General features: G+C 48.8%; 48 protein-coding genes (1 of these 48 running past the window's edge). 27 read left to right on the top strand and 21 right to left on the bottom strand.

Annotation, left to right across the window (positions count from 1 at the left end; all coding sequences use genetic code 11):
* The 9 genes from CLV60_RS31355 to tilS form a co-directional block, all read right to left on the bottom strand.
* Nucleotides 1-410 carry the 5' end (the start) of a ferritin-like domain-containing protein gene (locus CLV60_RS31355; protein WP_106599353.1) on the bottom strand. Its footprint begins 817 nt before the window's first position, so the window shows 410 of its 1,227 coding nt (coding positions 1-410); it begins with the start codon at nt 408-410; its stop codon lies beyond the left edge, outside the window.
* Nucleotides 400-2,304 (bottom strand): GMC family oxidoreductase, encoded by a 1,905-nt coding sequence (locus CLV60_RS31350; RefSeq protein WP_106599352.1) that lies wholly within the window; start codon nt 2,302-2,304, stop codon nt 400-402. Before CLV60_RS31350 ends, CLV60_RS31355 begins: the two co-directional genes overlap by 11 nt.
* Nucleotides 2,305-2,328: 24 nt before the next feature.
* The gene (locus CLV60_RS31345) at nt 2,329-2,745 is read right to left on the bottom strand and encodes a hypothetical protein (protein ID WP_106599351.1); all 417 of its coding nucleotides are present in this window, start codon (nt 2,743-2,745) and stop codon (nt 2,329-2,331) included.
* Between the two features lie 43 nt (nt 2,746-2,788).
* Nucleotides 2,789-3,031: a hypothetical protein gene (locus CLV60_RS31340; RefSeq protein ID WP_106599350.1), complete on the bottom strand. Its 243-nt coding sequence runs from the start codon at nt 3,029-3,031 to the stop codon at nt 2,789-2,791.
* Nucleotides 3,032-3,087: 56 nt separating this feature from the next.
* Complete coding sequence (locus CLV60_RS31335) at nt 3,088-3,975, bottom strand: chymotrypsin family serine protease (RefSeq protein ID WP_106599349.1); 888 nt, start codon at nt 3,973-3,975, stop codon at nt 3,088-3,090.
* Nucleotides 3,976-4,334: 359 nt separating this feature from the next.
* A complete protein-coding gene (locus CLV60_RS31330; protein WP_106599348.1) occupies nt 4,335-7,088 on the bottom strand; it encodes a phospholipase D-like domain-containing protein in 2,754 nt (917 codons plus the stop codon).
* Between the two features lie 344 nt (nt 7,089-7,432).
* A complete protein-coding gene (locus tag CLV60_RS31325) occupies nt 7,433-11,683 on the bottom strand; it encodes a T9SS type A sorting domain-containing protein (RefSeq protein ID WP_106599347.1) in 4,251 nt (1,416 codons plus the stop codon).
* Between the two features lie 22 nt (nt 11,684-11,705).
* Complete coding sequence (locus CLV60_RS31320) at nt 11,706-16,010, bottom strand: T9SS type A sorting domain-containing protein (RefSeq protein WP_106599346.1); 4,305 nt, start codon at nt 16,008-16,010, stop codon at nt 11,706-11,708.
* A gap of 273 nt (nt 16,011-16,283) precedes the next feature.
* The gene (gene tilS, locus CLV60_RS31315; protein ID WP_106599345.1) at nt 16,284-17,615 is read right to left on the bottom strand and encodes a tRNA lysidine(34) synthetase TilS; all 1,332 of its coding nucleotides are present in this window, start codon (nt 17,613-17,615) and stop codon (nt 16,284-16,286) included.
* A gap of 112 nt (nt 17,616-17,727) precedes the next feature.
* Here tilS and CLV60_RS31310 point away from each other — a divergent pair, with 112 nt between their 5' ends.
* The 11 genes from CLV60_RS31310 (at nt 17,728) to CLV60_RS31260 (ending at nt 27,318) form a co-directional block, all read left to right on the top strand.
* Entirely contained in the window at nt 17,728-19,338 is a 1,611-nt protein-coding gene (locus CLV60_RS31310; RefSeq protein ID WP_106599379.1) for an OstA-like protein, read from the top strand.
* A 202-nt stretch (nt 19,339-19,540) separates the two neighbouring features.
* Nucleotides 19,541-20,131, top strand: coding sequence for a T9SS type A sorting domain-containing protein (locus tag CLV60_RS31305; RefSeq protein WP_229211218.1), 591 nt, complete (start codon nt 19,541-19,543; stop codon nt 20,129-20,131).
* Between the two features lie 76 nt (nt 20,132-20,207).
* Nucleotides 20,208-21,131, top strand: a complete 924-nt coding sequence (locus tag CLV60_RS31300) for an outer membrane protein assembly factor BamD (protein ID WP_106599343.1) — start codon at nt 20,208-20,210, stop codon at nt 21,129-21,131.
* 47 nt (nt 21,132-21,178) lie between these two features.
* Nucleotides 21,179-21,490 carry a DNA-directed RNA polymerase subunit omega gene (locus CLV60_RS31295; RefSeq protein WP_015814652.1) on the top strand — a complete coding sequence of 104 codons (312 nt, stop codon included), beginning with the start codon at nt 21,179-21,181 and terminating at the stop codon, nt 21,488-21,490.
* An 85-nt stretch (nt 21,491-21,575) separates the two neighbouring features.
* On the top strand, nt 21,576-22,784 hold the full coding sequence (gene coaBC / locus CLV60_RS31290; RefSeq protein ID WP_106599342.1) for a bifunctional phosphopantothenoylcysteine decarboxylase/phosphopantothenate--cysteine ligase CoaBC: 1,209 nt from the start codon (nt 21,576-21,578) through the stop codon (nt 22,782-22,784).
* Nucleotides 22,769-23,695: a type IX secretion system protein PorD gene (porD, locus tag CLV60_RS31285; RefSeq protein ID WP_106599341.1), complete on the top strand. Its 927-nt coding sequence runs from the start codon at nt 22,769-22,771 to the stop codon at nt 23,693-23,695. Before coaBC ends, porD begins: the two co-directional genes overlap by 16 nt.
* A gap of 10 nt (nt 23,696-23,705) precedes the next feature.
* Nucleotides 23,706-23,960 carry a hypothetical protein gene (locus CLV60_RS31280; protein ID WP_106599340.1) on the top strand — a complete coding sequence of 85 codons (255 nt, stop codon included), beginning with the start codon at nt 23,706-23,708 and terminating at the stop codon, nt 23,958-23,960.
* Nucleotides 23,961-24,090: 130 nt separating this feature from the next.
* Nucleotides 24,091-25,746, top strand: a complete 1,656-nt coding sequence (gene recN, locus CLV60_RS31275; RefSeq protein ID WP_106599339.1) for a DNA repair protein RecN — start codon at nt 24,091-24,093, stop codon at nt 25,744-25,746.
* 30 nt (nt 25,747-25,776) lie between these two features.
* Nucleotides 25,777-26,214, top strand: a complete 438-nt coding sequence (locus tag CLV60_RS31270; protein ID WP_106599338.1) for a viral A-type inclusion protein — start codon at nt 25,777-25,779, stop codon at nt 26,212-26,214.
* Between the two features lie 7 nt (nt 26,215-26,221).
* Entirely contained in the window at nt 26,222-26,884 is a 663-nt protein-coding gene (locus CLV60_RS31265) for an SCO family protein (protein ID WP_106599337.1), read from the top strand.
* Nucleotides 26,881-27,318, top strand: coding sequence for a c-type cytochrome (locus CLV60_RS31260; protein ID WP_229211217.1), 438 nt, complete (start codon nt 26,881-26,883; stop codon nt 27,316-27,318). Before CLV60_RS31265 ends, CLV60_RS31260 begins: the two co-directional genes overlap by 4 nt.
* On the opposite strand, the gene lptC is transcribed toward CLV60_RS31260, so the two are convergent.
* Genes lptC through CLV60_RS31245 form a run of 3 tightly spaced genes read right to left on the bottom strand, consistent with a single transcriptional unit; the run spans nt 27,315 to nt 29,897 of the window.
* The gene (lptC, locus tag CLV60_RS31255; protein ID WP_229211216.1) at nt 27,315-27,890 is read right to left on the bottom strand and encodes an LPS export ABC transporter periplasmic protein LptC; all 576 of its coding nucleotides are present in this window, start codon (nt 27,888-27,890) and stop codon (nt 27,315-27,317) included. The two genes, CLV60_RS31260 and lptC, sit on opposite strands and share 4 nt — an antisense overlap.
* 11 nt (nt 27,891-27,901) lie before the next feature.
* Nucleotides 27,902-29,191, bottom strand: a complete 1,290-nt coding sequence (bamG, locus tag CLV60_RS31250; protein ID WP_510185979.1) for a BamG family beta-barrel-assembly machinery protein — start codon at nt 29,189-29,191, stop codon at nt 27,902-27,904.
* Nucleotides 29,175-29,897, bottom strand: coding sequence for a type III pantothenate kinase (locus tag CLV60_RS31245; protein WP_106599336.1), 723 nt, complete (start codon nt 29,895-29,897; stop codon nt 29,175-29,177). The genes bamG and CLV60_RS31245 overlap by 17 nt, the downstream gene beginning before the upstream one ends.
* 495 nt (nt 29,898-30,392) lie before the next feature.
* Between CLV60_RS31245 and rho the strand changes: the two genes are divergently transcribed.
* The 3 genes from rho to CLV60_RS31230 all read left to right on the top strand — a co-directional run bounded on the left by rho (nt 30,393) and on the right by CLV60_RS31230 (nt 33,181).
* Nucleotides 30,393-32,195 (top strand): transcription termination factor Rho, encoded by a 1,803-nt coding sequence (rho, locus tag CLV60_RS31240; RefSeq protein WP_106599335.1) that lies wholly within the window; start codon nt 30,393-30,395, stop codon nt 32,193-32,195.
* A gap of 117 nt (nt 32,196-32,312) precedes the next feature.
* Complete coding sequence (locus CLV60_RS31235) at nt 32,313-32,666, top strand: hypothetical protein (protein WP_106599334.1); 354 nt, start codon at nt 32,313-32,315, stop codon at nt 32,664-32,666.
* A complete protein-coding gene (locus CLV60_RS31230; protein WP_106599333.1) occupies nt 32,663-33,181 on the top strand; it encodes a helix-hairpin-helix domain-containing protein in 519 nt (172 codons plus the stop codon). Before CLV60_RS31235 ends, CLV60_RS31230 begins: the two co-directional genes overlap by 4 nt.
* A 52-nt stretch (nt 33,182-33,233) precedes the next feature.
* Here the strand turns inward: CLV60_RS31230 and htpG are convergent, their stop codons facing one another.
* The gene (gene htpG, locus CLV60_RS31225; RefSeq protein WP_106599332.1) at nt 33,234-35,063 is read right to left on the bottom strand and encodes a molecular chaperone HtpG; all 1,830 of its coding nucleotides are present in this window, start codon (nt 35,061-35,063) and stop codon (nt 33,234-33,236) included.
* A 241-nt stretch (nt 35,064-35,304) separates the two neighbouring features.
* On the opposite strand from htpG, the gene CLV60_RS31220 reads away from it, so the two are divergent.
* A complete protein-coding gene (locus CLV60_RS31220; RefSeq protein WP_106599331.1) occupies nt 35,305-35,856 on the top strand; it encodes a hypothetical protein in 552 nt (183 codons plus the stop codon).
* A gap of 68 nt (nt 35,857-35,924) precedes the next feature.
* On the opposite strand, the gene CLV60_RS31215 is transcribed toward CLV60_RS31220, so the two are convergent.
* Nucleotides 35,925-36,626: an MCP four helix bundle domain-containing protein gene (locus tag CLV60_RS31215; protein WP_106599330.1), complete on the bottom strand. Its 702-nt coding sequence runs from the start codon at nt 36,624-36,626 to the stop codon at nt 35,925-35,927.
* Nucleotides 36,627-36,789: 163 nt separating this feature from the next.
* On the bottom strand, nt 36,790-39,279 hold the full coding sequence (locus CLV60_RS31210) for a TonB-dependent receptor (RefSeq protein ID WP_106599329.1): 2,490 nt from the start codon (nt 39,277-39,279) through the stop codon (nt 36,790-36,792).
* Nucleotides 39,280-39,662: 383 nt separating this feature from the next.
* Here CLV60_RS31210 and CLV60_RS31205 point away from each other — a divergent pair, with 383 nt between their 5' ends.
* Nucleotides 39,663-40,340, top strand: coding sequence for a DUF6962 family protein (locus tag CLV60_RS31205; RefSeq protein WP_229211214.1), 678 nt, complete (start codon nt 39,663-39,665; stop codon nt 40,338-40,340).
* 110 nt (nt 40,341-40,450) lie between these two features.
* On the opposite strand, the gene CLV60_RS31200 is transcribed toward CLV60_RS31205, so the two are convergent.
* Nucleotides 40,451-41,086 carry a peroxiredoxin gene (locus tag CLV60_RS31200; protein ID WP_106599327.1) on the bottom strand — a complete coding sequence of 212 codons (636 nt, stop codon included), beginning with the start codon at nt 41,084-41,086 and terminating at the stop codon, nt 40,451-40,453.
* Between the two features lie 224 nt (nt 41,087-41,310).
* Between CLV60_RS31200 and CLV60_RS31195 the strand changes: the two genes are divergently transcribed.
* The 9 genes from CLV60_RS31195 to CLV60_RS31155 all read left to right on the top strand — a co-directional run bounded on the left by CLV60_RS31195 (nt 41,311) and on the right by CLV60_RS31155 (nt 49,959).
* Nucleotides 41,311-42,972: a putative inorganic carbon transporter subunit DabA gene (locus tag CLV60_RS31195; protein ID WP_106599326.1), complete on the top strand. Its 1,662-nt coding sequence runs from the start codon at nt 41,311-41,313 to the stop codon at nt 42,970-42,972.
* Nucleotides 42,973-43,023: 51 nt separating this feature from the next.
* On the top strand, nt 43,024-43,953 hold the full coding sequence (locus tag CLV60_RS31190; RefSeq protein ID WP_106599325.1) for a proton-conducting transporter transmembrane domain-containing protein: 930 nt from the start codon (nt 43,024-43,026) through the stop codon (nt 43,951-43,953).
* 179 nt (nt 43,954-44,132) lie between these two features.
* A complete protein-coding gene (locus tag CLV60_RS31185) occupies nt 44,133-45,311 on the top strand; it encodes a cysteine desulfurase family protein (RefSeq protein ID WP_106599324.1) in 1,179 nt (392 codons plus the stop codon).
* Entirely contained in the window at nt 45,277-46,473 is a 1,197-nt protein-coding gene (locus CLV60_RS31180) for an XdhC family protein (protein ID WP_106599323.1), read from the top strand. Before CLV60_RS31185 ends, CLV60_RS31180 begins: the two co-directional genes overlap by 35 nt.
* 6 nt (nt 46,474-46,479) lie before the next feature.
* Nucleotides 46,480-47,079 (top strand): nucleotidyltransferase family protein, encoded by a 600-nt coding sequence (locus CLV60_RS31175; RefSeq protein WP_106599322.1) that lies wholly within the window; start codon nt 46,480-46,482, stop codon nt 47,077-47,079.
* 118 nt (nt 47,080-47,197) lie between these two features.
* Nucleotides 47,198-48,034, top strand: coding sequence for an ABC transporter ATP-binding protein (locus tag CLV60_RS31170; protein ID WP_106599321.1), 837 nt, complete (start codon nt 47,198-47,200; stop codon nt 48,032-48,034).
* Nucleotides 48,035-48,054: 20 nt separating this feature from the next.
* The gene (locus CLV60_RS31165) at nt 48,055-48,867 is read left to right on the top strand and encodes a hypothetical protein (RefSeq protein WP_106599320.1); all 813 of its coding nucleotides are present in this window, start codon (nt 48,055-48,057) and stop codon (nt 48,865-48,867) included.
* Nucleotides 48,868-48,879: 12 nt separating this feature from the next.
* Entirely contained in the window at nt 48,880-49,260 is a 381-nt protein-coding gene (locus tag CLV60_RS31160) for a GntR family transcriptional regulator (RefSeq protein WP_106599319.1), read from the top strand.
* Between the two features lie 3 nt (nt 49,261-49,263).
* A complete protein-coding gene (locus CLV60_RS31155) occupies nt 49,264-49,959 on the top strand; it encodes a hypothetical protein (RefSeq protein WP_106599318.1) in 696 nt (231 codons plus the stop codon).
* Nucleotides 49,960-49,993: 34 nt separating this feature from the next.
* Here CLV60_RS31155 and CLV60_RS31150 read toward each other — a convergent pair whose 3' ends face one another.
* From CLV60_RS31150 to gnd, 5 genes are all read right to left on the bottom strand, one after another.
* Nucleotides 49,994-50,827, bottom strand: coding sequence for an SPFH domain-containing protein (locus CLV60_RS31150; RefSeq protein ID WP_106599317.1), 834 nt, complete (start codon nt 50,825-50,827; stop codon nt 49,994-49,996).
* Between the two features lie 6 nt (nt 50,828-50,833).
* Nucleotides 50,834-51,010, bottom strand: a complete 177-nt coding sequence (locus CLV60_RS34410) for a hypothetical protein (protein ID WP_170118916.1) — start codon at nt 51,008-51,010, stop codon at nt 50,834-50,836.
* 168 nt (nt 51,011-51,178) lie between these two features.
* The gene (gene pgl / locus CLV60_RS31145) at nt 51,179-51,898 is read right to left on the bottom strand and encodes a 6-phosphogluconolactonase (RefSeq protein ID WP_106599316.1); all 720 of its coding nucleotides are present in this window, start codon (nt 51,896-51,898) and stop codon (nt 51,179-51,181) included.
* Nucleotides 51,899-51,901: 3 nt separating this feature from the next.
* Entirely contained in the window at nt 51,902-53,407 is a 1,506-nt protein-coding gene (zwf, locus tag CLV60_RS31140; RefSeq protein ID WP_106599315.1) for a glucose-6-phosphate dehydrogenase, read from the bottom strand.
* Nucleotides 53,408-53,419: 12 nt separating this feature from the next.
* On the bottom strand, nt 53,420-54,832 hold the full coding sequence (gnd, locus tag CLV60_RS31135; protein ID WP_106599314.1) for an NADP-dependent phosphogluconate dehydrogenase: 1,413 nt from the start codon (nt 54,830-54,832) through the stop codon (nt 53,420-53,422).
* A 175-nt stretch (nt 54,833-55,007) separates the two neighbouring features.
* Here gnd and CLV60_RS31130 point away from each other — a divergent pair, with 175 nt between their 5' ends.
* A complete protein-coding gene (locus tag CLV60_RS31130; RefSeq protein WP_106599313.1) occupies nt 55,008-57,113 on the top strand; it encodes an alpha-galactosidase in 2,106 nt (701 codons plus the stop codon).
* Between the two features lie 65 nt (nt 57,114-57,178).
* A partial coding sequence (locus CLV60_RS31125) for a Crp/Fnr family transcriptional regulator (protein ID WP_146151629.1) occupies nt 57,179-57,671 on the top strand: 493 nt, incomplete at its 3' end.

Here is a 57,671-nt window from a genome sequence, read left to right as displayed (position 1 = left end):
TTTACATCAAATAGCTTCTGCCCAGGCTTGATTGTCTTCGGATCCGTAATGGCGTTCAGGATGTTCGATACAAGGATCATATGCAGCATTTCCTCTACCACCACGCTTCTGATCAGATTACCCGCCTGCCGGTTGCTTCCTTCCTTGATCGTATAAAGGCCGCACAGGTACGGCGGTATGGTCGAAAGTTCGAGCTGTAATGCAGTCAGAAGGCATTCTTTCAGATGGTCAAGATTTTTGACATAAGTCTCCACATCCGCCTGCGCCATTTCGGGTCGCGCGCGAACGCCTCTGAAATTCACCGGTTCGATGAGTTCAAAAGTCTCCTGTTCCGCCTCTTCGGTGCCAGGGAGCGGTCTAATTAGCTTTTGACGCTTGGGATTATTTTTTTGAAATACCTTATTTTCCATAATTCGGTGACTGTTCTAGTTGTTTCAGAATGGCCTCGGCGGCTTTAAAAGTGAGTGCGGACATGGTCAGTGTAGGATTCGAAGTACCCAGGGTCGGCATATTCCCGCACCCGACCAGGAAAAGGTTCTCATGGTCCCATGTGCGCATATCCGCATTTACGACCGAGTCATCAGGACTGAATCCCATTCGGTGCGTACCGACAATGTGACCCGCCCCGTCGAATCGATAACCCTTACCTTTATACGTTACATAATCCGGGTTGGAATTCGGGTCGTAGACAGTAAAATCCTGTACATCGCATTGGCTGAACAGCTGGTCGGAAACGATCTTGGATGCTTCAAATGCTTTCAGCATATATTCGGTGGCGTGGTAATGAATCACCGGGCGATAATTACCGATATGATCTTTATACTCCGGACTGATCGTAACCCTGTTTTCGGGATCGGGCGCTTGCTCGCACTCGAAATGCACGAGCAGCTGACGCGTTATGACGTCCTTCATCTTCTCACGGAGTTCTTTACCGAACATTCCGCCTCCCACCGCATTGACGACGTCCGAGCCGGGAGAGAACACTGGCCACGACCAACCCCAGTTGTCCAGGGGCGATATCCACGCTGCATGATCTTTCCGGAATTCACCGTCTCTGAAAGTCGGTATATTGGTGGTAGAACCCGGCCCACGATAGGGATAGATCGGCTCGTCGGTCAACCCCCAGGAAAGTACCGTCATATGGTCCATCAGGTTCCGGCCTACCTGGTCGCTGCGATTAGCCGCGCCTGATGCGAGCAGCAACTTGGCATTTTCGATGGCACTTGCAGCCATCACATAAATAGTACCCCTGGCTACGTGCGTTTCATATTCGAACGAATCGCCGTTTTTATAATGCTTATACTCAACACCACTGATCCAGTTTGATTTCTCGTTGATCAATAGTCTGGAAGCAACCGACTGCGTTTGGATGGTCAGATTCGACTTATCGGATTTCCTGAGGGTTTTCAGCGCATTGTATTTCGCTTGCACCGGGCAAATAGGGACACAGCTTGCATTACCTTCGCAACGCTGTCCGGTGTATGGGTCCCAATTGGATCCTACCGGCTCATAGCTCGCCAGTTCATCGGTTCTTGTAAACTCCAACTCCTTTTTACCTGGGTTCCACCTGACGCCTGTAATTTTGTACTCAGGGTTGGGGATAGAATTTCGGCCCTGTGGCGTGCTGATGCAATACAGCTCGTAAGACTTCTGATTCAGCTCCACCTTGCTCTTTTTAGCTATTTTTTTGGTCATTACGCTATCAAGGTAGCTGGTGGGTATCGCCTTCATCGGGTAGCTGTATCCTTCACGGAATATGCTTTTTTCCTCGATCGGATATTGCTGATCCTCCACCGACCCTGATACGCCTATCTCATTTTCTGCCATTTCGTAGTAGCGTCCCATATCCTCGTAGTCGATCGGCCAATCCACCCCTACTCCATATTTTGTCTTCATTTTAAAGTCATTCGGCAGCATTCGCAAGGTGGTTCCGAGCCAGTGCAACGTCGTGCCTCCCGGTGTCCGTGCGCAATCGCTGGCGAAAGGTATCGGGCCCATTTGGACAAGGTACCCCTTGGTAAGCGGCTGGCCTTTCTTCATCACTTCCAAGTCGAGCACGTCGATCGAAGGCGCATCCTTAATGTTGGGATAAGGAGAATTGGGGACTTTTGCTGGCGCATTGTAGAAGGTGTTGAGATAGCCTTCATAGGTTTTAAATGCTCCTTCCGCATCCATCGCAATTCCGGCTTGCAGACCGGCTTCGAGGATTAACACCTTTTTACCTGCATTAGTGAGTAATTTGGCTACAATTGACCCGGCAATGCCGGAGCCGACAATTACCACGTCGTAATCGTTATTTTCCATCCGTATAGAAGTTTACCGGTAAGTTTATCGCACTGAAATGGGAACATTGGCCCAGGAGCCGTAACCTGGTTGTTTGGCACCCGGCGGGTGGGTATAGCCGCTATCCCACATAAGCCCCTGTATGTAAGCCGCAGAGGACACGGGGTTATTATTCCAGTTACCGGTATACCAGAGGATGATGATGTTTCTGGCCAAACCACTGTAGGAGGAGTTGGGCATTAGCTGATTCGCAATCGCAGATTCGCGGGAATCTTCTTCTTCATAGAGGATTTGCTCTACGTTCAGGAAGAAATATTCAACATCATCTCCGTCAGAATTCGCCAGGACCGTATTGTAGTAGCTTTCGAGCATCCCTGTCGCCATAATCTCGGCCTCGCTGAATCCCGTGAGAAGCGCCGATATCTTATGAAAGAGTTGAGCATTGGTAAGCGCATTGATCATTGTGGTGGTGATTAATTGTACTACACTTATCGAGAGGGTGCTTTTATTCGGGTTTGAATTTTGTTGCTATTTTGACCTTTAATGGAACATCCAGTGTTTCTTCACCTTTTTGAACCGTGATGAATTTGGGAATACTGTCTGAAGGTTTTTCGACAAATGCGATCACGGCAAATGTCTTTTCTCCCTTATGTTTAATTTCATCCACGGCAATCGCATGCACACCAAGCCCTTGCAGCTCCTCAGAATGTTGCTCCCTGGCCAGATTAGCGTCTTTTTCACTGATCATCTCGATGCGTTCATTTTAATGTACGGATGTCTGATACTCCAGGCCGAACACACGTGTCATGCGCCTTGCTCGTGAGTGACAAGGGTAACTTTCAGATCCGATAACACCTGGTCAATCGGATTAAAAACACTACCGCCATCGGCACCTGCAAAATGCAGGCCCATAGCTTTGCCTGATTCCTTATCCAAAACAAGTGCGCCCGAATCCCCCGGCTTCGAGTATCGTGTGCAAAACACCTGATCTATAAATCCTACATCACCAACCCCTTCATAATCCAGAACGAACCGGAAATGAACGTCTTTCACCTCTCCCTCGGTCTTGCCGGTGGTGCGTCCCACTTTCACTAATTTCATTCCGCGTTCAGCCTTAATAATACCCTTGGGCAAACCTATTCCTTTGATCTGCGCCGTCACATCGGCAAGCCGATCTTTCGTGGGCTTTACAATGGCACAATCGGTTCGGTTCACAAAAGCACCGCCTGGGGTAAATTTCTTGAAGGCGTGCAGTTTGGCAATCAAATCTCCCGGATTTACGCCTCCATCGAGTACACCGGGATACACAATCACATCTCCTTTCTTTCCAAGCCCGCTGTTGGCCAGTACGTGACTATTGCTGAGCAAAAAATTGCTTTTACCGTCCGTCACCACTGCTCCGAACGTGCCAGCCGAAACGTCGACATGCCCGATACTATTTCCCGGCTGAATAACCTTTCTGTCCACATTAACTTCAGGGGTCAATTTCCCGATCACGACCACGTCCGTGAGCACTCCGTCATTTCTGGCCAATGCGCTGGGTATCATGGCCGGGATGGCCATATCCGCCCTCAACTCGGATAACGGAATTTTTTCCTGAACATAGAATGTCAATGCCAGCTCCCCCGTACCATGGTTATTCGAAATCTTCTCACTGATCCCCAGCGCTACGATATTATCGGACCTGGTCATCCCGCGAAGTGATTCCGTATGTCCCCTCGCCCTTACGCTCAATGACTCGACGCGCCCTCGCGGCGCTGTCGTAAGCAAGTCAAGTACACGTTTAATTTCCGATTCAGAGGCCATAGTTCAGGACTTTTATAGCTATTTAGGCAATTCCGGACACGGGTAAATCTCCACAGGATTTCTACGACTTAACTATCAATCTCGTAGAACTAGTTTGATTAGATTGGCGGCAAATTATATGAATATATCGATAAAAAATATCCGTTAACTAATTGCTCAAGCAAATAAACAAGAGCTGGCCGAAACCATTTTCAATATGCATTTAGCTCTATCAAAGCTATCATACTTCGTATCCCGGCTTCGATTCAACTCTCTCCAAGCATTTCAGCGATTGAAACCCTGCGAAATCCGGGAGGAGTTTCCTGACCCGGCTGGGCAACCATAATACCTGCAACTAGTTCGTCAGATTCCTGTGTGGCCAACACCTCCCAGTCAAAAAGGAAGATCTGCTCGAAGTATGCGGCAACCTGTGCATCGCGGACAATAAGGCTGGCATCCCGGTTGAAAAGGCTACCTTCATTCGTCAGGTTATGGCTACCGAGTAGTACCTCGGCCGAATCGACGATAATGCCTTTGGTATGACATCCTTTTTGTACCCGGATAAAGTCGGTATCAAAGCCGAAATCTTTCAACCTTTCCAGCAGCTTCTGTAATTTGGGTCCATTCGCCGCACCAAATTCCCGGCTATCCCGAAAAATAATTCTCACGTCGATACCCGACTGCTGCTTGGCCTTCAAGGCTGAAAAAAATTCTTCAAACTCAGCAACGTTCTCTTCAAGAAGGTTGAAAGACTGATTTTCCAGATAAATTTTTCGGGTAGCCTTTTGAATCATTGCCAATGCAAATGACATATACTGCCTCACTCCTCTTTCCGTACGATCCGGCGTGAGTAACGGCTGAATTTCAAGCACTTTATTGACGGTAAGCGGGTCGAAGTATTTAGCTCTGACCAATCGCTCTGCTTCCACCACAAAGGCTGCTTCCGGAACAAAAATATCAGGAAAAATTACCTCGACACCCTCGTCAATGGGAACCCGCCGGGCTTCATCGAAATCAAAATCTATGTAATTTTTGAAAATCACAGCTAATTCTGCGTTTTCGATAATAGCATGCCACTCCCGGTTGTGCTCCCGCAAGGCCCGCATCGAAGTCGAATTCTGCCGCGCCGGGCTGATATCATCCTGGTTTGATTTTTTCCAGTTTCCACTTGATAACCAGATCTCTTCGTCGTCTCTGGAAGCCACTTTTATGTGATAGGCCGAAGGAAACAACTTTCCACTACCGACCGACGCAAATACGTGCTCGAACTTTGCCCCGACGCGAGCTTTCATATCCTCCACGGCGGCCTTGGTTCCTGGCCGTTGCGTGACCATTTTCAGCGTTACTCCTTCTTTTCTTACGGCATTCGCCACTGCGTCGCTGATGTGCTCGGCTTCCCATTCATAGATGGTAGCCGTAAGCTTCCGCTCTACCCGGCTAAGAAATGCCTTTAAGTTCGGGAATCCGGAATCCGGACTAACGTGGAAAACTGCTTTCATCTTGTCCCTCACAACCGGCAGGGATAAATTTGCCGGCTCACGATAGAACCCGGCACGGGCACGTGCCTCCAGGGCAAAAATGTCAATTCCCAAATGCTCCAGTTGATCGGGCACCGATGCTGTGCGTACGTCGGTTCCGATTCCTAAAACCTGACTTGGAATCGCCTGTATACCCGACTCTCTCAACTTATTGTACGACTGTTTTTCCTTTACCTCGACCACTACCACTCTTTCATTGGTAATCCAACCTCTCTTAAACCGGTACCCCCGGCGAACCTCGATTATATTTGGATCATTGGCTGCCATTTGGCGCACGGTCGCCATTGCACTTTCAAAAATATTCTCCGCAGACATCGTTCCGTTGATAGCCTGCACGCTGGCGTCTATAACTGCCGGAGTGTTTACCTTCACGGTTATTTCAATAGGCACCTGAATTTGAAACGTATAACTTCCTGGTGTTGTGCTGGAAGGCAATGGTTGAGACGTTTGTGAGATGGCAGTCCCCGCCGCTGCCTTGCCCGGAAGCTCTCCTCTCTGCACCCGCCGCAAAAGATCGCTTACCTTCGGAGCCGGCACTGCAAAATTTGCCTCCATAAACAGGCCGGAGAAATGCAGCCCCACCGCTTCACCTGTCTTCAAATTGATCAGCGGCGACCCGGAATTTCCACCCAGAGTAGAACAATCGTGTTGAATTTCATCCAGTCCGGCACTAATAATCTGGCCGGGAGCAAGGCGCTTTTTATCATACACATCTCCAAAAAGTCGCCGGACCAGCGCCTGATCAGGCACCCGTGAATCCCTCGCCGGGTACCCGATCGTAGCAATGAATTCCACATCATTGAGGTGCTCGGCCAGCAAGATGGGCGAAGCCAGTGGAAGGTCTGTCAACTTCCTGGACACACGCATAAAAGCGACGTCCGATTCACCTGATGGTGCAATCCAAAGAATCGCGTCGACGGCGTACTCGAGCGCAGTCCGTCGCTGATCCTCCTCAAGAAAATCGATCTGCGATGCCATGGGCAGCCCGTTGACACCTGCTTTAAAAGTAAAACCCTGCCCGCTCTGCCTTCCGAATTCCTGAGCAACGTGCCGGTTGGTCACAATAATGTCTTTGGCTACTAGCCAACCTGTCCCTACCCAGCTGAAATCGGGATTATGACTTAGCTCAATGCGGCCGATCGCCGGGATAACCCTATCCAGTATACTTTGGGCTATTTGAATGCGATCCGCCCAGACCTGGCTTTCGGGACCAAGAAATTCGGTTGTTACCCTGTTGTCACGTATCACCATCACCGGTCTCGCAAACGGACGAACAATGGTTTCAGGAACCATCCCCTCAATACTGCCGTCTACGCTCCTTACTTCGGCCTCTGCCAACCCGCGAAAAGCAACCCGCGGTTGAATTCCTTCCCCCGTAGAAAGTGTCGGCAGCTTGCTATGCAATTCTAAAAAAAGCTCCGGATCTAGATTTTCAAACCTTTTGATGGAAGCCAGGATCTGCTCTGAGGAAAACTGTGCCATAATTTTCAGTGTGATAAGAAGCTTGCTGCATTGGACTCAGTTCGAACTAATGATGGTCCGATTAGTAACTCTCCAAGAATGTGGAACGAGCGTGCGCTGAAGATTACCGGAAGAAAATTATAAAAAAGCGAGATTATTTTGGCTTTTTCACTCCAATACTGATTTACCGGTTACATAAGGTAACCCGCTTCGTGCCATCGAATTACACCATCCGTACTTATTACAGTCCGGCGGTGCAAAGAATAGGATTTACCCGGTCTTTTATCCGAGCTACACTCACAACATAGAGGGTTTCTCACCACCGAAAAGCAGTGCGTGCAGACAAACCAAATCACGAAAAACTGTCACTCTTTAAGAACCCTGAAAAGCTGCATCTTGCCATTATGCTCCGCTTTGAACAAATAAATTCCGGCAGGATATGACTTCATATCGATCGCCTCCTCGTTGGCGGAACTGGTTTTGGCCCAAACCTTTGCCCCGCTCGCATTGTAGAGGGAAAGGCTTCTTTTTACGCCTGTTTTGAAACGGATAATCACTATCGCGGATGTGGGATTTGGCCCTACTGACATTTCACCCGCATTGATATCCGGATCTTCCGTACCCAGTATCACCTCTACCTTGACGATCGAAGGCTCGTTGAGCGTGCCCGCCCCGCACCCATTGCTTACCGATAGCAGTTTGAAATAGGCCGATGGCTCTTTGCTGGTGATGAGAATGGTGTCGGGGGAAACGTCGGCAAAGCGCGCGACGGAACCCACATCATTTCCGTACCGGTACTGCCACTGCCCGGTACCTTTCAGCAAAACGACTACTTTCGCCCGGCCCGTTTCATCCAGGATTGCATTGTCGGATGCGAAAGCGGCACTGGCTTTTTCACTTAACATCATCACCTGCTGGAAGTCGCTGGAAGCCGTGTTCGCATCGCTGGCGGTAATTCTTACGCGGTACCCTTCGCCCGGAGTAAGTCCTGCGGGAACGATTGCCTGTAAAGGGGTGGTCTTGCCTGACGCCGGCACTGATCCGACGAGCTTGCCCTGGGTATCACGAAATTGCACTGTAAACTGGTTACCCGCTGAAAACGTACCTGATTGAGAGAAATGCACGAGCAATGTATCCTTCTCGCAAAATGTGCGAAATTTGTTCAGGTTGGTGACCCTGATTTTTCGCTCGGAGGGTGCATTAACCACAACAGTAGCACTGCCCGAAGCCTTCACCGGACCACAACTTCCCGACGCGGATACAATGGTGTAAGTAGTAGTTTTGGCAGGAACAACGCGCACGTCATAGACAGACGACAAGCCGGGCATTAGGAAGTTTAATGTCACTCCGTCGGAAAAGGTCACATCTACGGTCTGGTTGCCGATCGTCTTAGGCCGTACCTGAATATACGCTGCTTCTCCCGGGTTAATCGTCGTATAGCCCATCAATTCAATGTCCGGAGCTCTGACGATCGAGATTTGCTGAGAAACAGAAATATCGGAACCGGTAATGTAACAGGTTATCGTGTAGCTGCCCGGAGCCAGACTTGTCGGAACAGGCAACGAAATAGTCCCCCTGGCCGACGTTGCGGAAAGCAGGTCAAATCGGGAACCATTTGCATTTGTGAGGAAGAATCCGATTTTCTCTCCTACTGGAATATCCCCGCCCACCTCGTACCTCACACCAAGTGTATTTCCTCCGCACACAGACGTGGCAGGAGCGAATGTCACGATTTTAGGCTTGATCTTCACGGGAACATTCCCCGACACCGATCCATAACCGCATTCGTTGCTCACCGATGTAAGTTTAAAAATTGTTGATTTTACGACTTCATACTGACGCCAGTACACTTCCTCAGTCTCCACAGTCTCGCTTCTTCCCTCTAAAAGAACCTTCCACGGACTCCCTCCGGTTAGCTGGTAATCGACAAACACCGATTCTCCAAATTCGATTTCGGCAGCAGTGCCCGGCGCCTGTTTTCTGTATGTAATCGTTGCGGTAGGTTTCTTTTTAACCTTAATTGTTTTCAATTGTGAAGAGGTACCTGCGTCGGAACTCACCCAAAGGTGGTAGACCCCTTCCATTGTATCCGGGATAATGTACTTCAAATCAGCCAGCGAAGTGCCGGAAGCGACAGTCTGAACACTGCCATCGTCCTTAACAAGACGCAGGCGGAAAGTAGTACCATTAGGCGCGGAGCCATTTCTGACCTGAAATGGTACAACTAGTTCCTCTCCGGTGCAAAACACCTGGTTGTCCGTGAAATAATCGATCGCCAAATCGTATGCCTTCCAATAGAAGTACATGGTCAGGTCGAAATTGGTATTGCCACAGGCATTCCCGACTGATTTGAGCGTGTAAGGAGTGACCTTTCCCCTCGTCATAGGGGGATAAAATGCCTCGTATTGCAGCTTTTCTTCGAAATGATAGTTTTTGACGCCGTCTGTCCACTCGGCAGTATAGGGAGAGCCTTCTTTGAGTTGGGTAGATACAGCGGGTATTTGGTCGACGTTGAATATTTCCGGTCTTTCCGGCGTCGAGCGGCTGAGCTCGTCCAGCGATTGCAGCTCCGGTTTTTTGTTCACAACCAGCCAGATATCCGAGCCGCCTTTTACCACCGGACTTGTTGACTCCACCCCAACCTGGGTGTAAGTATTGCTTTCCAACGCCAGCGCCGGCAACTTGTACTTGCCCGGCTTGCTTACTTTCAGCCAGCCGCCGTCCACGCCATCATATCTCTTTATCCTGAATTCATTACCAGAGTCAAATTTTCCAAGTGTTTCAAACCAAACCTCAACACTGTCGGTTTCGCAGTAATACCTTTTCGCGGGAGGGTGTACTATTATAACCGGCTGCTGGCCGGAATACGGCTGTACCGTAAAATTCATTTTAGCCAAATCGGAGGTTGCATAACAGGCGTTCTCGACCGATTTGGGGCCATAATTACCGGATGTCGGCACAAAAATACGATCCGATCTCTCGCCATACCTCCAATAACTTTTATACCCCGATTCGTCCGTCATCCCGAAAGGAGCGCCACCGTGCACCAGCAATTTGTACTCATAATACTTGGGATAAGGCAGTGTCCTGGGCTGGTAAGTTTCAAAGCTGATCCGCGGGATCCCCCGGATAGTAAGCCCGTTGCGGTATTCGGATGCGTACGAAGGATTGGTGGTTGTTACGCGAAAATCGGTAATGCTGAAATATCCCTCCGTTACCCACGACGCCGGCGAATGGGGAATGAAGAATTCGAGCGAGTCGTTAACCAGTTTAGCTTCAAACTTATATACGGTTTTCTTTGCGGTAATTCCTTCGAAAGTAAACTTCGTATTCGCATTGAGCGGCACGTTAGCTGCGAACGGAAGACGAACGGTTTGATTTTCACAAACCTCCCATTTCGGAAACGGATCGCCATTTATCACAATACCATCGGGTATGGTCATCACAATGTTCTGTTTCGGCAGATCCGTGGTTACGCCGCAAGCCGTTTTGAGGGATTTAATGGAAAAGGTTTCTGTTTTTAGCAGGTAAAGATTGATGTTGCGATTGTTATCAAGCTGGTAGGACCGCCCGTTGCTCAGCTCGATTACGTGCGGCGCTGGGCCCGATACATTGAACCACATCGTGATCTGTTGGCGCATGCGCGCGGTGCCGCTTTCGCTCTGAAAGCTTGCCGTCGGCTTTTCATGTACCTGGAAACTCTCCGAATACGGACTTACCATTTTGGGGCCATTGACTACGATCGCCGCTTTCAAATAGGATGAGTAGGTAAGAATGTTATCCGGGATTTTAGCAGTCAATATACCTTCACCTTTCCGCTGAGCAGGTATTTCAATAATGGTTTGAGGATTGTTTTCAATCAAAAGGCGTAGTTTGAATGTCGCCGACTCCGGAATGGTACCGCCTGCTACCGCGTATTTCAACTGGATTTCACTCCCCTCACAAAGTACGTCATTGGTGATTTTAGTCGGGATAATCGTCACCGGATTGATTTTGACGGAGATTTTGCCTGAGAATGGAACTGCTACTTCACAGCTGTTAACCGCTTTTACGATAAAAAACTCAGTAGAAGCAGAAGCAGCCAGCGACAGTACCTGCTTGTCCGACGACCAGCGTACTTCGTGGGTGGAACTATCGTTCAGCGTCACGCGGACCGGGTTATTGGTTGAAACATTGGCAAAAATACCCATAGGTATACCCGCGTTCAACGTATCAGGCATGCCGGCGTCGCGTGCGAGCGACACCTGGCCCCGGCTGTAAAACGGCCTTGAAAGTGGGTAGGTTTCGGTGGCAGGACTGGTCGACAACACTTTGAATGTGATCCGCTCGCTACCGCCCGCTTTGTCGTCACCAACGGAGAAAACGAAATTGCCGTTTTGATATACCGCCTCATACCGGCCGACCGGTTTGAAATCCACGCCGGAGATCAGCTCCACGTAAAACTTGTTGTCGCTATTGAACTTTCCGGTAACCGACCCCCGGATTTTCATTTCCTTAAATGAGCAAATGGGCGCATAGTAGTCGTTTTCGACCGATATTCTTGCCTCGGTATCCTGAGCAAATGCAGGTTTGGCAAAAAGGCACAATGCAGCAAGCAACAATTTTCTCAACTTCATGAGGGCGATTCCCGATAGAGGTTTAGTATTTGATAATCCGGTATGTTGTAACAAGGGCCTTCTTTCTGACCTGCAAAATGTAGGTACCGGCAGCTAACGCAGAAACATCGATAGCCGTACTAGTGGCAATTGAGCGGCCTGTATAGACACTTTTGCCCGCCACATTAAAAAGTGCCAAGTCACGCGCTCCGGCATTTTGAAACTGTACCGAAAGTATCGAACCGGCCGGATTCGGGCCGAACGTAATGACCTCGCCGGATGGCAATGGCTCATTGCCCGTGATGAGTTCAATGCGGAAAGAGGAAGGGTCGCCAGCTTTGCCCAGCCCGCATCCGTTGCCGACCTGCAAGATCCGATACTCAACCATCGGGCTGGCCGGGCTCAGCCGGAGTGTGTCGGTATATTTAGCCACGCTTCTGAATTGGGAAAAATTAGCGTCTCCAAAGCGGTAGTAGAAAGGGGAACTCCCCTCCAACCCGATCACTACATCAACTTTCTGCCCCGGCTCATAGTAAACCGAGGGCGTAAGGACCTTCGCGGTAGCATATTGCCCGATACGCACGCCGCCCGGCACTGTTCCCGGACTGATGCTCGCATCCTTAGGAACCACCCGAACCCGGTAAAAGTCAGATTTTTTCAAGTTAGCAGGAACCACCGCAGCTATCGGGGAAAAGTTGCCGGAAGTCGGCAGGCTTGCAAAATTGTTCCCGGTGCTATCGGAAAGCTGCACCTCGTAAGTGATAGTTTCCGTCGACGGTGCCGCATTCAAATGAAAAAAGACCAGCATGGTATCCGAGTTGCAAACATCCGGACCCTTCAAACCGCTAATGCCTTCTACCGAAAGCCATCGGGTTAGCCGCGGCTCCACCTTCACAGTTGCGGAACCGGAAACTCTGCCCGTACCGCATGCCGTGTTCAGCTCTTTTAATGTGTAGGTAGTTGTAACCGTGGGAACCAGTTTGATTTCCGTAACGCCACCGGGATATGGGGCAGTGTGCTTGTAGGACTTGCCATCCGAAAGTTGAAAAGAGGTACCGGAAGGAAATTTGTTATTGGCACGAACGTAGATGGTCGCGGCTTCGCCGGCCGTGATCGAATTATCTCCGAATAACGTGAGATCGGGCGATGCGTAGAGTTGATACAACATCGACGCGGAAGCCTGCAAAGCTGCGATCTCAGCTTTGATCGCGAATGTTCCGCCGGAGATATTGTCAGGTATTTTTAGCTGAATGCGACCACCGGCATTATTCACGGAATCCAGCTTGACTGGCTTCCCCTCCTCGCTCAGCAAACTGAACACCAAATAGTTGTTCCCCTGCAACTCGGAGCCTTTAATCTGGTAGTCGAGCTGGATGGTCTTGCCGGCACAAATGACCGCATCGGAGTTTTCGGGATATTTTTTCAACTCCACAACCGGTTTGACTTTGACAGTCACAGAACCTTCCAGCTTACCATAACCGCATGAATTCCATATTTTGCTGATAGTGAACACCTGGGGAGCATTTACGATCACAGAATAGGAAGTGTAATTGGGGCCTACTAGCTGCTGTGTGCCGTCGCTGTACATAATGCCCCAAGGCTGATCACCGTCAATAACCGTGCTGAGAACAATGCCCGAACCGTAGGGAACTGTGAGCGTCTGGGCATAAAGTACGTCCCGCGAAGAACCGTCGAAACTGCCGCTGGTGGGAACCTTCCCTACCAGGTAATTGATTGCTTGGGAGTAAATTCCGTCGGATGATCTCGCCCTGAGATAGTAAGATCCGGCTGTCAGGTCCGGTACTTTAAACTTGAAGACGCGGCTGTCTGTCGCAGTCGCAATTTCCGAATAGGAGTTCTGATCACCGGATTTGGAGATTTCGAGTGTGAACTTTGTGGCCACACCTGCCGTGCCGCTTTCTGTACCGAACTTAATCTCCGCCTCGGTTCCTACGCAATGATATATCGACAAATCGGTCCGTTCCAGCACGAGTTTGTATCCAATACCTTTGAAATAGCCGGTAATGTCGCTGTTATAGGTCCCGCAAGGGTTGGTTACCGAAATCAGTTTAAATTCTGAAACCTTGCCATTTGTTAGTTCCAATGGGACGCTCTGCATGCCGTTATGGTCGGTCCCTATTGTTTGCTCTTTCCCATCGAGCGAGTATTTGAGGGTGCTGTACTTGCTGGCATACACCACTACACGCGGTGACTCACCCAGATACATCGTTTCGGGATATTCTTTCGAAGTGTATGGATAGATGGAAGGCTTTTGAGGTTTGGCCCGCACATAAAAATAGCCGGATTGGGAGGTAAGGCGGGGCAAAGTCGAGCTTAGTGAAAAGCTCGCAAGGTAATCCTCGGGCCTGTCAACGAGGGCTATTTTGTAAGTACCTTGTTTGGTTAAATTTTGAAACGGGTCGGGGGAAGTCTGATCAGCATACGGATAGGACAACGCAAACCGGTTGCCTGCCTCGAAATTCCCGGCGAAGTTTACAGATACCGCGATACTGTCACCGCCGCAACGGTCCACTGTGCTGAGCATCCTTGTAAACAATGCAGGCGTCGTATCTGCCGGTTTCACCACCTTTATCGGAAAACCAGGCAAGTTTGAATTGGTAAAGCATTCGTTAGAAATCGATTTTACCCTGAAAGTGGTGTCTTTCCTGACAAACAGATTATAGTAAATGTTGCGATAGTCGTAGGTTTCTTTCGTGCCGTCCATCAGCTCAACCGTATACGGCAGGCCGCCCCACAGGTTGTAATCCAGGCGAATACCGGAAGGATAAGGCACACTCGGCTGGTAGTTTTGCCCCGCCGTCATAAAAGGTGGGCTCTGGACCGATGCGACGGTGTAATCGGAAGTCAGCGCCGGATTGGCCGACACCGCACGCAAGCTGGTAATATTGCCATAATCGCGGGTGGGATCTTCTGAGGCTCGCTGGGGGATAAAGAATTCCAGTGAATCGCCCGTGATCTTTGCCGGGAAAGTGAATTTCGTACCTGAGTAGGTCGTCCCTTCCACAGTATAGGTAGTTTGCGCATTCACGCCCACAGCTCTGAAACGCATACGCACAGTCCGCCCCTCGCAGAAGGGCCCAACCTTCGCCGATGTCCCCGGATCGCCCAGCAAGAGACTGGGCCGCACGGTGAGTACCAACGGTGCCTGAGGCGGGTTTTCGATCACTCCACAGCCCGACTCGAACTTTTTCACCTGGTACTGGGTCGTTTTTTCAGGGCTAACCTGGATATAATAATTAAACGTTTCGCCACTTGTGAGTGTAAATTGATAAGGCGGCAGCCCTTTCGGATTACCACCTATCCTGGGCTGCTCGCCCAGCGAAATCGTATTTTTTTCGGCTTCAAGCGAAAAAGAAGGCTTTGGATAAATATTGACTTTCAGCGCTTTGTTGATCGAGACCGATGACGGATTCTCGGTGACGATCCCGACGTAAATGCCGTCATTCCGCATAACTGACAGCAGATTGTCCGGCACCCGAGCGGTCAGTTCGTTTTTTCCCGTCAAAGTAGCCGGAGCGTCCACGAACTTATAAGTATCCATATACACATTGTCGCTCGCAAACCGGATCTTGTATTTTGTACCCGCATTGAAAGAGGAGGTACCTGCGTCAAACAGCACTTTCACTTCAGTGCCCTCGCATGGCTGTTCCGGGTTTAGGTCTGTCGCCATAAAATCGCCCGCATTCACCTTTATACGCACCTGCCCGCTTGCGCTCAACGCGCCACAGACGTTGCTGGCTTCTTTTATTGCGTAAATACCTTCCCGCGTTTTGGGGAAATTAATATAGGTCGGGTACACTGCGCCACCATCTGAATTAGAGTAGTTGAGATTAATTTTTTCTCCCGTGTTCAGTGTCACCTCTCCGGGTGTCGTCGGCGTAGCAACCAACGCCAGCACAACCTGTTCGTTGGAATTGAGTGTATCTGCCGAAAGCCCCCAGCGCGTCGTCAGCCGCACGTACGATTTCGTCAACGCCCTGAAATAGCCGCTCGCTTCCGTTTCTGTTTTGGGATTCGAAGAAAGGACCTTAATCTGAAAACTTTGCGGGTCGGCCAACGCCGCATCTTTCAGCGTGGTAATTAACTTGTTACCCCTCAGCACAGCGGGATACTCCCAGCGTCTGGCGGGATCGTACCAGTAGCGGTAAGCAACAACCGTAAATTTATTATCAGCAGGAAATGTCCCCTCGATAGTCACGTCTATCGAGAGCTCCGTTCCAATGCAGTAATTCTCAGAATTGACTTTATTAATACGAATGGTGGGGGTTTGGGCAAACGAATTGAAACCGCAGCAAAGAGCAAAGAGGATGAGTAACTGTTTAATCATGATTGTCAAGAGGGAGATTGTATGCAATTTCCGTGTTTGTGGTGACTATTCCAATTAAGTAAACACGGCGCTACAAAATCAACACTCTTTATCGGGGAGTATTTCCTTCGTGGCCCCTTGATATAACTCCTATTTCTTCCAAACCCATGACTAATATCATTTTTCCAATCAAATACCCTGGCGTTCTTGCACCTGATAGAACTAACCGAGTTTACGTTAGGATAGAAATTCGTGGAAAAATGGCCGGATTCTTAATCCGACCATTTTTAGTTTCTAGCCATTGAGTGTGATCTCCAGAATATTGCTTGTGGCTTCTGTTATTCTGAATCGCTCGTCTGCCCGAAGCCCTAGCACCCAGATAATTTCACCATCGCCATTAAGCAGTACCGCCGTCTTTTCCTTTTCAAAAAGATCGACTTTATTGTCAATCAATAAATCACTCACTTTCTTGCGCTTGCCGCCCATTCCGAAGGGCTGAAAGATGTCACCTTGCTGCCATTTTCTCAAGGTTAGCGGGAATGTAATGCAGTTGATATCCACGGCGATCGTTGCATTGTCGAAATGAGGAGGACTTCCGGCCGGTAATACGCGCAAGCTGATCTTCGCGCCTTGCCAGTGAAAGGTTACGCCAGGTTCCTCGATAGTCAGCACTTCGGGATCCGAAGTTTGAGATGACGCCTTTAATAAGATATGGTCTCTGTCGACCAGCAATGCATGCGTTGGGGAGAAGAAGCGCTTTCCCGAAATCCCTTCGAGGGAGGCTACAATGTTACGCAGCTGGCCATATTGAAAACCGAAATCCTGCAAAATGAACCACAGCCGGTAAGCGGGCTCCGCTTCACTCAACAGGCCGGCGATCGGTATACGAATAGTACCAGCCTCCTCCCGAACAATCTGCGCTTTCCAGCGTTGCAAATGCGCTTCAAGCAACGCATTGGCCGCCCGCAGCCGCTCTGAGGAAACATTGAAAGTACTTTCCAGCGAAGGATTCAACTCGGCAAGGACCGGAATCACGTGATGACGGATCTTATTCCTGTAATAGTCGTCTGTTTCATTGGTCCGGTCTTCCCGCCATTGAATACCGTTTTCCGCAGCATACCGGCTTATCTCGGCGCGACTTGAGAGCAACAGCGGACGGATCAGATGACCATTGACAGGCGCAATTCCCGTCAATCCGGCGAGGCCGGTTCCACGGGCGACGTTAAGTAGCAAAGTTTCCAACGAATCGTTAGCATGGTGCGCCGTCGCGATCCATATGTAACCCGATTCCTGTCTAACCTTTTCGAACCACCGATACCGCAGTTCCCGGGCAGCCATTTGAGTTGAAATGGAGGTACTTTTCGCGAAGTTTTTAACATCCGGCTTCGTCACAAAAAATGGAAAATTGTAACGGGCCGATAGTTCACGTACGAACGCCTCATCACCATCCGACTCCTCCCCTCTCAAACCAAAGTTACAATGCGCAATCCCTGCCGTAAGTCCCAGACTATGAAACAGATGAGCCAATACCACAGAATCGACTCCGCCGCTCACAGCAAGTAAAGTCGGCTGCTGTTCCAGGTCCGGCGTGTGTTGGTTAATAAAAGTTAAAAACGAATCCAACATGAGCCTGCGAATCGGATTTGATGTACTTTTGAATAAATGAGAATGGATTTATCTCTTCGTCGGGATGGTAACGGGACAGGATCCAGCCAAAGGTAAGAGAAAGAAAAGCAACATGAACAAAAAAAATAGTGCAGGAACCTGCAACCCTTTTAAACTTTTCGGCGTCATCAATATCAAAAGAAATATATTTCAACTGACGTTCTTTGCCTTACTGATTTTTTCGCCTTATCTGTTCGCACAGAAAGCATTACCTCAGGCGCAGCCTCTTCCCAGTGATAACCTGGTGGAGATCCTGAAATCGGACGAGCTGGAAATTATCAACGAGCCCGGCGACGATTCGCGGCGAGTCACAAATGGCGTTTTCAGGCATAAGGGAGCACTTTTATACAGCAACCTTGCTATCCAGCACATCAACTCCAATATGATCGAGGCATTTGGTAATGTCAAGATTGTCCAGGGAGACACGATTACAGTAACGGGAGATACGCTCTATTATTACGGAAACACCCGCCTGGCAATCGTAAGTGGAAAGAAAACGGTCCTGAAAGACACAAAAAAGACGCTTACAACCCGAAAAATCGAGTACGACATGGCCAACGGGATGGCTTACTACAAGCTACCGGGCCGGACGGTCGACGAGGAGAATGTACTCACCAGCAAAGAAGGCGTTTACAACACGAGCACGAAAGAATTCACCTATTACAAAAATGTGAAGCTGGTGAACAAAAAGTATACGCTCACAACCGATACGCTGCTCTATAACTCGCTCACCAAATGGTCGTATTTCAATGGCAAGACCAAGATCGTGAACAAGGACGGTACAGTGGTCGGAACCAAAGGGCAATACAATACGGAATCCACCCAGTCAGCATTTCATACGCGCACGACCGTCGACAACGAAACGTATACGCTCACCGCCGATTCGCTTGTAGTGGATGGTAAATCCAATGACGGCAAGGGCAAAGGCAACGTGGTGATTGTCGCTAAAAAAGACAAAACGGTATTAAATGGCGACGAGGGATATTACTGGAAGACAAAAGGCTATTCCAAAATTTTTGGTCACGCCTACGTAAGAAATGTCGTATCCCAGGACACGCTCTACATTCGGGCAGACACGCTTTATTCTTTCGAGAATTCGCGTGACAGCACGCGGAAGCTGATCGGAGATCGCAATGTATTTATCTACAAATCCGATTTCCAGGGAAAATGTGACTCGATCACCTACGATACCGCCGATTCGATCATCCGCTTTTTCCGCAAGCCTATCCTGTGGAGCGACCAGCATTACCAGATGGAAGCCGATTCGATCACCGCTTTCCTGGTCAGCAATGAAATCAACAGAATGCTCCTCAAGGGGAAATCTTTCGTCATTACCGAAGACACGCTTGTGAAGCAATTCAACCAGGTGAAGGGACGGACGATCAACGCCTACTTTCAGACGGGAAACAAATTGAAGCAGGTTTTGGTAGACGGCAACGGGGAAAGTGCCTACTATGCGGTAGATGATAAGCAGAAAAATATCGGTCTGAATAGGGTCGAATGCGGGAGAATGAACCTGCTTTTCGAGGATAATCGCATCCAGCGGATCGCATTCATCGGAAAACCGGATGGGAAGTTAATCCCTCCTTCCAAAATAAAGCCCGCTGAGAGGCAACTGGACGGCTTTAACTGGCGTATTGCTGAGAAACCGACCAAGGCCAAGACGACGTGGCAGGAAAAATAAGTTTATGAGAAATTGTGACGGTGTTTAGCTAACGGCACGATTTTTTACCGTACAAAAATAAAGTTACCCATTCGCACAATATATTTTGAATATACAATTATTTCTCTATATTTTTGTAGCGTACTTTTCAGCTAAAAACACATAACGCATTAGTCAAAAGTATCCGATTGCAGCTATGAAAAGAACTATACGTTTTATATATATGATTTTAGCCTTGGCCCTGAGTATTCAAGGGTTACAGGCCCAAAGTGTGTCGGGGGGAAGCCGCCTGAATATGGTCGGCAAGAAGAAAGCCCCCGCAACCCAGAACATCAAATTCTCAAACTTTTCAAGTGGTGTCAGCTACAAACCACTGACTTTGCAAAATCCAAAAGCGCTGAATAGATTCTACACTTCGTTTCTTTTTGCATCCGCCAATGCCGCAGACAATAACGCACTGGCTGTTGAAGTAGCCGAAAAAGGCAGCGAAAAGAAATCCCCGGCGTTGGAAGCGCAACTGAGAGCAGAGGAACTGCTGTTCGTGAATGACAAGATTTCAGTTTCCAATGTTTATCCAAATCCTGCAAGCGAATACGCGGAAATTGATTTTACGATCAATCCAGGCTTGCGTGATGCGAAACTAACGTTTTATAATGTGCTCGGCTCACAAATGCAGGAGTTTACACTCAACAAAAATGACCGCAAGCTGCGGATAAATACGAGAGACATGGCTACCGGCCTGTACTTCTACCAGCTATCTGTCGACGGCAAAAAAGTGGCCACCAAGAAAATGCTCGTTCGCCATCAGCAATAGGCTAACTTTTAACACTATATCAGCTACGCATTCGTTATGAATCGTGTAGCTTTTTTTTATTACCTTTGCAGTTAATATGCGAAAAAACAGTCCGGCAAGCTATTTCTTGCTATTCATTGCAATCCTTGTTGTTACTTCCTGCAGTAAGTTCTCCAAGTTACAGAAGACAGGCACAGATCAGCAGAAGTACGATGCTGCCATGGCCTATTACAAAAAGGCGGACTATTACCGCGCTGGACTGCTTTTTGAGGAGTTGATACCTTTGCTCAAAGGAAGCACCGAATCCGAGCTCGCTCAGTTCTATTACGCTTATTCGCAATACCATCAGGGCCAGTACAATACCAGCCAGTTTCTCTTTAAGAAATTTTACGACACCTACGCCCGCAGCGATTACGCGCAGGAATCGTTGTACATGCATGCATTTTCGCTGTATAAAGACTCGTCGCCATACACTCTCGATCAGACCAGCACACACACGGCTATCTCTGCCATGCAGGACTTTATCAATACCTATCCTGATAGCCCTTTCCGCGAAGAATGTACCCGTTACATTCTTGAATTGAGATCCAAACTCGAAAGAAAAGCTTACGAACGCGCGAGGCTATATCACAAGATCAGTGACTTTAACCCAATGTCGCTTAAATCGGCGGTTATTTCAATTGAAAACTTCCGTAAGGACTTCCCCGATTCACAATACAACGAGGAGCTTGCATTCCTAAAAGTAGAATCCCAGTACAACCTGGCTTCTAACAGTTTCAGTGATAAGCAAAAGGAAAGATTCCAGGACGTTGTGAAGTTCTACCAGGAGCTTGTCGACAAATATCCTACCGGCAGATTCAACCGTGATGCCGAAAAAATGTACGACGACAGCCAGAAGCAGATCGAGACGATCGCCAAGGTGGAAGCCGAACGTCAGAAATTGAAAGAAGCTCAACCCGACCCGGCCACTAAACCGGCTAAGGTTACCACGCCGGCTGTCAGTGCCCCGAACGGCCAATAGCAGGCACCATTTATATCGTTTTAAAAATTTAACTATATCAGACCATTATGGCAACGAATCCATCGATCATTACCCGTGATACAGACAAGATAGCGGCGGTAACAGGTAACCTGTATGAATCCGTATCGGTCATTTCCAAAAGGGCTCGCCAGATTTCCAGCAAAATGAAAGAAGAGCTGAACAACAAACTGGCTGAATTTGCTTCCGGTGTGGATAACCTTGAAGAAGTGTTTGAAAACAGAGAGCAAATCGAAATTTCGAAATTTTATGAGCGTATGCCTAAGGCAGGAAGCATTGCAATCGATGAATTCATCGAAGGCAAAACTTACCATAGCTACCGCGACGCCAGCGAAGAATAATACAACCGCATTTCCCGAAGCCCGCCATGAATCTGATTGATGGCGGGCTTTTTTGTTTTAACTTTACAATCAAATCCTTGTAAAATTGAATCTGAACGGTAAAAAGATACTGCTGGGCGTTTCGGGAAGTATTGCCGCCTATAAATCTGCATTGCTGGTGCGGCTGCTGGTGAAGGCGGAAGCAGAGGTTCGTGTGGTAATGACTCAATCGGCAACAGAGTTTATTACGCCGCTGACGTTGTCGACCCTCTCCAAAAATCCCGTTCTAACCTCATTTACCAAAAATGAAACGGGTGAATGGAATAACCACGTCGAACTCGGCCTTTGGGCTGACCTGATCATTATCGCTCCTGCCACAGCAAAAACACTCTCCAAATGTGCCATTGGCCATTGCGACGACCTGCTCACGGCCATTTACCTTTCGGCCCGATGCCCTGTATTCTTCGCTCCTGCTATGGATGTGGATATGTTCAAGCATCCTTCCACGCAGCTTAATATTGAAAAGCTGGTTAGTTATGGAAACATCTTCATTTCCCCTGAACACGGAGAGCTGGCCAGCGGACTGATCGGTGACGGGAGGTTGGCTGAGCCGGAAAATATCATCAAAATTCTCGGCGCCCATTTCGCGCAACGGCCTGTTGCCCGCTCTAAACACGTCCTGATTACCGCTGGCCCCACGGTAGAACCGCTCGATCCGGTCCGGTTTATCAGCAATCGCTCTTCGGGCAAAATGGGATATGCCATAGCGGAAGCCTTCGCGGCTGCGGGAGCGTATGTGACGCTGGTAAGCGGGCCTACGCATCTGAAAGCGTCCAATCCCAACATCCGCACAATCGCTGTCGAAACTGCCAGCCAGATGTTCCATACAGCAAAGGAGAATTTCGAAGCTAATGACCTGGTCATTTTCGCAGCGGCAGTGGCCGACTACACGCCGAAGTACGTGGCCGAACAAAAGATCAAGAAACAAGGCGACAGCATGACACTGGACCTTGCCAAAACGACCGATATTGCGGGAACCCTGGGCGCATTGAAGCGGCCCGGACAAACGATCATCGGTTTTGCACTCGAGACCGAAAACGAACTGAACCACGCCCAGGATAAGCTCATCCGGAAAAACTTCGATTACATTGTTTTAAATTCCCTGAACGATCCCGGGGCAGGTTTTGCACACGATACCAACAAAATAACCGTTATTGACAAAGACAAAAATGTGCAGCAGTTCGACCTTAAATCCAAGGAAGAGGTCGCGCAGGACATTCTTAATATCGTACTAGCCAAATGGAGCGAAGCATAAAACTACTGATCCTGATTATCCCGATGGTTTTGGGAATGCTCGTGCAACGTGCATACGCGCAGGAGTTCCAGTTTACCGTCAATCTCAATTATGAACAGTTGGTGGCGCAACAAAAGACTGACCCGCAGTCGATGAACCAGTTGCAAACCTACATGAATGATTTTCTGAATAATACCCGTTGGACGAACGACCAGTTTGCCAAGGAAGAGAAGATCAAATGTAAGCTCAATGTGAACCTGACCCGCTCTTTGGCACAGGGAAACTACGAAGGCAATGCACAGCTGATAGTATCCCGTCCGGTTTATGGGTCCACCTACGAAACAGTGCTTTTTACGTATGTCGACAAGAACTTCACATTTACCTATCTGCCCAGCACGCAGTTGTATTTTAATGAAAACAGCTATACGGAAGAGCTTCCGTATATTCTGGCGTTTTACGCCAACATCGCGCTGATTTTTGATTATGATTCGTTCAGCAAAATGGGGGGCTCGCCATATGTTCAGAAGGCATTCAACCTTGTGAACCTTGCGAGAAACTCCTCGCCCAACAAGCGTGGCTGGGATTCGAACGGCGACTCTAAAAACCGCTATTGGCTGATAGAAAACCTTCAAAGCCAGCAATTTACACCATTTCGCGAAGGAATGTACAAGTACTATCGCCAGGGCCTGGACGTAGCGACACAGAATCCGGCGGAAACCCGTGCGAAAACGCTTGAATTCCTGAATACCATTAAGGAAGTGAATCAGCTCCGTCCGGCGAGTGTAGTGGTCAATTCATTTTTTGATGCCAAATCGGATGAATTATATAAAATTATGATCGAGGGATTACCGGAGCAGCGCGTGCAGGCCTACACCCTGCTGGTTAATCTCGACCCTTCAAAAACCCAGCTCTACCAGCGGCTATCCATGTAGCAGATTATTCATGAGTAAAAGATTAATACGGGTTACACCCGACGAAATAAAGAGCAAGCAGGGCATTCTACAAAAACTGCCTCTCAATGCCGTATTATCAAATGGGAATACCGTTTTCGGCAGATTAATATCCATCGACGCCACGCAGCTTGTATTGAAAGACACGCGAGATCATCAGCATCAGATCGCCCTTTCCGACTTATATGAAGTCGTTTATGACGACAGCAAAGGCATTGTGCCGCCAAGCAGGCACGCCACCTTATAAAATCGGAGCAACTTCCTGTTATATTTCCTAATTGGGAAGATCATGCCTATATTCGTATCGGAGACAACGTTGATCCCCTTCATCACAGCCAGGTTGCATTATCTCCGGCAATCTGCTTCCTAAATTAGACATGCTTTCTAATTTACTGATCAAAAACTATGCGCTGATAAAGCACCTAGAAATGTCCCCCGATCCCGGCCTGAACATCATTACGGGAGAAACGGGTGCTGGTAAATCCATTATGCTGGGTGCAATAGGCCTGCTGCTCGGAAACAGAGCGGATGCAAAATCGCTATACGACAGCAGCGAAAAATGCGTGATCGAAGGCACTTTCAATCTGACAGGCTACGATCTGGCTCCCAACTTCGAGGATGAGAATCTCGACTTTTCGGAAGAATGTATTGTTCGCCGTGAAATCTCCGCAGCCGGCAAATCCAGGGCGTTCATCAACGACACGCCTGTTAACCTCGAAACACTGCGGAAGATCGGCATGCAATTGCTGGATGTACATTCACAACACGATTCGATATTGCTTGGTAACAATGAGTTTCAACTGCGCGTTGTCGACTCTTATGCCGAAAACGCCGATCTGCTCAAAACATACCAGGCCGATTTTAATGCTTACCGGGAAGCTGTAAAGGCTTTCGACGAGCTGAAACGCCAGGCGCACCAGCTTCGCAAGGAATTCGATTATGACCAGTTCCTTTTTCAGGAATTGAATAATGCAGGTTTAAAAGCCGACGAGCAAGAGAAACTCGAACAGGAGCTAACAATCCTGGAAAATGCGGTAGAGATTAAAGAAAAACTGCAACTGGCCCACGCTTATCTCGACAATCCGGAAAATTCGGCTCTTGATTTGTTGAAAAGTGCGGTGGGCTCACTTACGCAAGCGTCGCGGCTTGTGACTGAATACGACATCCTGCGCCAGCGTGCCCAGAGTGCGCTCATTGAGCTGCGCGACCTGGCCGAGGAAATCGACCAGGTGAATGGGAATGTGGAGTTGGATTCGGCTCGGACCGAGGTCGTTCAGGAACGGCTGGACCTGATTTATTCATTACTCAAAAAGCACCAGGTATCGGCCGTCTCCCAACTGCTGGATATCGAGGCCGGCTTACAAGGCAAGCTGAGCATTGTCATGAACCTGGATGAGGACATGGCTGCGGCCGAAAAGAAAGTCACACAGACACACGACAAGATGCTTGCCGGTGCGAAAGTACTTTCCGACAGGCGCAGAAAAGTGACCAAGGCCATTGAAAAACTTATTCTGGACCGGCTGTACGAGCTGGGTATTCCCAATGCGTCGCTCAGCATCCAGATCAACGAAACCACCCCTACACCGAGCGGAATCGATTCCGCAACGTTCCTTTTCAGCGGTAATAAGGGTATTGTCCCGCAAGAATTGAAATTAGTTGCCTCCGGCGGGGAATTTTCCCGGCTGATGATGGTTATTAAGTATATACTCGCCGACAAGCGAAAGTTGCCGACCATTATTTTTGACGAGATCGATACCGGGGTTTCCGGCGAGATTGCCAAAAAGATGGGAAAAATGATGCAAAATATGGCTGTAAATCACCAGATTATCGCCATTACGCATTTGCATCAGATTGCCAGCAGCGGCGACGCGCACTATTTCGTATATAAAGATCACTCCTCGGACAGAACTGTCAGCAGGATTAAAAAACTCACCATCGATGAACGTGTACAGGAGATCGCCCAGATGATCGGCGGACACAATCCGTCGGAAGCCGTGCTGCATAATGCGCGCGAAATGATCCTGAGGGATTAACATACACCTATTCGGTTAAATCCATTTTACATGAAAAACCTTATCCTTCTATCGTTCCTTCTCGTGCTTTGCTTTGCATGCGGAAAAGACAAAGACCAGGAAAAACTCACAGGCCTTGAAACCGAAGTACTAGCCATCCATGACGAAGTAATGCCTCAGCAGGAAGATATTATGAGCCTGAAATCGCAGCTTTCCAAAAAAATTCAGGGGATTGACAGCCTTCAGAATGTAGGTGTAAGCAGCAATACTATGGCCGAACAGCGCATTAAGGCGGTGGATCTGAATCAGAAACTGGCCGATGCCGATAAGCTTATGATGGACTGGATGCACGCCTACCGCGGCGATTCTGCCAAAAAACTGGAACCCAAAGAAGCGCTCCTTTATTTCGAAAAAGAGAAAGAAAGGATATTGCTCGTCAAACAAGCCACACTGAAATCGATCCAGGAGGCGAAAACATTTTTAGAATAACCCGTTTATGAATTCGAAATTAAAATCAATCCTTTTCCATTCCCTGTTCATTTCAGGTTCACTGGCCGCCGTTACCGGTTGTGGTGGTTCTGATAGTAAACTGCCGATCCTGGGAGAGCGCGACGTAGTGAAGAAGACTGTCGATGGAAAGGAAGTCGTTGACACCATTTATAACAAGATCCCGAAATTCGCATTCGTTAACCAGTACGGCGATACGATTACCGAGAAAATTGTCGAAAACAAGATTTACGTGACCGACTTTTTCTTCACTACCTGCCCTACCATTTGTCCCGTTATGAAAAAGCAAATGGTGAAAGTCTACGAGGCATATAAAGGTAATCCGGATGTGATGATCCTCTCCCACTCCATCGATCCCGAGCATGACACGCCTGCCATACTCAATCAGTTTGCGAAAGATTTGGGCGTGGAAGGCCAACAATGGCAATTTCTGACTGGCGATAAGGCCCGCATTTATGAAATTGGTCAGAAGAACTATATGTCCACGGCCAAAGAAGACACTACGGTGCAGGGCGGATACATCCACAGCGGCGCGTTCATTCTGGTCGACAAGGATAAGCACGTGCGTGGCATGTACGATGGTACTACCGAAGAAGGTACCAAAAAGTTGCTCAACGACATGGAACGGTTACTGGCTGAATATAAGAAATGAAATTGCTGCTATTGAATCGTACCGCCACGGCCCGCATGCTGGCGTTCCTGACGCTGGGCCTGGCATCGTGCCACAGTTCTGAAGAGCTGAAAAGTGAGCAGTATTTTGTGACCGGACAACAATTGTACATGACGCATTGCGCTAACTGTCACCAAATGGAAGGTAAAGGGATGTCCAATCTCTATCCGCCCATTGCCGGATCGCCAATTCTGTCAGATAAGGCACGTGTGGCCTGCATTATCCAGTACGGGATGAGCGACACGATCGTCGTGAACGGCAAGAAGTTCAGCAGGCCGATGCCTCCCAATCCTAAATTAACCGAAATAGAAATTGCGGAGATCGTGAGCTTTGTGTCGATGAAATGGGGGAAGGACAGCGTTTACACACCGATCGGAGTCGTGCACAAGGCGCTGGTAGAATGCAAGGCTAACTAAAATTCTGTCAGGAATGTACCGGTCCCTTTCCGCAATTTGATCCGCGAAAAGTCCTGCTCAGCATCCATACCTACGGCATTGGTGGTTTCCGACGTTAATGTGTTTCTTACTTTCAATGGCTTATCTGTAAAAACTTTCCGCGTGCCAGGGCTCCAATTGAGCTCGGTGGTGGTCAGGATTTGATGGTCCTGCAACTTGACTACGCGTACGTGCCCTTTTACAATGTACACATCCGCATTGCGGTCGTACCTGCCCGAATCCGAGCGCAGGGTAGTTACAACAGTTCCCAGTGAATCGAAGAAGCTGATATTTACCGAATCGGGGAAAACACGGGTTTCATTCTGATAGGTAAGCGATTTGGGTGTTTTCACATATACCTTCATATTGCCCTGCTCGCTGTATTTTACCACCAGGTCGTTGACAATTTCTATCGGTCCGTTGTAGACGGCTCCGATCTTTTCCGTTTTGGATTCACAAGCTGCGAAAAGCAGCATACAAAGCACCAGAATACAAAAAGGAGATAAGTGATTATCTCCTTTTGAAAATACCTTTTGAATGCTTTTACGAAGCATAAGATTGCCGTTTAATCGATCCTTCTCTTCTCAAACCATCTTTCCAGGAGCGTCACGCCCAAGACCACGCGCCCGTAACGCTCGCGGATCGCTCCGCCCGAGTTAGTACCGCGCTGCCCTCCCACGAATGCAATCGAAAGGAAGTTGGCAAAACCGCGGCCCATCGGGAATGTAAATCCGAGGCTGACATTCGTATCATTGATTTTCGTATTGCCCACCACATACGGCGTATTACCTGTGCTGAAACCAATGCGGTAACGAACGTTGTCAAAATAATTAAGCGAAGCGAACTTTGGGATATACTCCGCTCCGACGTGCAGACGATTCACGTCTCTCAGCGCCTCGTTCACATTTCCGAAACCTCTGTACTGAGACCACGACTGGTGGCTGTAATCCACTGATACCGTCATTTTGAATGGCCATTCAAGCGTTGCGCCGACCTGATATTGCTCAGGCACTTTCATGGAGCCGCCAAGGTTGTTCTCCAATGTATCCGGCGTTGCCACCGGGAATGATCCTTGGGTAAGTTCGAATGAAGTCGTCTTAGTCGCATTCAAAGCAGTACTGAAACTATATGCACCGCCAAGGTTCAGGTTCAGCTTGTTCTCTTTTTTTATAGGGATCCGAACGGAACCACCGGCGCGAAAAGCAATGTCCGAATAGGTATTGCGTTCGTTGAGGCTCACTATGTAATCGGATGGGACACCATTAACAATGAGCATTACATCCGACGATCTGCGCACGTTGCCGAAAAAATAGCTGGTTTCAAGACCCAGACTTACATAACGGCTAATTTGGAATGAGTTGACCAACGAAGCCTTGTTGACGCCGCCCTTTCCAGAAACTGTGTATTGCGCAACACCTGGTGAGCCGGACACAGGACGCGTAAATGTGTTCTCAAAGTCAATGAAACTATACGGCTTCAAATTGGCCCCGATTACCCATCTTGGTGTAATTGGAAACGACAACGACAAATACGCCAGGTTTCCACCCGCGTTTTTCTGTCTCAGGTTGCTGGACGCTATGTCTTTATATTGTCCGACCAACCCCACATCCAGTGTGGTAAACCTGTTACGCACCCAGAGTGCCGGGTTCAGGTTGTTGACCTGGAATCCGCTTCCTGAGGCTACGCCGGCTCCTCCCATACCAGTATTGTCGGAATATGCATCCCCGTAAAACTCCCCCATGCCGAGCGATGAATACGGAGAATTGCCCAATCCTTGTGCTTTTGCAAGATTTGTACAACTCCAACCGAGTGTAATGGCAAGCGTGACTATTCCTATTCTACTGTAAAGAGACATTATATGTTAAAATTCTGTTCAATCCTATTAAAACCAGTTCCGGCACCGCAAAGATGGGTGGTTTCAAGCTACTTTCAAAAAAAGCAGCATCCCCACCGCATAATACTACGCGTAAAGTCGGGTAATTGTGTCGGTATCGTTCAATAATTCCTTCGATTTCAGCAAGGGTGCCGTTCATGACACCGCTTTGCATGGCCTGACGGGTACTTTTTCCGATCAAATCAGGCGCTTTTTCAGGCTCGAAAAGTGGAAGTCTTTTAGTAAACGTATGCATTGCATTGAATCGCATCCGCACACCGGGAGAAATTAACCCGCCCTGAAATGCAGCATGGCGGTCGATGAGGTCGTAAGTAATGCAGGTTCCCATATCGATTACCACAAGATCTTCATCCGGAAAAAGATAATTCGCTCCCGCGGCGGCGGCAATCCGGTCTGCGCCGAGGGTCTGCGGAGTGTCGTATTGCTTAGTAATCGGTAAAGGCGTGTCGGGGGTCAGCCCCATTACCTGAACCGGTTCACCCAGCGCGTCCTGAAACTCTTCCTGCGTCCTTCCTACCGACGAAAAAAACAAGTACTCCGGCAGCTCCGCCCTGATATTCCGGATCAATTCCGGGAATTCCAGGTGCGTCGTATATCGTATAAGTTTTTCCCCTTCGAACCATCCGATCTTCGAAAAGGTATTCCCGGAATCCACAACAATATTCATAGTCCGCAAAATTCCGATTTTCCGGTCACAAAAACTAAGGCTATGAAGAAGTTACTACACGCTAAATCACTGACTTCGGCACATTATCAGACATTTTTTATCGTACAAAAACAATAATAACCCGCGTGGCACGGTTTTTAAGCTAAATATTTGGAAATTAAACCATATATGTTTACCTTCGTCCATCCAAGTCAGTATCGACTCGTAAATCCAAATTCCATCTCGCAGTAACTTCGCACCTCAGCGTTATCGAGATTTAAAATCTTGCTGATTTATTGTCAATACTTCCTGTTTGTACCTGTTACAATTTTCAGATTTGATCCATCAAAGTTTTGCTGTTTGTAAAGCCTTTCGCGCGGGCTTTCGCAATAAATGCTTATCAACCTATCAATGACCATCACGTGACTTCAGGGCGCGCAGTCCTGTTTATATCCAATTATATTCACAACCTTATTGTCCAATTGGTAAAGTGACCCTTTACTTTCCATTTTCTGTATGCCTACAATTGATGATTTAAACATTAAGCTTTTATCAGAGCTACGAGAAATAGCGGGTGCTCTGGGAATACCCGATCATGCCAAACTTCCTAAAAAAGAACTGATTAACCGGATAATGTCGCAGCAGGAAGCACCTGCACCTGTTGCCGCGCCAGTTGCGGTGGAAATCCCTGAACTGGAAGCCGCCCCGGCCGAATCCGGCGAACCCAAGAAAAAACGTGCAAGGAGGCCTATCGAGCCAACCCCTGTGCCCGTTCCGGTAAAAGGCGGAAATAACCGTCCCGTCCGGAATAAAAAAGACCTCCCAACGGTCCCTTCTTCTGCACCGTTATTCGATACCCCTCGTCAGGAGTTCGCGAAACGCCAGGAAGAACGACCCAAAAATATAGATACATCGCTCGAAATCGACGAGGATAATGATACCCTCAACGATCTCGGCAGAGAAGAAATCCCCGCGGAAATAGAAGCAGCCACCGAACCGGAAGTAGCGGTTGCGGAAATTCAGGCTGATATTCAGGAAGAAAAACCTGAGGTAGTTGCGCAGGAACCAGTGGCCCAACCACGTGAAGAGCGCCAGCAGCGCCCTCCTCACGAAGGTCAGGAGAGACATCAACAGCCGCAGGCGCAACGCGAAGACCCTTCTTCGAAAATCAAACGCAATTACAATAACTATGTGAGAGAGTTTGATGGCCTGATCGTCAACGAAGGTGTGCTGGAAATCATGCAGGATGGCGGCTACGGCTTCCTTCGCTCTGCGGATTACAACTACCTGGCGAGCCCCGACGATATTTACGTTTCGCCTTCGCAAATCAAACTGTTCGGTCTGAAAACCGGTGATACCGTAAAAGGTCAGATCCGCCCGCCGAAAGAGGGAGAAAAATACTTCGCGCTACTGCGCGTGGAAACGGTTAACGGAAAAACCACCGAAGAAATCCGCGACCGTATCCCATTCGAATACCTTACCCCATTGTTCCCGGATGAATGCCTGCGCCTGAGCTCGCGCCCGGAACAATACTCCACCCGTATTCTCGATCTTTTTGCACCTATCGGTAAAGGCCAGCGCGGTATGATCGTGGCTCAGCCTAAAACCGGTAAGACCGTGCTTTTGAAAGAAATCGCGAACGCTATTACCCGTAACCACCCCGAAGTATTCCTGCTGATCCTGTTGATCGACGAACGTCCGGAAGAGGTTACCGACATGCAGCGCAGCGTACGCGCCGAGGTAATTGCATCGACATTCGACGAGCAAGCCGACCGCCACGTGAAAGTAGCGAGCATTGTTTTGGAAAAAGCCAAAAGAATGGTGGAATGCGGTCACGATGTAGTAATCCTGCTCGACTCCATCACACGTCTGGCGCGTGCTTATAACACGGTAGTCCCTTCTTCCGGTAAAATCCTTTCCGGTGGTGTGGATGCCAACGCATTGCACAAGCCGAAACGTTTCTTTGGTGCTGCGCGTAATGTCGAGAATGGCGGCTCGCTGACCATCATCGCAACCGCGTTGATCGACACCGGTTCCAAAATGGACGAGGTTATCTTCGAGGAATTCAAAGGTACCGGTAACATGGAATTGCAACTCGACCGCAAGCTGTCCAACAAGCGCGTTTTCCCGGCTATCGATGTGATGGCATCCGGTACGCGCCGCGAGGACCTTCTGCTCGACAAGGAAACTCTCAAGAAAGTATGGATCCTGCGCAAGCACATGGCAGATATGAATGCAATGGAATCCATGGATTTCCTTTTGGAACACATGAAAGGGACGCGGAACAACGAAGAGTTCCTGATCTCAATGAACCGATAACTCATAAAGCCCGGGCTAACGTCCGGGCTTTATTGCGTTATTAGCCCTCCTATTGGATATTATTTGACGAAATCCTATTTTTAGGTAAAAGCATACATCCGTCAAACTCTGTTCCTTATGTTCAATAGCAAGGCGCTCTGGTGGACGTTCCTGGGATTCTGGATAGCAGGTTCTATTTATTGGCATGTTTGCAGAATCCGGCAGTTTTGCGACATGATATTCGGCTCACAATCGCTATTACCGGAAATGTCCGCGCAGCGGGGCCAGCTTTATCTCACCCTCCGCCCTTTCGGGTTTCCTGCTTACTACGTTGAGCTCACGCATTTCTGGCAGCACACCATTATGATCGGCGTCGCGCTGATTATCGGCTTTATATTGGGCAGGGCTTATGAGGTAAAAAAAACAAGGGATCTGCGGTACAAACTGAACCGCATCCACCGTGAGTTGGCCTACTATCAAACGAAACAATGAACTTGACGGCTATCACTTTTGATCTCGACAGTCTTCCGGTAGCGGTTGCAGAAATCACCGTGCTGCTGATCGCCGCCACCGTCGCCGGTTGGTTTCTTGCAAAAGTGATTATCAAAAAGAGAATTGATAACTTGCGGGAATTAATAGAGGAAAAGAAATACGAACTCGCTCAATACCGGACTTTAACGAACACCACAGTGGATTACCCGATTGCTACCAACGCTCACAAAACCGTTTATCCCCCCATCAGCCCCGATCACGCGCCCGACGACCTCAAAGTCATTGAGGGAATAGGACCTAAAATCGAGGAGATTTTGAACAAAGAGGGTATTCATACCTATGAACAGCTCATGGAAACGTCTCTGCTACGCATTGCAAGTTTTCTTAAAAAGGCCGGCCCTCGTTACCAGCTCCACGACCCGTCGACCTGGCCGCAACAGGCTGGCCTGGCAAAGCAGCAGAAATGGGAAGAATTGGAAAGATTGAAACACAAACTGATTTCAGGAAGATCATAAAAAACGAAAAGCCGCTTGTTACAGCGGCTTTTCCATTCGATATTAATCTCTATCACAAAGTACTGACAGTCCTTTGGATAAACTGAGTGAGGTCATTACCCGAAAGCATTCCTTGTGACAGCAACGCGAGGTCGTAAACCTGCTTAGCCAGCGATTTCTGCTCATCTTCATTCTCCGAACCTGCGATTTTACCGATCAGCGGGTGGTTGGAGTTCAACGAAACCGTGTACATCAAAGGCATATCACCAAACATCGAACGCTGACCCGAAGATGCCTGCATGTCGGTCATACGGCGCATGAATTCGGGAAATGTAATCACAACCGGCAGTTCGTCAACCGGCATAGCTTCTACCTGAATGTGCGCCGTTTTGTTTTCCGAAACGCCTTCGAATACCTTCTTCACCTTTTCCTGGTCGTCGGAAGAAAGAATGCTTTCCAGCTTCATTTCTTTCTCTACCAATTTATCCAATGTATCGGCATCGACACGTTTGATGCTGATCTTTTCCAGCTTCTGCTCCAACGCATTGATAAAGTGTGAATCGATCATGCTGTTCAGCACGAGCACATCGTAGCTACGCTTTTTGGCTGATTGGATGAATGCATCCTGTTTTTTCTCGTCGGTAGTGTACAACCAAACGAGTGACTCATTCTTGTCGGTCTGGTTTTCCTTGATATGTTCACGGTACTCTTCGAAAGTAAAGTATTTACCGTCGGTGTTTTTCAACAAGCAAAAATCCTTCGCTTTCTCATAGAATTTATCGTCACTGATAATGCCATACTTCACGAACAGACCGATATCATCGAACTTCTTCTCAAAGCCCTCGCGGTCGTTTTTGAAGATTTCCAGCAGCTTGTCAGCCACTTTGCGCGTAATGTATCCGTTGATTTTCTTCACATTACCATCCGCTTGCAGGTAGCTGCGCGATACGTTCAACGGAATATCCGGCGAGTCGATCACACCATGCAGCAGTTGCAGGAAGTCGGGAACGATGTCCTTCACCTCGTCGGTAATAAACACCTGGCGGCTGTAAAGCTGGATTTTCTCGCGCTGCCCTGAGAAATCGTTACGAAGCTTCGGGAAATACAACACACCGGTCAGGTTGAATGGATAATCCACATTCAAATGGATCCAGAAAAGCGGGTCTTCACCGAATGGGTAAAGCTCTTTGTAGAACGCGAGGTAATCTTCGTCTTTCAGGTCAGACGGGCTTTTTGTCCAGATCGGGCTTGGGTTGTTGATCACCTTGTCCTCAAACTCGATTTCGATCGGCAGGAACTTGCCGTATTTTTCCAGGATACCACGCAGGCGATGCTCGTCCAGGAATTCTTCGGAATCTTCCGCCACGTGCAGGATAATGTCCGTTCCACGCTCTTCTTTTTCTACGGAAGAAATTTCAAACTCCGTCGAACCGTCGCATTCCCAGCGAACAGGTTCAGATCCTTCCTTGTAGGACTTGGTAATGATTTCCACATTCTGGGCCACCATGTAAGCCGAGTAGAAACCCAGACCGAAGTGACCGATAATACCTTTGTCGCCCTCGCCTTTATCTTTATATTTTTCTACAAACTCGGTAGCGCCGGAGAATGCGATCTGGTTAATGTATTTTTTGATCTCGTCGGCTGTCATACCGATACCGTTGTCACTGATCGTGATCGTTTTGGCATCTTTGTCCAGCTTGACAACCACTTTCAAATCGCCGAGCTCGCCATTGTATTCGCCGTAGGAAGCCAGCTTTTTGATCTTCTGCGACGCGTCCACCGCATTGGAAACGAGCTCCCTCAAAAAGATTTCGTGGTCCGAATAAAGGAATTTCTTGATAATCGGAAAGATATTCTCGGTATGAATGCTCAAATTCCCTTTTTCCTGAATCACTGATTCCATAGTTATGCTATCGTTTGTTTTATATTTTAAGAATGTAATTTCCCTTTGCAATACGCGCCAAAAATATGCGTTCCAATTACAATCAAAACGCATACCGGCTGACACATTGTCAGTACTCCCCTACCCAGTGGTACGAAAGCTCAATCGGCTGGTATGTGAAAGGCTTTTTTACTAATATTGCGACCGGTAAACAACTCAACTAAAATCACCAAACCAGTTCCGCCGAACACCAATTTCTGACATGAATCTGATTAAAAAACTTTTTGTAGGAGTATTCTTTATCAGCGGGTTCTCTGCCTGCACCACCATGAACTCCGTTCCTCTTTCGAATTACACTGTTTTTACCGAAGACCTTCGTCGCGATCTGGAAGCTGCCAATATTTCTCTCACGAAAGTCCAGTTCTTCAACGATAAGTCCATCAACATCCGTCGCGAGGTTACCGATCCGAACGATATCAAGGTAAATCCGGAAGGACAAATCACGATGAGTAACGGAAAAAGCATTCAAACGATCAATGTACTGCCATTCACACCGGGCGTTGCATTAAGTACCGGCGATGGCACGGTCAACGTTTCGTGGGACGATACCCAGCAGGATACGAAGGGCATGAAGTTCAACCTAAGCGGCCAGAACTACTTCCTCGACGTGCTTCCCAACAACAAATTCGATTATAAAGAGCGCACTTTCGACCTGCAAGGCGGTAATGGTGCTCGTCTTTTTGTGAAAAAGGATTTGTTGAAACAGGTTAAAAACCAGAGAGAGACATTGAAAGGACGTAAAGTGAACCAGTAATTCATTGTCATTCATAAAAAATAAAAGGTCGGGAAACCCCGACCTTTTATTTTTTGAGCGTTCCTTTATCAGTTTAGGTTAAAATATTGGCTTTTATTGCTGTTCGTCCTGGGCTTCTGGATGATCTGCGAGTTACGGATCAGCACAATCACCACCAGGCCTGTTATGATCGCAAGGGAGATTTGCAGAAAGGAGATGATACCAAAGCTTGCCACATTCACTTTCGACGCCTTCACCAGGTCTTTCCCGATCGTCGACTGAATACCCGCCAGCTCATTCAGGTTCAAAATCGTGCTTTCGAAAGTTGTGTTGCCCGGTGCTGAAAACAATTGCTTCGCCTCGGCAAACGATCCGGCCGCACACAATGCAAGCACCTGGCTTTCCAGCCTGGCGTATTGCCCTATCTGATTTTTGAACCCTTCGAGACTTTTCGCTTCCTCGTCCACCAGGTACGTCTTTTCAAACAACCGGATCAGCGAATCGATGCTGCGGTCGTGCGCGCGCAGCAACGCCTTCACGTGCGCGGGCGGCTGCTGCGCTTCCGAATAGAGGTAATTTTCAAGCGAAAGACGCTTCCGGTACAGATTTTCCGTGAGATACAAAATCGTGGTTGCCGGAACGAGGCGGTCTTTGTAAATGGATGAGAACGATTCGTCGATCCCTTCCACATTATAACGGGAAATTAATGTTCCGCCAACGATCAATGCCATGATCCCTCCCAACAAAAACGCAGCTTTAACCTTCTGCTGAATAACAAATGACCACTTCATGGATTGATGATTAACATTCCCAAGGTATCAATGTATTTAGAAAATACAAAAATATCTTTTTATATTAACGAAAAAGTGCGCTGTGTAATATCTGTTTCGCAATGTACACACAAAAAAAGCGCAGAGGCCAAAGCCCCTGCGCTACGGCAACAGCATCGCAAATCTAGTTTTGCTGGCCGCCGCCTCCTACAACATCCGTATTGTTAACCGACTTGGTTTTCTTCTTAGGTGCATTGAAGCTCATCTTACCAATGGAATAGCTGAACGTTATCTTGAAGTTGCGGTTGTAAAGCTGTGTAGTGCCGGTTTGCACGAACTGCGGCGAAGTCAGGTCGGACGTGAACCGCACTCCTTTCGTCAGGAAGTTCTCCGCGCCGAAACCAATGCTGCCTTTCTTGTTAGCAATATCCTTTTTGAACCCTAGGGAGTACATGTAGAAGCCGGTGCGCGTCCCCTGCAACTGGATCTCCTTGCCACGGTAGAAACCGAATGCCTGCAATCCCCAGCCATTTCGCAGCGAAATCTGCGACATCAACCGTCCGCCATAGTTAAAACCGGAGTTACTGATGCCTACCGAAGTACCATCCAGGCCGGTTGTTTGGCCTTCGAGGTACGAATGCAGGATGTCGACGCTTCCGTTCAGCGTCCATTTGGGCGTCAGGTACACGTTTGCGAAGATATTCGCACCATATGCGCGTTGCTTGCCAATGTTTTCATAAGTGGTCACAATCGCGCCCTGCAGGGTATCCACGGCCATGCGCACTTGCGTGATAGAGTTGTTGGTCTGCCGTGCGAAAACCGATGCATTGATATAAGTCTTCTTAATGTTGGTACTCAATCCGAGCTCAAAGTTGTCCGTCAGTTCAGGGCTCAAAGCCGGATTACCGGTGCTGATGCTCTGCGGGTTCGAGAGGTTCACGTTCGGGTTCAGCTGCTGAATACCCGGGCGTTGAATGCGTCGGTTGTAAGCCGCTTTCAAAGTAGTGCTGCCCGAGAGCGCCTTCGACACGTTGATGCTAGGCACCAGGTTTCCGTATGCAGGAATGTCGATAGGCTTGTTGTCCCCCATGTCGGCGGTAATTCCCGTGTATTCATAGCGGGTACCCAGCTTGAATGTGTATTTATTTTTGGTAGAAAGTGTGTAGGAGAAATACCCTGCTGCTACATTCTGCTTATAGTTCAAAACACCGGACGGATTGGTACTGCTCAACACAAAATTCCCAGATTCTCCGGCCGTAAGGTATTTAAAATCGCTATCCACAGTTCTGAAAATCCCTTTCGCCCCGAATTCCAGCAATTGGTTTTTGCCCAGCGGCGTCTGGTAATCCGTTTGGAGCGTCAGTTCAGAGTTCTGGTTTTTGTTTTCGTTTTTAAGCTTGCTGTCTACCGCACCGGATTCATTCAGGATGTCGGTATTGAAGTTGTTGGTCAGGCCGGTGCGGCTGTACAAGGTAGAAATACTCCACTCCTGCTGCGGCTTGAATGTACGGATGTAATCGATATTGAAATCAACGGTTCCCGAAAGATCTTTGCGATCCACCTTTCGCAGCGAGCTGTTATTAAGGATGCTGTTTTCGTATTGATTGATGGTCAGATCCTGCTTTTGAAGAAAGTTCCGCGTTCCATAGCGCAAGCCTGCGGATAATGCCTGGTTTTTACCCAAATCATAATCCCAGCCCAGTGAATACTGCCCGAACAAGCCTCTGTCTTTCGCAGTCGAACTTTGGTTAGTCAAAAATGAATTGTTACCTGAATACGTCGTCTGATCGAGCACCGATGTAGCCTTGTTATAGAATGCACGGCCAAAACCACCCAGCGTGAAACCCATCTTGCCTTTGCGGTAGCTTCCATTCAGGCCCAGGTTCGAACCCCGGTTACCCACGCCCGAATCGATATTCAGCGTCAGGCCTTGCAGGTTATTCTTTTTGGTAATGATATTGATAATACCGCCTGAGCCCTCCGCATCGTATTTAGCCGAAGGCGAAGTGATTACCTCCACCGACTTGATCATATCCGCCGGAATCTGCTTCAAGGCATCGGCTACGTTAGCCGCGATAATGGTAGAAGGTTTATTATTGATCAAAACCTTGATATTCGAGCTTCCGCGCAGCGACACATTACCATCCAGGTCTACCGAAAGCATGGGCACCTTCCGCAGCAGGTCCGAAGCATCGCCACCTTTGGAGGTAATATCCTTTTCCGCATTGAAAACCATTCTGTCAACCTTCTCTTCGATCAGCGACTTTTCACCGGTAATGGTCACCTCCTGCAAATTCTGCACGCTCGAAGCCAGCTGAATCGATCCCAGCTCCACGTCCTTGCCTTTTTCCACTTTCACATTCACGGCCTTGTCCTGGTAGCCAATGAAGGAAATCATCAGTTTATACGAACCCGGCGCCACTTTCGAAATGGCGAACTTGCCGGTCTCGTCAGCGGTGGTACCGTCAATCGCCTTGTTATCAGCGACATTGAATAATGCAATACTGGCAAACTCCACGCCTTTCGCTGCGGCTGAATCGAGTACAATTCCGGAAATTTTGGAGTTGCCCTGCGTAGGAGCTTGCGCGAAGGATTGGTTGGCTGCAATAGCCAGAAACAGGGTCAAAACGACAAATCTGACTGCTGATAGTAAGGGATTCTTCATGGTTTCCATAAGTTTTCAAAGAGGGTGCTTTCGCCGCTATCCTACTTAAATACAATTCTCAATACAAAGGAAAAACATACTTTGTATTTATTATTTGATAATAGATAGCCACCCCGTTTTCATCTGCGAATCGGCACTTTCAGGATACCAAACCGAAAACGGTGTACAACTCCCGTGGCAAAAGCCGTCGGGCCCTGTTTGTGGTACAATTTTGGTGGAGAGGGCATTCTATACAGCGATCATGCAGATTGCTGCCCTATTTGTGCGTACTTTTGAGGTTCGAATACCAAGCGGCAACGCCCGCAATAAGCTAACATACTCTTCTGTTCATGAATGATGTCGTCATAGATTTTAGCAAAGTCCACCAGATCAATTTATTCGGAATAACCATTATGGAGCCGTCGACTGTGCTGTCGAGCCTGATGATGACCGCTGTGTGTATCTACGCTTTTTTCCATCTCAACAAACTCGGGCGTGCGCATCGCATGTATAAGCAAATCCAGTATTTCTTCCTTTTCATGGCCATCGCAACGGCTATCGGCGGAATTCTGGGACATGGCTTCCTGTACCTCACAGGCAAGGTCGGTAAAATACCAGGCTGGTTCGCGAGTATGATCGCCGTGGCGTTGTTCGAACGCGCGGCAATATGGCATATCAAGCCGCTGCTGCATCAGCGCAATGGCCTCATCCTGGGCTGGCTGAACTACGTCGAGCTCACAATATTCTTCGTACTCACATTCATTACGCTCGATTTCAGGGTTGTGGAAGTGCACGCATTCTATGGACTGTTCCTGATGCTCTTCATGATCGAGATTTATGTTTACAAAAAGAAAAAGGATCCCGGCAGCAAGAATATCTTCCTCGCCACGCTCATGGGGGCGATAGCCGCGGGATTCCATGCACTGAAATTCAGCTTCGGAGATTGGTTCAATTACAACGATATCGCGCATATCCCGATGTCGCTCTCGATTTGGTTCTACTACCAGGGCGCACGGCATATGACGTTTTATGGAGAGGAGAAGATCGTGCCGGAGGAGGTTATTGAGGGGGATTTGACTGCCGACCACTGACGACCGACCGCCGATCATTGTATCAATATGAAAAAGCGGATGCCCGTTCATCGGACATCCGCTTTTTCAGGCACTCGGCGGTCGGCGGTCAGTCGTCGGCCATCAAAAACTCACTTATTCGGCTGTGGCGTGTAGCGCAAATACGGCTTCACGATATTCAAGCCTTTTGTAAACTTCTTCTGCGCATCTTCGGTGCTCACCGCGGGTACCACGATCACGTCTTCGCCATCTTTCCAGTCGGCCGGCGTGGCTACCGAATAGTTGGCTGTCAGTTGCAAAGAATCCACTACACGCAGGATTTCGTTGAAGTTACGGCCTGTGGATGCAGGGTAAGTCAGGGTCAGTTTGATCTTCTTGTCCGGACCGATCACAAACACCGAGCGCACAGTTGCTTTTTCGCTCGCGTTCGGGTGGATCATGTCATACAGTTGCGCTACCTGGCGCCCTTCGTCGGCGATGATCGGGAAGTTCACTTCGGTATCGTTTACTTCGTTGATATCCGGGATCCAGCGGTGGTGCGAGTCCAGGTCGTCGACGCTCACGGCGAGTACTTTCACATTGCGTTTCTCAAACTCACCTTTCAAAAGGGCCGTTTTACCCAATTCGGTTGTACAAACGGGAGTAAAGTCAGCGGGGTGCGAGAACAGCAATCCCCAGCTATCTCCCAGCCATTCGTGGAATTTAATGGGGCCTTGCGTGGTATTTGCTTCAAAGTCCGGTGCGATATCTCCTAATCGAAGTGACATAATGGTGAAGGTTTAAAGAATGAAACATTAATCTACTAACATTGTAGAGTAGAACACAAAATTAAAGAAATAGTTTCATTTAACGGCCCATTTCTTCCATTAATAAATCCAACGGCAAACCGCTTTTACTGGCCCGGCATTAGCAGCTGATAATCTTCATTTTAACCAATTTTAACCGCATTTTAAGGCTCGTTTAATTGCGTTTTAATTGCTGTTTGGCTCCTTTGAGAAACGAAAACCGGAGATGGGTTCAGCGCCCGGCCGGTCGGCAAAAAGACTTTGTAAAACGCTATCTGCTCCTGCACATGACAGCCCGGAACAACTCTTTCGACGAACACGTGGTACTGCATGAGTTGAGGCAATTTTTGCCGGCATTGTTACCCGGAAGAGCATTTACCCGCCGGAATCCGTTGGAGGCTTTTCAGGACTTCCACTTTCATGACGCACTACGGCACGCGTCCGAAATGCTGGGCTACAAAACTTCGCTTTCCCTGGAAGAGTACCGTTCGCTTTACAATTCCAAAAGAGTGAAACCCGATGTTCTGGAAAAAGTGCTGGTAGAGAAGAAAGGTGCCGCGAAAACCTTTGAGTGGCAGGACAAAGTGCTGATGAAGAAGTATCCGGCGGATGCCGAAGCCGCACCACGGATAGGCCGGTTAAGGGCCTACTGGCAAAAGCAGTACAACACAGATCCGGATGCCCGTGTACATCCGAGATTGTTCCGCATTTTAGGCAACTTTCTCGATCACGGCGTTTCCGACTGGTCATTCCCGGTACGCGGACAAAGCTTTCTCGATTCCATGCGCGAAATGGAGACGAACAGCTTTATCAGCGCATTCAATACGCCCCGGGCTCGTAAGCTGCTTTTGCAGACCAGCCCTTCAATCGGCGACTTGCTAGCCATTGTTGTCGGCGATGAGGCACTTTTCAGGCAATACCTGTTCGACCAGCAATTTGCCCACCGGGGTTGGTCGGGCCTGGTAGCGACGCTGGAAAGCGGCCGGAACAGCCTGCCCAATGGTAGCAGTGTTACTCTCCGGGAATTGATCGTCTTCGAACTGCTCCTGGAAATCGATGTGCTGGACGCTCGCCTGGGCAAGCATTGGGAGCCGCTCGCTTCGCATCTGACGACTCGCCCCGACGATTTGTTTGACCCGGTTCCCGCCAGTGAAAAAAGCGAAGTACTGGCAATCTGGCAGGAAGCCGTAGAATGGAGTTATTATGAGGAGATACTAGCCGGGTTATGCCGGAATTCGCCAAATGAGGATAGCGGATACGTTGCGGGAATGGCTTACGCGAGCGCGCCTGACACCCTTTGCATGATCGGCAGGCCATCGACAGCACGGAACATTCCGCCTGGTCACCGGGCGCACCTGAACAGCTACGACTTCTCGCTCGACCGGGACGGAGAGGAACTGGAAAAGATCCTCGAAACCGTGGTACCCGCGCTCGGTGCCGAAAACCTTGAGTACCTTTTCTCGCGTACAGGGCATGCAAACTCAGATGCGGGCAATGCCCTCACGGATGAGATAATCGGTCTGTTCGGTGTGGCCGACGGCGCCCGCGGAGACTTGCGGACAGGATTGCCAACCGAGCTGACCGAAGGGTTGGAACCGATGCGCCTGCTATGCATTGTGGAGCAGTTCCCGGAAACGGTATGGAGAGTGATCGACCGGCTGAATGCCTCGCATTCACAAGGTACTGCCGGGCGGCGATCCGTCGGGCGGCGATCCGTCGGACGGTGGATTATGAATGAATGGATACGCCTGGTCGTGATCGACCCGGTCACCCGTGAACTCCGGGTCTTAAAAAACGGTGAAATGGTAAGCTATAAATCCGGCTACCATCGATCAAAATATTCGCTATCGGTGGCTGGTGATTGGTGAAGCCGCATTGCTGATTAATACCGGTCGTCGATAGCTTTTTTGAATGTGTATATGTTTTGGAGTGATTTCCATTTTGACGGTGCGACGTTGGCCTATCTGACCATCGGATTGTCCATGACGCTTCTTGCTGTGTGGAGTGGCCGTAGAACATTGCGTGGGCATATGCATTGGCCTCGTTTCGTATGTGCGGTTGTGCTTTTTGATATGGGTTACGGACTAGCCATTTTTTCCAGTGGTTTAAAATCGTTGCTCTTCGGATGGGAGATCATGGGCATTGCCTCATTTCTGCTCATGATCCTCCACCGCGATTTCAGGAGCGGTTGGCAAGGCATTCCGGCGAAAGCCTTCTTTATATATCGCTTAGGTGACGTGGGCTTGCTCCTTGCCATGTGGGCAAGCCACCACCTCGGGCGGGAAAACGCAGCGGTAATCTCATTCCTATTGTTGATAACAGCTTCCATGCAATCGTCGCAGTTACCGTTTTCCTCATGGCTGCCGCAGGCACTGCAACATTCCACGACAGCAAGTGCGATTCTGTTGGCGACACTTACGGTGCAAATGGGCGTGTTCCTGTTGCTACGCTCCTACCCGTTTTGGGAACACCAGCTTTCCATACGGGTGCTCATTGGAGTGCTCGGGTTGGGGGCGGCCATAATGGCGGCGGGGTTTGCGAGGGTTCAATCGTCGGTGAAACGGCGCATTGCCTACGTTTCGATGGCGCATACCGGACTCATTTTTATCGAAGTAGCTGCCGGATTTAAAAGCCTGGCACTCATACATGTCGCAGCAAATGCATTCCTGGACGCGTACCGGCTACTGGTTCCGCCTGCGCTTGTGCCTGCGGGCGTAGGAGAAAGAGTTCGTTTAAGTAAAAAAACATGGGAAGACCGGCTGCCCAAAAAGCTGAAATATACCATTTATACGCTCTACACGAAGGAATGGGGCTTGTATGCCCGCCTTTCGAAGTACCTTAGACCATGACACCATTTATGTTAACCCACTAATCAAGTCATCAAACTGAATACCGATTTTCATAATTATAGTTAACCTGTTCGTTTAAGTTTCGGAAACCATCTCATGTTTAAAATGAGATGGTTTTTTGTTTAATTTGAACTAAGCCTGTCCGTTTTGCTTTTTTAAATAAAAACCAACCTTTACCCTTGAAATTACCTGTCTACCTGGATAATAACGCGACCACCCCTGTGGACCCGAGGGTTTTGCAGGAGATGCTCCCCTATTTCTCCGACAGGTTCGGGAATGCAGCAAGCCGCACGCATTCCTATGGCTGGGAGGCCGAAGAATCGGTGGACATCGCGCGTGAGCAGATCGCAAACCTCATCGGCGCGCATCCGCAGGAAATCGTTTTCACGTCCGGTGCGACGGAGGCGATCAACCTTGCCATTAAAGGCATTTTTGAAAATTCCGAACAACCGGAAAAGCATATCATCACGGTGTGCACCGAGCACAAGGCAGTGCTCGATACATGCAAGCATATCGAGCGCCTCGGCGGCAGTGTTACCTACCTGCCTGTCGACGTAAATGGGCTGATCAGCCTCACGGATCTTGAAAATGCCATTACTGCCCATACCATTCTCATTGCAATCATGTATGCCAATAACGAAACCGGCGTACTCCAGCCGGTTCGGGAAATAGCTGGTATCGCTAAAAAGCATCATATTCCTTTCCTGTCCGACGCTACGCAGGCTGTCGGCAAAATCCCGGTGAATGTTCAGAATGACGGAATCGATCTGCTGGCATTAAGTGCGCACAAAATCTACGGCCCCAAAGGTGTAGGTGCATTGTATGTCCGCAAGAAAAACCCCGTCGTAACATTAACCGCCCAGATTGACGGCGGTGGCCATGAGCGGAATATGCGCAGCGGCACGCTGAATGTCCCCGGCATTGTCGGGCTTGGCTGGGCCTGTGAGATTGCCGGTGCGGAAATGGCGCGTGAGAGCAAACGCGTTGCCGCGCTCCGGAATGCATTTGAAGTGGAATTGCTCGTACTGCAAGACATCGAGATCAATGCAGAGGACGCACGCAGGCTCCCGCATTGTACCAACATCTCATTCGGGCAGGTAGACGGAGAAAAACTGATATTCGAAGCGGGGAGCGACCTGGCATTTTCGCGCAGCTCGGCATGTACCTCCGCTACGCTGGAACCCAGCTATGTACTGAAAGCGATGGGTTTTTCCGACGAGCGCATCCATAACTCGTTCCGTTTCAGCTTCGGGAGATTCTCCACGGAAGAGCACGTAAACCATGCTGTTTCTGTTATTTCAAAGATTGTAAAACAACATCGCCATGAAAGAGATCACGGACATCATCCGGTCGTATGAGCAGGCATTGACCACTGGCAAGCGCATGGCGCTCGCGACCGTCGTGCATGTAGAGGGCTCCTCGTACAGGCGGCCGGGTGCGCGCATGCTCGTGACCGACGACGGCCAGCTTACCGGCGCCATCAGCGGCGGATGCCTCGAAGGCGATGCATTGCGAAAGGCATTACTGGCCATTTCCCAGCAGAAAAACAAGCTGGTAACCTATGACACCACCGACGAAAACGACACCACATTGGGCGTTCAGCTCGGCTGCAACGGGATTGTCCATATTCTGTTTGAACCCATTCAAACGGACGATGCCGATAACCCGGTGGAGCTCTTGAAAAAGGTGTCGGCCAAGAGGCAAAATGCGGTCCTGGTAACATTGTTTTCCCTGCATTCCCGCACGGGCGCGCAACCAGGGACGTGTTTCCTGCATTTGCAAACCGACGACCTGGTAACGTGCAGTTGTACCGAGCAGGATATGTACGATCAGCTGCTCTCCGAAACGCAGGCAGCATACCAGCGAAACGATTCACTCTTCAAATCATTCGATCACAAATCGTTGACCGGTTTTATCGAGTATTTCAACACGCCTCCTTCCCTGGTTATCGCCGGCGCGGGCAATGATACGATCCCGCTCACCGAAATGGCCAGCGTACTGGGCTGGGACATTACGATCGTCGATGGGCGGACAGGCCACGCTACCCGTCAGCGATTTCCCAAAGCGGGAAAAGTGCTGGTATCGCGCGCTGAGGATGTTTTGAAACACATCACGGTCGATGAGCGGACTTTTGTCGTGCTGATGACGCACAACTACAATTACGATCTGGCCCTCTTAAAACAATTGCTCACCGTCGACACATGCCGGTATGTAGGCGCATTAGGCCCTAAAAAGAAGCTCGAACGCATGTACACTGAGCTGGAAGGCGAGGGAATGGTGATTACAAACGAGCAAAAGGCTAAGGTATATGGGCCGGTTGGGCTCGATATCGGTGCGGAAACTTCGGAGGAAATTGCATTGTCGATATTGGCGGAGATTAAAGCGGTGCTAGGCAAGCGGGTCGGATTCTCACTGCGCGAAAAACTGGAACCAATCCACAACCGCGCCAGCCAGCACGTGGATTATACCCGTGATGAAAAGGAAGATTTTCTCTGCGCCGTTCAGACCATTACAAACTGATCCCCCATGCCACGCGACGAATATGGCATCATTATCCTGGCCGCAGGCAATTCTTCGCGGCTCGGCGAGCCCAAGCAGTTGTTGCAGTTTCAAGGCAAAAGCCTGATCCGCCATATTGTGGAAGCGGCTGTGGAAATTGTCGGGCGCAACACAATGGTCGTCACAGGTTCCAATTCCGGATTGATTGAACATGCATTGGATGGCCTGCCGTGCCAGTTCGCATTCAATGCCGATTGGCAGGAAGGCATGTCTGCCTCTGTTAAAACCGGCATTCATGCGCTGCAATCGTACAATCCGCAGATTATAGGTTCGATTTTAGCAGTAAGTGACCAGCCGTTTGTTACTTCCGAAACTTTCCGCGCATTAATTCAAGTTTTCGAAAAATCCGGAAAAGGTATTGCCGCTTCGCAGTACAGCGACGCCCTCGGCACTCCTGCGCTTTTTAGCACCTCCTACTTCCCCGCTATACTCCAACTTACCGGCGCCGAAGGGGCAAAAAAACTCTTCAAACGTTTCCCCGACGACGTTTCCGCATACGCATTTCCGGAAGGCCGCATCGATATTGACACGCAGGAAGATTATAAGCGGCTGATTTCCGGCGTTTAGCCTTTCCCCTAGTTTCTAACTTCTTCTCAAAATTATTTTGAGCGCGCTGTTGCGATTATCAAATCATTAGTTACATTTGCAGTGTACTATTTAACTAATACACTAAAACAATTGAGCCATGATTCACCTTAACCAGGTTTCTTTTGGGTACGGAAAGCGTAATAAATTGTTTGAAAACCTCGATCTGCATCTGGAAGCCGGGCATATCTACGGCTTGCTTGGCAAAAACGGCGCCGGGAAATCCAGTTTGCTACGCAATATGGCGGGCCTGCTATTCCCTACCTCAGGACGCATCGAAGTCGCCGGTTTCGAACCGCGCAAACGGCAGCCGGCGTTTTTGCAGGACGTTTTCTTCTTACCCGAAGAGATTTACCTTCCCTCTGTGACAGTCGACAAGTACCTGAGTCTCATGGCGCCGTTTTACCCGAAATTCGATGAACAGCTTTTCCGCGCTTACATTGCAGAACTCGACATCCCACAGGGCAACAAGCTGACCGGCATGTCGTATGGCCAGAAGAAAAAGGTGCTGATCGCATTTGCATTAGCCACCAACACACGCCTGCTGATCATGGATGAGCCTACCAACGGCCTTGATATTCCTTCGAAAAGTCAGTTCCGGAGGTTGGTATCGTCGGCACTGGACAAGGATCGACTGATTCTGATCTCCACCCACCAGGTCCGCGATCTCGACAACCTCATCGACGCCATTATTATCCTCGAAGACAGCAAAATACTCATCAAGCACAGCCTCGACACCATTTCCGAACGCCTGTGTTTCGGCACGCTGCCCAGCATCGAGTACGACAACCGCGTGCTCTATTCGGAGCCTTCATTAAGAGGCTACAAAGCCGTTTTCGAAAATTCCACACAGGAAGAAAGCCGCGTTGATCTCGAACATTTGTTCAATGCGGTGATTGAGAATCCCCAGCGGATCAGCCAGATATTCGCCTATTAGCCATGAAAATAATCTTTCCTATGAACCAGACATTTGATATTCACAGATTTGTACTGATGCTGCGATTTGACGCGGCAGAGAAAGGCCGTAACTACCTGATGATGGCCGGCGTGCTTGTTTTCAGCTTGCTCGCACTAATGGTACCTATTACATTATCAAACGAGTACAGCAATTTCCGCTCTATTATGCATTTCGCGGGATTGTTCATGGTTGTGCTCTTTGGCGGTAGCCTGTACACAAGCGGTGCTTTTGCGCAATATTCCAGCCAGGGCAGCGGCATTGCAGCATTAATGATCCCGGCATCCCGCATCGAAAAGTTTTTGAGCTCGCTGCTGCTCAACCTGGCATTCGTAATTCCGTTCCTGATCTTCTTCTGGCAATTTCATTACTGGACAACTGATTATGCCAACACGCTTTTACCGTCAAAATCGGATACCTACAAATACATCCCGAGGGATTTCTTCGATTACACTGTTTGTATGTACCTGGTGATCCAGGCACTCGTATTCCTGGGTTCCATCTATTTTAAAAAGTATGCATACATCAAAACGGCCGTCGCTACGATCGCGTTCGCTTCGCTGCTGACGTACCTCAACTTTCTCCTGGCCGTGAATTTTGCAACCAGGCCGAACAAAATTACCGCATTTCCGTTGGCAGGTTGGAAAATGTGGTTTTATCCCGAAGAAGGAATGACGCGCCCCAAATATATTGCGGGCTTTTATCACATTACATTTCCGGATTCGATGCATTATGCCGCCCAGGCATTTGCAGTTTGGTTAGCTGTTATGCTATGGATTTGCGCTTACTACCAGATGAAGGAGCGGGAGATTTAATTTGAATCAACTATGGAATTTAAAGATAAACAAGCCATTTACCTGCAAATCGCCGACTACATCTGCGAGCAGATTCTACTCGGGAAATGGCCGCCAGGCGAGCGAATACCGTCGGTGAGGGACCTCGCGACTATGATGGAGGTGAACCCGAATACGGTCATGCGCACTTATGAATTTCTTCAAAACAAAGAGATCATATTCAACAAACGCGGCATCGGCTATTCGGCCGACGACCAAGCAAATAATAAAATTCTTGCCTATCGCAAGGAGCGTTTCCTTACCACCGAGCTACCAGAAGTTTTTAAAAACCTCTACCTGCTCGACATCGGTATCCAGGAGCTGCACACCCTGTATCAGAAATTCATTGAAGAAATGTATCCGTTAACCAAGTAAGCCATGAAAACCAGCAATATCTTACTAGCCATCACAATATCCATATTCTTTCTGGTAACGCTATCGTCTAATTTTATCCTGAAAAAGCAGTTTGACAAAATTGACAAAGACGATAAGTTTCATGGATTTTCGAAACACCCTGTCGGTGCATTCAAGTATGTTCATCTTCAAGGAAAAGGATTTGGACTGACTGAGATACAGCACGGCCCGAAGGCGGAGATCAGAATGATCACTCTGCCTAAATACCTGGACTATAAAAACTCAGGCGATACATTGATCCTCACCTACAAACCGGATTGGAACCAGGGGTACATAGGAAGAGATGCCTCCTTTTTGGCACCTTCGATCTACATCATCGCACCTAAATTGGAAGGCATCATTTCGGATAAGATCCAAAGCAGGGTAAACAATTATAAGTTCGATGACCTGGTTGTGAGGCAAAATGGCGATGCATTGGTAATACAAAATAGCACTATCCACAAGCTAAAAGCCACTATTTCAGATTATGGCTACCTTAAACTTACCCCTGGTAACCGGGTTGAAAAAGCCGATATCGATATTCTCGACCACAGCACTTTGAATACAGAAAAAGACATTTTCAACGATGTCAACGCTGTGATAGACAGCTCCGCTTACATTAGCCTGCCGGGAAGCATGCTCAAAAAATTGATGAAAGAAAACAAAATAACCCCGAGGTGATCCCCGGGGCCAGTATGATTTTGCAAACGCTGGATTACTTAATCCCCAACATCAAACTAGTACTCCCACCCGCATTGGTCGTTGGCAAAATACCATTCCATTTCGCGACCCATTCCTGCTGAATGAGCAGCGGTGTCAATGTTTTTTGCCTCAATTGGTTGGCTTCCGCCTCCGCCCTGGCTTTGATCAATGTGGCCTTCGCCTGCCCTTCCGCGCGGGCGATGAGGACTTTCGCTTCGGCTTCCGCTTGCTTAGCCTGGTTCTCGGCTTTCAAACGGGCCTGAATAGAGGCGTTCTTTTCGTCGATCATCTGGCGGAGTGATGGCGGAGGGGTAATGGCCGAAGTCAGCTGGTCGTACACGAAGCCGTCTTTGCCCAAAGTTTTGGTCAACACATTCTGCACACGGTCTTCGAATACTTCACGATTCGACATCACGCTATCCGATGTAAAAGAGTTGGCCACAATGCGGTAAGCATCGTAAATGGTGTTTTTCATAAACCCTTGCTGGATTTCCGCTAACGGTCGTCTGTATTGGCGGTAAATCTGAGGTACTTTGTCGGGATTGATGTGGTAGTTCAATTTTGGATCGACTTTGAACTCGGCAGCGTCTTTGGTAGTAATCACAAATGATTCATAATCAACACTCTGAGTATAAGTTGGAAACTCTACGATCTTGGTCGTCCACGAGTTGTACCAGACGCGGCCGGTTACCAATGTGATATTGTCAACGCCTTTTTCGCTTCCGTACAGGTTAATACGTATACCGACGTTACCTGCATCAATGTTTTCGAACGAAAATGGCTGTATCGCCAACGACATGATCAATACGATAACTGTCAGAATTCCAATAATAATGTTTCGCTTCATATTCGATTACAGTTTAGATTTCAATTGGTTTACAATTTGTCCCAGGACAATATATAGGAAGTAAAAAGACAGCCCGATAATGGCCAGGCCGGCGAAAACGAGCCAATCGGACTGGGCGTTGACGAGCCGGAGCGCGTAAGTTACCACAATGATAACCGCCGCGATTTTCAGAATGTGCATCATGTGAGTGAGGTTTGTTTTGCGTAAAATTAATACGCTATTGAACGAAGGGCCGTTAGATTTTATCTAATGGTGCTGCACATTGTTGAACGCTTCAAAAACCCCATAAACAGCACGAAGCGCGCCGACGGATCGGCGCGCTTCGCAGCATTTGGAATAACAATATAGATATTAAAGCAGCGCAGCCGCAGCCTCGTCCACAAACCAGTGCAATTGCCCTTTTGCGGGCTGGATGATCTGGGATGGGTATTGGTCTACATTCCGCTCTCCTTTCAATACCTGCTTCAAAACCTCGGCCTTACCCGCGCCAGCCGCCAGGAACGCCACGCAAGCGGCATTGTTCACCACCGGAGCCGTGAGGGTAATGCGATACATGTCCTGGGCTTGCAAAAAGAATGAGGTAGCAAGCGCATGCTGCTCGTGAATTACCTCTGTGCCTGGAAAAAGCGATAATGTGTGACCATCATCCCCCATACCAAGCAATACGAAGTCGAAAGTAGTTTCCGAACCTTCAAAATAAATATTCACAATTTTTTCGTACTCGGTGGCCGACTCCTCGGGCGTAATGTCCGTGCGCATGATGTGGATGTTTTCAGCCTTCACAGGCACTTTATCCAGCAATTCGTCATAGCACATTTTGGCATTATTCCGCGAATCCTCAAACGGTACCGCACGCTCGTCGCCCCAGAAAAAATGAAGTTTCTCCCAGGGAATCGACTCTTTGTAGGGCGATTCCGCCAGCAATGCGTACAATGCCTTCGGCGTGCTTCCGCCTGACAATACGAATGTGAAACGGTCCTGTTTAGCAAGCACTTGCTGAATGTAATTATTAATCCATTCAGCAAGGCTGGCACTTAATGCTTTGGTATCCTTCTCGATATGCAGCTCCATAGCTTACGGGGTTGGAGGCAGGTTGAGCCATGTATGTCCGTCGCGGGCGATGAGTGCATCGGCGGCGTCGGGCCCCCATGAGTCGGGTGCATAATTCGGGAAGTCCTGCGGCGGACGGTTTTCCCATGCTTCGAGGATCGGCATGATCACTCTCCACGCAGCATCCACCTGGTCGTTACGCATAAACAGCGTCGCGTCACCTTCCATGACGTCCAGAAGCAGCGTTTCGTACGCCTCTGGTGCGTGTTCGCCTGCTGCGTCGTAATCGAAAGTCATATCCACCGGATCGAGCATCATCGTCTGCCCCGGGCGCTTGGCCTGGAAACGGATACTGATGTCCATATTCGGCTGAATACTGATAGTCAGACGGTTAGATCTCCAAGTTTCAGCGGATTCCGGCGGGAATGCATAATGCGGCGCCTGTTTGAAATGCAATGTAATGTGGGTCGCTTTCTGGTTCAGGTATTTACCGGTGCGAACGTAGAAAGGAACTCCCTGCCAGCGCCAGTTGTCGATGTAAAACTTCACAGCCGCGAATGTATCGATATTCGACTGCGGGTTCACACCCTCTTCCTGACGGTAACCGACTACTTTCTCACCCTTTTTCCAGCCACCCGAATACTGTCCGCGAACGGCGAAATCGTGTACCTGTTCTTTGGTAATACGGCGGATCGCATTCAGCACATCCACCTTTTTATTACGGATCTCATTCGCATCGAACGATACCGGCGGTTCCATCGCGATCATACACAGGATTTGCAGGATATGGTTCTGCACCATGTCGCGCAATGCACCCGCGTGCTCGAAATAGCCGCCGCGTCCTTCCAGACCTACCGCTTCCGCAGCTGTGATCTGAATGTGGTCGATATAATTACGATTCCAGAGCGGCTCGAACAATGCGTTGGCGAAACGCAACGCAAGAATGTTTTGAACCGTTTCTTTGCCCAGGTAGTGGTCGATACGGAAAATCTGCTCCTCGGCAAACATGCTCGAAAGCAGCAAATTCAGTTCGTGAGCGCTTTCCAGGTCATGCCCGAATGGCTTTTCAACTACAATGCGGGTAGTGCTTTTCTCGCCGCAAATCTTCAATGCGCCCAGTTTCTGAGCAATCGAAGGAACCAGCTGAGGCGCTACCGCCAGGTAGAAGATCACATTGGGATGTACGCCCCACTCCTCTTCTTTTTCCTTAACGAGGTCGGTGATCTTGTGGTAAGCTTCCGCGTCGTCTCCGTCCATTTGCAGGTAGGAAACGTGCTGTGTAAAATCCGTCCAGTGGCCATTTTGTTTACCCTTGCGGCGCGAGAATTTCGTTACGCCGTCGAGCAAATGCTCATGGTATTTTTCATTGGAATAAGCACTCCGGCCGATACCCGCGATCGCAAACTGATCGGGCATCCAGTTGTCCAAAAACAAGTTATAGAGAGCGGGCGTGAGTTTCCGGTAGTTGAGGTCCCCGCTTCCTCCGAAGATGAAGAGTACCGAGGCAGGGGGACGTTTATTGCTTTGCATAAAATTTCTGATTTATTGTTGACCCCATTCTGTGTGGAATGTACCTGGGATATCGGTACGTTGGTACGTATGCGCGCCAAAGTAGTCACGTTGCGCCTGGATCAGGTTCGTAGGCATGTACGCTGTTTTGTAAGCGTCGAAGTATGCCAGCGACGACATCAAAGCAGCAGCCGGGATGCCCGACTGGGCGGCAAATGCGATCAGCGAACGCGTATTACCTTCCACAGACTTAACCAATGCGGCAACCTCTTGGTTCAACAGGATATTGGACAATTCCGGGGTTTGCTTGTAGGCGCTCGTAAACACGCCGAGGAGCGACGAACGGATAATGCAACCGCCTCTCCAAACGCTCACTACGTCCGTCAATGGAATCTCCATTTGCAGGTCTTTCGAAGCCTGGAACAACATTGCAAGGCCTTGTGCGTAAGCCAGGATGGTGGCAAAGTACAATGCGTCGTGCACCTGCTGGATCAGCACCTGGGTTTCTTCCGAAATCGCACTACTTGCACCGTACAATTCGGCGGCCACCACTCGCTCATCCTTATAACCGGAGAGTGTACGCATCGCCACCGCGGTATCGATCACCGGAACGGCCACAGGCAGCTCCATCGAGTCTTGCGAAGTCCATTTACCGGTTCCTTTCGAACCAGCCTTATCAGAAATCACATCCACCAAATGGGCAGCCGTCTTGTCATCCTTTTGCAGGAAAATATCGGCGGTGATTTCCACCAGGAATGATTGCAAATCGCCTTCGTTCCAGCTTTTGAATACTTCGTGGAGTTGCTCATTGCTCAAACCGGCCTTTTTCAGGATCGCGTACGATTCGCTGATGAGCTGCATGATCGCATATTCGATGCCGTTATGCACCATTTTGACATAGTGACCGGCCCCTTCTTTACCGAGGTATGCTACACAAGGCTCGCCATTTACCTTGGCTGCAATCGCTTCCAGCATGGGCTGTACGTGCGCATAAGCCTCTTTATCGCCTCCCGGCATAATGCTCGGACCGGTACGGGCACCTTTTTCACCACCCGAAACACCAATTCCCATGAAATGGATGTCCTTCTCACGGAGGTATTTCACGCGGCGGAGCGTATCTGTATAATGAGAGTTTCCTCCGTCAATGATAACGTCGCCTTTTTCAAGAAGCGGTAACAGGGATGCAATCACATCGTCGACCGGCTGACCGGCTGGCACCAGCATCATTACCTTGCGGGGGCGTTGCAACAGCTGGATCATCTGGGCAAGTTCCGAAACGCCCTTAACAGTTGTGCCCGGGGTGGCACTGGATTCCAGAGCGGAATTTTTAGTTTCGTCCTTATCGAAACCGATTACAGAGAAACCATGATCGGCCATGTTCAGTAACAGGTTTCTTCCCATTACGCCCAGTCCGATCATTCCAAAATCGAATAAGTTCTGTGACATAGATTAAACGTCTTGAATTAAGAAGCTGCAATATCAGGGTTTTTCAAAGACCAGCTTACATCTTTGTTGACATTCTATTTAAAATTTAAATTCTTCTCGATATTTTATTAAATTCACCCATACTATGGTCATTTCATAGTTAGTCAAATAGTCATTATTTACTATACACATTACTATGTACTACAAAATTCTACGGATCGCCCTGCTGGTGATCCTCTCGTCGTGCAATGCGTTTTCGCAAGACTCGCTTGTTATTAAAAACCGCTTCCTGGAAAGAAAATTCACCATCGGTGATAATTCTTTCTACACATCCCGTTTCCAGCATCTTCTGACGAACAAAGATTACAGTCGCCCTGGCTCGGAGGAGTTTTATTTTACAATTAATGGTACACCCGCGAGTGGCAATGGTGCGAATGGGCTATTCAAATACGTCAAACACACATCGGGCAGGACGGCCGACGGAATCCAGAAAATAATGGTACAGCTGACCGGGAAGTCGGGGACCAGTGCGGAAAACGTAATAGTAGATTTGGCCTACGAAGTCTACGACGAGCTGCCTGTTGTACGAAAGCAAATCAGCATTACCAACAAAAGCACCAAACCCATCGCCATCGCCGATCTGGAAGTGGAGCGGCTAAACCTCGTGCCCGTTTCCTCCCAGCAAAGTGAGCTATACACCAATTACGGCTCCCGCTTCGCCTGGCGGCCCTACCACGGCGATCACCACGATGCGGCCATTTTTGTTTACAATAACTATGTAAAAGAAGGCTTTATCCTTGGCAACGAAGCGCCCAGTATTCTCAAAAAGACGGAAGTATATACCGATCATCACCGCATTTCCATCGGCATGACCAGCCTCACGGACCATTATCCGTTTAAAAAATGGATCGAACCGGGAGAAAAGTTTGACAGCCCCCGAGCTTTCATCTGCCTCGTGAAATCGCAGAAGTGGGAAGACGCATTCGAAGGCCACTTCGCGGACTTCATACGTACACGCCTGGGCGTGAAGCTTTTCGAGCGGGAAGAAATCCCTTTTACATTCTACAACACCTGGCGCCCTTTTTACACCAATATCAATGACACGCTTGTAACCCAGCTGGCCGACGGCCTCGAAGGCACCGGCACCGACCTTTTCATCATGGATGCCGGTTGGGAAAACAACTATGGCGACTGGGAACCGCATCCGCAACGCTTTCCGAACGGCCTGAAACCGATTACCGATCACATCCGGAAACGCGGCATGAAAGCCGGCCTCTGGATGAGCCTTGGGTCCGTTGACAAAAGCAGCAAGCTATATAAAGAACACCCCGAATGGTCGGTGTACGACAAAAATGGTGAGCCGGCCTATCTCCACGAAGAAATGAAGAACCGGGTTACCATGTCACTGGCGTCGGGTTACTACGATTACATCTTGGAAAAAATCAAACGTCACGTGCGCGAAAACGACCTTGCCTACATTAAGCTGGACCTGGCGATCGCCAACTCGGCATACGTTCTCGACTATTCCCAAAAAGGCGATTACAAATCCGAAGGCAAAGGTTACAAAGACCGCGAAAGCTCTTATTATGCCATCTACGAAAAGGCATTACAGCTTTTTGACGACCTGCACAAAGCATTTCCCGATCTGCTCGTCGACTGCACCTACGAAGTGTGGGGCGAATATTATATCAATGACTACGCCCTGATAGAACATGCCGACTACGACTGGCTCACCAACTATGACGACGACGCACCCGTCGGCCCCATCAATATTCGCCAAATGGCCTTCGACCGTAGCCGCGCCATTCCAACGGCAACGAACCTGATCGGCAACCAGTTTATGGATTCGCCCTATTCCAAATATACATTCCTATCGCTTGCGTCTGTCAAACCGATACTCGTAGGCGACAGCCGTAAACTTCCGGCCGACTTGAAACCCTGGTACCTGAAATGGAATACCTGGTTCAAAATGATGGATCAGAAGTATCAGTTTACCCGATTCTCGTACGTTTCTGATATTTTTCAACGGCCAACCATGAGTAATTGGGATGGTGTTTATAAATTCAACAAAGAGAAACAGGGTGGTGTGTTGTTCTTTTTCAGGAACGGGTCAGTTGAAAACGCACGCACCTTTGCATTTCCATTTGGGGAGCCTGGCAGCAAGTACCGGCTCTTTTCCCCGGAAGATGGAAAAGACCGGGGAGTTTTCAGCGGAAAGGAGTTACTTGAAAAGGGAATTCACATCGACATTGACAATCAGTTTGATGCGGTGGTTTTAGGGATCGAGAAAGTACGTCAATAACCGCACTCCATGGTAACTATCAGTCCAAACAAATGAATATCCGGCCTTAAACAGACATCAGAAAAATGGCAGTTCCACCAGGACTATTAGAAAGCTCAGCACCATTTCAGCATCTAACTGACCAGGAGCGGACGGCTTTATCTGAAATATGCAGGCCGATAGTTCTAGCCAAAAAATCCAAACTTGTCGAGTCCGGGGCGAAGTTCGATCACGTCTTCGTCCTGACCGCCGGTTTGCTCCGCTGGTATTTTGACTCCGATGAAGGCACCGAAAACAATGTTTTTCTCATTTCCGAGAAAGAACACCCTATCATTGTTGGGATTCCCGAATTTTACGATGAAGAGAGGGAAACCAAGTACAATATCGAAGCGGTGATGGATACACAGCTGCTCCTGTTTCCCAAAAGCGCTTTTGAGGAATTAGCTTTCCAGCACCGCGGAATTTATCATTTCTACATTAAATCTGGGTATTTCGGAGAAGTTGACCACCTGATTCCGTGGCAAATTGACCACCTAATTGTCTGGCGGCCGGTGGCAGAAAAAAGCTGCAGAAGCAGTT

The organism is Dyadobacter jiangsuensis (assembly GCF_003014695.1).
GTDB classification, from domain to species: domain Bacteria; phylum Bacteroidota; class Bacteroidia; order Cytophagales; family Spirosomataceae; genus Dyadobacter; species Dyadobacter jiangsuensis.
The sequence above is the reverse complement of the archived record's forward strand: the minus strand, read 5'-3'. Positions and strand labels throughout refer to the sequence as shown.

Coding starts and splice junctions, on each gene's coding strand:
- CLV60_RS31155 (WP_106599318.1), top strand. CDS start 49,264: ATGAAAACCAGCAATATCTTACTAGCCATCACAATATCCATATTCTTT.
- CLV60_RS31215 (WP_106599330.1), bottom strand. CDS start 36,626: ATGAAGTGGTCATTTGTTATTCAGCAGAAGGTTAAAGCTGCGTTTTTG.
- CLV60_RS31130 (WP_106599313.1), top strand. CDS start 55,008: ATGTACTACAAAATTCTACGGATCGCCCTGCTGGTGATCCTCTCGTCG.
- CLV60_RS31320 (WP_106599346.1), bottom strand. CDS start 16,010: ATGATTAAACAGTTACTCATCCTCTTTGCTCTTTGCTGCGGTTTCAAT.
- CLV60_RS31230 (WP_106599333.1), top strand. CDS start 32,663: ATGAACTTGACGGCTATCACTTTTGATCTCGACAGTCTTCCGGTAGCG.
- CLV60_RS31325 (WP_106599347.1), bottom strand. CDS start 11,683: ATGAAGTTGAGAAAATTGTTGCTTGCTGCATTGTGCCTTTTTGCCAAA.
- bamG (WP_510185979.1), bottom strand. CDS start 29,191: ATGTCTCTTTACAGTAGAATAGGAATAGTCACGCTTGCCATTACACTC.
- CLV60_RS31235 (WP_106599334.1), top strand. CDS start 32,313: ATGTTCAATAGCAAGGCGCTCTGGTGGACGTTCCTGGGATTCTGGATA.
- htpG (WP_106599332.1), bottom strand. CDS start 35,063: ATGGAATCAGTGATTCAGGAAAAAGGGAATTTGAGCATTCATACCGAG.
- zwf (WP_106599315.1), bottom strand. CDS start 53,407: ATGCAAAGCAATAAACGTCCCCCTGCCTCGGTACTCTTCATCTTCGGA.
- CLV60_RS31300 (WP_106599343.1), top strand. CDS start 20,208: ATGCGAAAAAACAGTCCGGCAAGCTATTTCTTGCTATTCATTGCAATC.
- CLV60_RS31150 (WP_106599317.1), bottom strand. CDS start 50,827: ATGAAGCGAAACATTATTATTGGAATTCTGACAGTTATCGTATTGATC.
- porD (WP_106599341.1), top strand. CDS start 22,769: ATGGAGCGAAGCATAAAACTACTGATCCTGATTATCCCGATGGTTTTG.
- CLV60_RS31170 (WP_106599321.1), top strand. CDS start 47,198: ATGATTCACCTTAACCAGGTTTCTTTTGGGTACGGAAAGCGTAATAAA.
- CLV60_RS31310 (WP_106599379.1), top strand. CDS start 17,728: ATGAACAAAAAAAATAGTGCAGGAACCTGCAACCCTTTTAAACTTTTC.
- CLV60_RS31295 (WP_015814652.1), top strand. CDS start 21,179: ATGGCAACGAATCCATCGATCATTACCCGTGATACAGACAAGATAGCG.
- CLV60_RS31220 (WP_106599331.1), top strand. CDS start 35,305: ATGAATCTGATTAAAAAACTTTTTGTAGGAGTATTCTTTATCAGCGGG.
- gnd (WP_106599314.1), bottom strand. CDS start 54,832: ATGTCACAGAACTTATTCGATTTTGGAATGATCGGACTGGGCGTAATG.
- CLV60_RS31265 (WP_106599337.1), top strand. CDS start 26,222: ATGAATTCGAAATTAAAATCAATCCTTTTCCATTCCCTGTTCATTTCA.
- CLV60_RS31210 (WP_106599329.1), bottom strand. CDS start 39,279: ATGGAAACCATGAAGAATCCCTTACTATCAGCAGTCAGATTTGTCGTT.
- CLV60_RS31345 (WP_106599351.1), bottom strand. CDS start 2,745: ATGATCAATGCGCTTACCAATGCTCAACTCTTTCATAAGATATCGGCG.
- CLV60_RS31205 (WP_229211214.1), top strand. CDS start 39,663: ATGGAGCCGTCGACTGTGCTGTCGAGCCTGATGATGACCGCTGTGTGT.
- CLV60_RS31165 (WP_106599320.1), top strand. CDS start 48,055: ATGAACCAGACATTTGATATTCACAGATTTGTACTGATGCTGCGATTT.
- CLV60_RS31190 (WP_106599325.1), top strand. CDS start 43,024: ATGTTTTGGAGTGATTTCCATTTTGACGGTGCGACGTTGGCCTATCTG.
- CLV60_RS31260 (WP_229211217.1), top strand. CDS start 26,881: ATGAAATTGCTGCTATTGAATCGTACCGCCACGGCCCGCATGCTGGCG.
- rho (WP_106599335.1), top strand. CDS start 30,393: ATGCCTACAATTGATGATTTAAACATTAAGCTTTTATCAGAGCTACGA.
- CLV60_RS31200 (WP_106599327.1), bottom strand. CDS start 41,086: ATGTCACTTCGATTAGGAGATATCGCACCGGACTTTGAAGCAAATACC.
- CLV60_RS31270 (WP_106599338.1), top strand. CDS start 25,777: ATGAAAAACCTTATCCTTCTATCGTTCCTTCTCGTGCTTTGCTTTGCA.
- CLV60_RS31175 (WP_106599322.1), top strand. CDS start 46,480: ATGCCACGCGACGAATATGGCATCATTATCCTGGCCGCAGGCAATTCT.
- CLV60_RS31340 (WP_106599350.1), bottom strand. CDS start 3,031: ATGATCAGTGAAAAAGACGCTAATCTGGCCAGGGAGCAACATTCTGAG.
- tilS (WP_106599345.1), bottom strand. CDS start 17,615: ATGTTGGATTCGTTTTTAACTTTTATTAACCAACACACGCCGGACCTG.
- lptC (WP_229211216.1), bottom strand. CDS start 27,890: ATGCTTCGTAAAAGCATTCAAAAGGTATTTTCAAAAGGAGATAATCAC.
- CLV60_RS31335 (WP_106599349.1), bottom strand. CDS start 3,975: ATGACCAGGTCCGATAATATCGTAGCGCTGGGGATCAGTGAGAAGATT.
- recN (WP_106599339.1), top strand. CDS start 24,091: ATGCTTTCTAATTTACTGATCAAAAACTATGCGCTGATAAAGCACCTA.
- CLV60_RS31330 (WP_106599348.1), bottom strand. CDS start 7,088: ATGGCACAGTTTTCCTCAGAGCAGATCCTGGCTTCCATCAAAAGGTTT.
- CLV60_RS31350 (WP_106599352.1), bottom strand. CDS start 2,304: ATGGAAAATAACGATTACGACGTGGTAATTGTCGGCTCCGGCATTGCC.
- CLV60_RS31245 (WP_106599336.1), bottom strand. CDS start 29,897: ATGAATATTGTTGTGGATTCCGGGAATACCTTTTCGAAGATCGGATGG.
- CLV60_RS31180 (WP_106599323.1), top strand. CDS start 45,277: ATGAAAGAGATCACGGACATCATCCGGTCGTATGAGCAGGCATTGACC.
- CLV60_RS31160 (WP_106599319.1), top strand. CDS start 48,880: ATGGAATTTAAAGATAAACAAGCCATTTACCTGCAAATCGCCGACTAC.
- pgl (WP_106599316.1), bottom strand. CDS start 51,898: ATGGAGCTGCATATCGAGAAGGATACCAAAGCATTAAGTGCCAGCCTT.
- CLV60_RS31305 (WP_229211218.1), top strand. CDS start 19,541: ATGATTTTAGCCTTGGCCCTGAGTATTCAAGGGTTACAGGCCCAAAGT.
- CLV60_RS34410 (WP_170118916.1), bottom strand. CDS start 51,010: ATGATGCACATTCTGAAAATCGCGGCGGTTATCATTGTGGTAACTTAC.
- CLV60_RS31280 (WP_106599340.1), top strand. CDS start 23,706: ATGAGTAAAAGATTAATACGGGTTACACCCGACGAAATAAAGAGCAAG.